The 55775-nt window shown below is 72.7% G+C and carries 52 protein-coding genes and 1 pseudogene (1 of these 53 running past the window's edge); 30 read left to right on the top strand and 23 right to left on the bottom strand.

Annotation, left to right across the window (positions count from 1 at the left end):
• On the bottom strand, positions 1-284 hold the 5' portion of the coding sequence (locus ACIRVF_RS14100) for a LuxR C-terminal-related transcriptional regulator (RefSeq protein ID WP_402816540.1). It extends 595 nt beyond the left edge of the window; only the first 284 of its 879 coding nucleotides appear in the window; it begins with the start codon at positions 282-284; the stop codon falls past the left edge of the window.
• 679 nt (positions 285-963) lie between these two features.
• Here ACIRVF_RS14100 and ACIRVF_RS14095 point away from each other — a divergent pair.
• From ACIRVF_RS14095 to ACIRVF_RS14045, 11 genes are all read left to right on the top strand, one after another.
• Positions 964-2316, top strand: a complete 1353-nt coding sequence (locus ACIRVF_RS14095; RefSeq protein ID WP_402816539.1) for an MFS transporter — start codon at positions 964-966, stop codon at positions 2314-2316.
• 16 nt (positions 2317-2332) lie between these two features.
• Positions 2333-3550, top strand: a complete 1218-nt coding sequence (locus ACIRVF_RS14090; protein ID WP_402816538.1) for an acetyl-CoA carboxylase biotin carboxylase subunit family protein — start codon at positions 2333-2335, stop codon at positions 3548-3550.
• A gap of 74 nt (positions 3551-3624) precedes the next feature.
• Complete coding sequence (locus ACIRVF_RS14085; protein ID WP_402816537.1) at positions 3625-4902, top strand: ATP-grasp domain-containing protein; 1278 nt, start codon at positions 3625-3627, stop codon at positions 4900-4902.
• Between the two features lie 117 nt (positions 4903-5019).
• Entirely contained in the window at positions 5020-5838 is an 819-nt protein-coding gene (locus ACIRVF_RS14080; RefSeq protein WP_402816536.1) for a class I SAM-dependent methyltransferase, read from the top strand.
• Between the two features lie 9 nt (positions 5839-5847).
• Positions 5848-6873 carry an LD-carboxypeptidase gene (locus ACIRVF_RS14075; RefSeq protein WP_402816535.1) on the top strand — a complete coding sequence of 342 codons (1026 nt, stop codon included), beginning with the start codon at positions 5848-5850 and terminating at the stop codon, positions 6871-6873.
• Between the two features lie 131 nt (positions 6874-7004).
• Entirely contained in the window at positions 7005-8372 is a 1368-nt protein-coding gene (locus ACIRVF_RS14070; RefSeq protein ID WP_402816534.1) for a histidine--tRNA ligase, read from the top strand.
• Between the two features lie 78 nt (positions 8373-8450).
• Complete coding sequence (locus tag ACIRVF_RS14065; RefSeq protein ID WP_402816533.1) at positions 8451-8993, top strand: hypothetical protein; 543 nt, start codon at positions 8451-8453, stop codon at positions 8991-8993.
• Between the two features lie 4 nt (positions 8994-8997).
• The gene (locus ACIRVF_RS14060) at positions 8998-9987 is read left to right on the top strand and encodes a hypothetical protein (RefSeq protein ID WP_402816532.1); all 990 of its coding nucleotides are present in this window, start codon (positions 8998-9000) and stop codon (positions 9985-9987) included.
• Positions 9974-11170, top strand: coding sequence for a cytochrome P450 (locus ACIRVF_RS14055; protein WP_402816531.1), 1197 nt, complete (start codon positions 9974-9976; stop codon positions 11168-11170). Before ACIRVF_RS14060 ends, ACIRVF_RS14055 begins: the two co-directional genes overlap by 14 nt.
• Positions 11171-11212: 42 nt before the next feature.
• A complete protein-coding gene (locus ACIRVF_RS14050) occupies positions 11213-12103 on the top strand; it encodes a hypothetical protein (protein WP_402816530.1) in 891 nt (296 codons plus the stop codon).
• A 95-nt stretch (positions 12104-12198) separates the two neighbouring features.
• Positions 12199-13230, top strand: a complete 1032-nt coding sequence (locus tag ACIRVF_RS14045; RefSeq protein ID WP_402816529.1) for an asparagine synthetase A — start codon at positions 12199-12201, stop codon at positions 13228-13230.
• Between the two features lie 95 nt (positions 13231-13325).
• Here the strand turns inward: ACIRVF_RS14045 and ACIRVF_RS14040 are convergent, their stop codons facing one another.
• From ACIRVF_RS14040 to grpE, 5 genes are all read right to left on the bottom strand, one after another.
• Positions 13326-14966, bottom strand: a complete 1641-nt coding sequence (locus ACIRVF_RS14040) for an AMP-binding protein (RefSeq protein ID WP_402816528.1) — start codon at positions 14964-14966, stop codon at positions 13326-13328.
• A gap of 139 nt (positions 14967-15105) precedes the next feature.
• Entirely contained in the window at positions 15106-15345 is a 240-nt protein-coding gene (locus tag ACIRVF_RS14035) for a chaplin (protein ID WP_402816527.1), read from the bottom strand.
• 92 nt (positions 15346-15437) lie between these two features.
• Complete coding sequence (locus ACIRVF_RS14030; RefSeq protein ID WP_402816526.1) at positions 15438-15755, bottom strand: hypothetical protein; 318 nt, start codon at positions 15753-15755, stop codon at positions 15438-15440.
• A complete protein-coding gene (locus ACIRVF_RS14025) occupies positions 15752-18334 on the bottom strand; it encodes an Hsp70 family protein (RefSeq protein WP_402816525.1) in 2583 nt (860 codons plus the stop codon). Before ACIRVF_RS14025 ends, ACIRVF_RS14030 begins: the two co-directional genes overlap by 4 nt.
• A 41-nt stretch (positions 18335-18375) precedes the next feature.
• Positions 18376-19149 (bottom strand): nucleotide exchange factor GrpE, encoded by a 774-nt coding sequence (gene grpE / locus ACIRVF_RS14020; RefSeq protein WP_402816524.1) that lies wholly within the window; start codon positions 19147-19149, stop codon positions 18376-18378.
• Positions 19150-19190: 41 nt separating this feature from the next.
• Between grpE and ACIRVF_RS14015 the strand changes: the two genes are divergently transcribed.
• The gene (locus ACIRVF_RS14015) at positions 19191-20414 is read left to right on the top strand and encodes an RNA-guided endonuclease InsQ/TnpB family protein (RefSeq protein ID WP_402816523.1); all 1224 of its coding nucleotides are present in this window, start codon (positions 19191-19193) and stop codon (positions 20412-20414) included.
• Positions 20415-20446: 32 nt separating this feature from the next.
• On the opposite strand, the gene ACIRVF_RS14010 is transcribed toward ACIRVF_RS14015, so the two are convergent.
• Positions 20447-20872 carry a hypothetical protein gene (locus ACIRVF_RS14010; protein ID WP_402816522.1) on the bottom strand — a complete coding sequence of 142 codons (426 nt, stop codon included), beginning with the start codon at positions 20870-20872 and terminating at the stop codon, positions 20447-20449.
• 80 nt (positions 20873-20952) lie between these two features.
• Complete coding sequence (locus ACIRVF_RS14005; RefSeq protein ID WP_402816521.1) at positions 20953-25296, bottom strand: hypothetical protein; 4344 nt, start codon at positions 25294-25296, stop codon at positions 20953-20955.
• A gap of 209 nt (positions 25297-25505) precedes the next feature.
• Between ACIRVF_RS14005 and ACIRVF_RS14000 the strand changes: the two genes are divergently transcribed.
• Complete coding sequence (locus ACIRVF_RS14000) at positions 25506-27296, top strand: serine/threonine protein kinase (protein ID WP_402816520.1); 1791 nt, start codon at positions 25506-25508, stop codon at positions 27294-27296.
• Positions 27297-27394: 98 nt separating this feature from the next.
• Positions 27395-28135, top strand: coding sequence for a hypothetical protein (locus tag ACIRVF_RS13995; RefSeq protein WP_402816519.1), 741 nt, complete (start codon positions 27395-27397; stop codon positions 28133-28135).
• A gap of 131 nt (positions 28136-28266) precedes the next feature.
• On the opposite strand, the gene ACIRVF_RS13990 is transcribed toward ACIRVF_RS13995, so the two are convergent.
• From ACIRVF_RS13990 to ACIRVF_RS13975, 4 genes are all read right to left on the bottom strand, one after another.
• Complete coding sequence (locus ACIRVF_RS13990) at positions 28267-29301, bottom strand: ABC transporter ATP-binding protein (protein WP_402816518.1); 1035 nt, start codon at positions 29299-29301, stop codon at positions 28267-28269.
• Positions 29298-30860, bottom strand: a complete 1563-nt coding sequence (locus ACIRVF_RS13985) for an ABC transporter permease (protein WP_402816517.1) — start codon at positions 30858-30860, stop codon at positions 29298-29300. Before ACIRVF_RS13985 ends, ACIRVF_RS13990 begins: the two co-directional genes overlap by 4 nt.
• Positions 30861-30928: 68 nt before the next feature.
• Positions 30929-31993, bottom strand: a complete 1065-nt coding sequence (locus ACIRVF_RS13980; RefSeq protein ID WP_402816516.1) for an iron ABC transporter substrate-binding protein — start codon at positions 31991-31993, stop codon at positions 30929-30931.
• 393 nt (positions 31994-32386) lie between these two features.
• Positions 32387-34630: a heavy metal translocating P-type ATPase gene (locus ACIRVF_RS13975; RefSeq protein WP_402816515.1), complete on the bottom strand. Its 2244-nt coding sequence runs from the start codon at positions 34628-34630 to the stop codon at positions 32387-32389.
• 279 nt (positions 34631-34909) lie between these two features.
• Here ACIRVF_RS13975 and ACIRVF_RS13970 point away from each other — a divergent pair, with 279 nt between their 5' ends.
• The gene (locus ACIRVF_RS13970; RefSeq protein ID WP_402816845.1) at positions 34910-35032 is read left to right on the top strand and encodes a hypothetical protein; all 123 of its coding nucleotides are present in this window, start codon (positions 34910-34912) and stop codon (positions 35030-35032) included.
• Positions 35033-35064: 32 nt separating this feature from the next.
• The gene (locus ACIRVF_RS13965; protein ID WP_402816514.1) at positions 35065-36006 is read left to right on the top strand and encodes a hypothetical protein; all 942 of its coding nucleotides are present in this window, start codon (positions 35065-35067) and stop codon (positions 36004-36006) included.
• Between the two features lie 74 nt (positions 36007-36080).
• Here ACIRVF_RS13965 and ACIRVF_RS13960 read toward each other — a convergent pair whose 3' ends face one another.
• Entirely contained in the window at positions 36081-36920 is an 840-nt protein-coding gene (locus ACIRVF_RS13960; protein ID WP_402816513.1) for an SDR family oxidoreductase, read from the bottom strand.
• Between the two features lie 94 nt (positions 36921-37014).
• Here ACIRVF_RS13960 and ACIRVF_RS13955 point away from each other — a divergent pair, with 94 nt between their 5' ends.
• Positions 37015-37395: a winged helix-turn-helix transcriptional regulator gene (locus tag ACIRVF_RS13955; protein WP_402816512.1), complete on the top strand. Its 381-nt coding sequence runs from the start codon at positions 37015-37017 to the stop codon at positions 37393-37395.
• A 9-nt stretch (positions 37396-37404) separates the two neighbouring features.
• On the opposite strand, the gene ACIRVF_RS13950 is transcribed toward ACIRVF_RS13955, so the two are convergent.
• Positions 37405-38211, bottom strand: coding sequence for an alpha/beta fold hydrolase (locus ACIRVF_RS13950; RefSeq protein WP_402816511.1), 807 nt, complete (start codon positions 38209-38211; stop codon positions 37405-37407).
• A gap of 78 nt (positions 38212-38289) precedes the next feature.
• Here ACIRVF_RS13950 and ACIRVF_RS13945 point away from each other — a divergent pair, with 78 nt between their 5' ends.
• On the top strand, positions 38290-38640 hold the full coding sequence (locus ACIRVF_RS13945; protein ID WP_402816510.1) for a hypothetical protein: 351 nt from the start codon (positions 38290-38292) through the stop codon (positions 38638-38640).
• Between the two features lie 364 nt (positions 38641-39004).
• Here the strand turns inward: ACIRVF_RS13945 and ACIRVF_RS13940 are convergent, their stop codons facing one another.
• The 4 genes from ACIRVF_RS13940 to ACIRVF_RS13925 all read right to left on the bottom strand — a co-directional run bounded on the left by ACIRVF_RS13940 (position 39005) and on the right by ACIRVF_RS13925 (position 40508).
• Positions 39005-39478 (bottom strand): hypothetical protein, encoded by a 474-nt coding sequence (locus ACIRVF_RS13940; protein ID WP_402816509.1) that lies wholly within the window; start codon positions 39476-39478, stop codon positions 39005-39007.
• 123 nt (positions 39479-39601) lie between these two features.
• On the bottom strand, positions 39602-39799 hold the full coding sequence (locus ACIRVF_RS13935) for a hypothetical protein (RefSeq protein WP_402816508.1): 198 nt from the start codon (positions 39797-39799) through the stop codon (positions 39602-39604).
• Complete coding sequence (locus tag ACIRVF_RS13930) at positions 39796-40077, bottom strand: hypothetical protein (RefSeq protein WP_402816507.1); 282 nt, start codon at positions 40075-40077, stop codon at positions 39796-39798. Before ACIRVF_RS13930 ends, ACIRVF_RS13935 begins: the two co-directional genes overlap by 4 nt.
• Positions 40074-40508 (bottom strand): ATP-binding protein, encoded by a 435-nt coding sequence (locus tag ACIRVF_RS13925; protein WP_402816506.1) that lies wholly within the window; start codon positions 40506-40508, stop codon positions 40074-40076. Before ACIRVF_RS13925 ends, ACIRVF_RS13930 begins: the two co-directional genes overlap by 4 nt.
• A 237-nt stretch (positions 40509-40745) precedes the next feature.
• On the opposite strand from ACIRVF_RS13925, the gene ACIRVF_RS13920 reads away from it, so the two are divergent.
• The 5 genes and pseudogenes from ACIRVF_RS13920 to ACIRVF_RS13900 form a co-directional block, all read left to right on the top strand.
• Positions 40746-41603: a helix-turn-helix domain-containing protein gene (locus ACIRVF_RS13920; RefSeq protein WP_402816505.1), complete on the top strand. Its 858-nt coding sequence runs from the start codon at positions 40746-40748 to the stop codon at positions 41601-41603.
• 28 nt (positions 41604-41631) lie between these two features.
• On the top strand, positions 41632-41844 hold the full coding sequence (locus ACIRVF_RS13915; RefSeq protein WP_402816504.1) for a DUF397 domain-containing protein: 213 nt from the start codon (positions 41632-41634) through the stop codon (positions 41842-41844).
• 77 nt (positions 41845-41921) lie between these two features.
• The gene (locus tag ACIRVF_RS13910) at positions 41922-43133 is read left to right on the top strand and encodes a hypothetical protein (RefSeq protein WP_402816503.1); all 1212 of its coding nucleotides are present in this window, start codon (positions 41922-41924) and stop codon (positions 43131-43133) included.
• Entirely contained in the window at positions 43117-43887 is a 771-nt protein-coding gene (locus ACIRVF_RS13905) for a hypothetical protein (protein WP_402816502.1), read from the top strand. The genes ACIRVF_RS13910 and ACIRVF_RS13905 overlap by 17 nt, the downstream gene beginning before the upstream one ends.
• A gap of 181 nt (positions 43888-44068) precedes the next feature.
• Positions 44069-44362, top strand: a pseudogene (locus tag ACIRVF_RS13900) (helix-turn-helix transcriptional regulator); the annotation flags it as partial.
• Positions 44363-44405: 43 nt separating this feature from the next.
• On the opposite strand, the gene ACIRVF_RS13895 reads toward ACIRVF_RS13900, so the two are convergent.
• Complete coding sequence (locus ACIRVF_RS13895; protein ID WP_402816501.1) at positions 44406-45608, bottom strand: permease; 1203 nt, start codon at positions 45606-45608, stop codon at positions 44406-44408.
• 404 nt (positions 45609-46012) lie between these two features.
• Between ACIRVF_RS13895 and ACIRVF_RS13890 the strand changes: the two genes are divergently transcribed.
• A complete protein-coding gene (locus ACIRVF_RS13890; RefSeq protein WP_402816500.1) occupies positions 46013-46327 on the top strand; it encodes a heavy-metal-associated domain-containing protein in 315 nt (104 codons plus the stop codon).
• 107 nt (positions 46328-46434) lie between these two features.
• Positions 46435-46716: a metal-sensitive transcriptional regulator gene (locus ACIRVF_RS13885; protein WP_030290512.1), complete on the top strand. Its 282-nt coding sequence runs from the start codon at positions 46435-46437 to the stop codon at positions 46714-46716.
• 91 nt (positions 46717-46807) lie between these two features.
• Here ACIRVF_RS13885 and ACIRVF_RS13880 read toward each other — a convergent pair whose 3' ends face one another.
• Both ACIRVF_RS13880 and ACIRVF_RS13875 read right to left on the bottom strand, forming a co-directional pair.
• Positions 46808-47350, bottom strand: a complete 543-nt coding sequence (locus ACIRVF_RS13880) for an MOSC domain-containing protein (protein WP_402816499.1) — start codon at positions 47348-47350, stop codon at positions 46808-46810.
• Positions 47351-47449: 99 nt separating this feature from the next.
• Positions 47450-47881 carry a DUF4345 domain-containing protein gene (locus tag ACIRVF_RS13875; protein ID WP_402816498.1) on the bottom strand — a complete coding sequence of 144 codons (432 nt, stop codon included), beginning with the start codon at positions 47879-47881 and terminating at the stop codon, positions 47450-47452.
• 131 nt (positions 47882-48012) lie between these two features.
• On the opposite strand from ACIRVF_RS13875, the gene ACIRVF_RS13870 reads away from it, so the two are divergent.
• Positions 48013-48630 carry a TetR/AcrR family transcriptional regulator gene (locus tag ACIRVF_RS13870; protein ID WP_402816497.1) on the top strand — a complete coding sequence of 206 codons (618 nt, stop codon included), beginning with the start codon at positions 48013-48015 and terminating at the stop codon, positions 48628-48630.
• 131 nt (positions 48631-48761) lie between these two features.
• Positions 48762-49988 (top strand): cytochrome P450, encoded by a 1227-nt coding sequence (locus ACIRVF_RS13865; protein WP_402816496.1) that lies wholly within the window; start codon positions 48762-48764, stop codon positions 49986-49988.
• A 45-nt stretch (positions 49989-50033) separates the two neighbouring features.
• Here ACIRVF_RS13865 and ACIRVF_RS13860 read toward each other — a convergent pair whose 3' ends face one another.
• Positions 50034-51233: a Dyp-type peroxidase gene (locus tag ACIRVF_RS13860; RefSeq protein ID WP_402816495.1), complete on the bottom strand. Its 1200-nt coding sequence runs from the start codon at positions 51231-51233 to the stop codon at positions 50034-50036.
• Between the two features lie 31 nt (positions 51234-51264).
• Here ACIRVF_RS13860 and ACIRVF_RS13855 point away from each other — a divergent pair, with 31 nt between their 5' ends.
• Entirely contained in the window at positions 51265-52641 is a 1377-nt protein-coding gene (locus tag ACIRVF_RS13855; protein WP_402816494.1) for a right-handed parallel beta-helix repeat-containing protein, read from the top strand.
• Positions 52642-52769: 128 nt separating this feature from the next.
• Here the strand turns inward: ACIRVF_RS13855 and ACIRVF_RS13850 are convergent, their stop codons facing one another.
• Positions 52770-53243: a MarR family winged helix-turn-helix transcriptional regulator gene (locus tag ACIRVF_RS13850; RefSeq protein ID WP_402816493.1), complete on the bottom strand. Its 474-nt coding sequence runs from the start codon at positions 53241-53243 to the stop codon at positions 52770-52772.
• 203 nt (positions 53244-53446) lie between these two features.
• Between ACIRVF_RS13850 and ACIRVF_RS13845 the strand changes: the two genes are divergently transcribed.
• Entirely contained in the window at positions 53447-54643 is a 1197-nt protein-coding gene (locus ACIRVF_RS13845) for an MFS transporter (RefSeq protein ID WP_402816492.1), read from the top strand.
• A 36-nt stretch (positions 54644-54679) separates the two neighbouring features.
• Complete coding sequence (locus tag ACIRVF_RS13840) at positions 54680-55510, top strand: aldo/keto reductase (protein ID WP_402816491.1); 831 nt, start codon at positions 54680-54682, stop codon at positions 55508-55510.
• Positions 55511-55775 lie beyond the last annotated feature (265 nt).

Genomic DNA, 55775 nt, shown 5'->3' with positions numbered 1-55775 from the left:
TGCATGGCCTGTTCCCGGACGCGGGCGTCCAGTGCCCGTTCCTCGATGTACTCGTTGACCGCCGAGGCGGTCGGCAGCATGTCGATGGTCGCACCCTCGGACGGACCGGCCTGCGGAGGGAACTCCCGCAGGAGGGAGAGGATCTGTTCCTGCCGGTACGACCACTCCCGCATCCAGCTCTCGGCGAGTTCGCGTTCCAGGGACACCAGTCGCGAAAGGGCGTGGCCCGGCCGCACGACCTGGTGGCCCGACGGTTGCAGCGGGGCCGGCAGCAGGAGGCCCATTTCCTTCAGGCGCCCGACGGCCCGTTCGGCTTCGAGCGGTGAACACCCCATCTCCGCGGCGATGTCCTCCGGATCCCAGGAACATCGGTCCTGGGCCGTGTGGTACAGCCGCTGAACCAGGTCTGTGGAATCGATTCCGGTTGTCACGAAGCAGTCCCCCATGAATGTCGTTCCCCCGGCCAGGGCGGACCCTGGCGGTCTTCTGACACTACACGACCTTTACGACGGGGCCGCCGGGTTTGCCGCCCGGGAACTATTCGGAACCATCCCTTCCATTTGGTCTCCGCTTTCCCCTTTTAGTTGAGGTTTTGACTGACTCCCAGCCAATTCATCCGGCACCCCGGCTCGGCCCGCCGGGCGGCCCGGCAGGCGGGGCCCACAGCGGCCTCGTCGGGTGGACAACCCTGCCCGCGGGCGGGTCGGCCGCCCGTTGTCTCAGATGTTGAGACAGCCGGTGCGGCTGTCCTCATCCCGTCAAGGCGAGCGGACGAAGCCGGGAACGCTGGACCGGCGCCCCCGCGCCGGGAAATGATCTGAATAGCGGGTGAGCCGGTCACGGGGGCCAGGAATCCCGCCGGACGGAAAGGGGGAATCGTGGAGAAGCTCATCAACGGATGGTGGTGACGAATTCACGGGAAAGCGTCGGGACGCTCTCTGGAATTGATCGGACGGAGGACCGGTGACAGTGCGTCTGGGAAAGCGGTACTGGCTTCTCTGGTCGTCCTCCAGCCTGGCCGCGCTGGGCGACGGGATGCGACTGGTGGCACTGCCGCTGCTCGCGTACTCCGTCACCGACGACCCGGGGAACATCACCCTGATCATGGTCTTCGCCTCACTGCCCGGACTGCTCGTCGGCCCCCTGGCCGGCGTGCTCGTCGACCGGCTCGACCGCCGACGGGTCATCGCCGCCGCCAACGTGCTGCGGGCCGTCCCGGTCCTGGTGTTCGCCGCGTTCGTCCAGTCCGGCGAGGTCCGGCTCCCGCTGGTCTACGCCCTGGCGCTGCTGCTCCCGGTCTTCGAGGTCATGGTGGACAGCGCGGTGCAACCACTGATGTCGGAGCTGCTGCCGGAAACCCTCCTGGAAAAGGGCAACTCACGGATCTTCATCGCCCGGATGCTCGCCCAGGACGTCCTGGGATCGCCCGTCGCCGGAGCACTGATGGCGGTCTCCGCCAGCCTGCCGTTCCTGGTCAACGGCGCGACGTTCCTCGGCGCGACGGTCCTCGTCCTGCTGCTCGGCGCCCGGCCGGCGGTCCGCGGACCGCTGCCGGCGGCCGTGGCAGCCCCGGGACGGGACGCGCCGGACCGCGGTGCGGCCAGGGTCCGGCGGGACCTCAAGGAGGGCATGGCGGCCATCTGGCAGACGCCCATGCTCCGTACCATCGCCCTGACCTCGGCCGTACTGAACTTCGTCCTGCTCGTCGGCTCCTCGCTGCTGGTGATCTACGCCAAGGAGGACCTGCGGCTCACCGACACCCAGTTCGCGCTGCTGTTCTCGGCGGCCGCCGTGGGCAGCGCCCTGGGCGGATGGGCCGCGCCGCACATCGTCGAGCGGCTCGGCACCAGGCTGACCATGACCGTCGGACTGGTCGCGATCGGCGCCTCCCGGGCGGGCTTCGGCCTCGCCCACGGCTTCTGGAGCGCGATCACCGCGTTCTTCGCCATCGGCACGGCCTGGTTCGTCTTCGGCGTGGCCGTCACCTCCTACATGCAGCGGGCCACCCCCAACTCCCTGGTCGGACGGGTGTACGCGACGAGCCAGGCGCTGAGCTACGGAGCAGCCGTTCTCGCGGCCCTCACCGCCGGCGCACTGGCCCGCGTCACCAGTGTCCGCAGCATCATGCTGATCGGCGGCCTGGCCGCGATCGCCTGCGGCCTCGTGGCCTGGCGCACCACCTCCCCGGGGCCGGACCGGGACGGCCGGAACGCCGCCCAGGAGCAGGGCAACGGGCCCGCGACGGTGGGACCAAACGCGGACCGGGCGGAACGCCCGGAACTCGCGGACGACTTGAACACCCAAGCACTCGACTGAAGCAGGGGACTGGCCGATGTCAGGATCGTTGGACGTACTCATCCTCTCCAAGAGGTCCGTCGGTGGCGTCCGCCACCTCGCGGAACTGCTCCGGAAGTCGGGCCGCCGGCCCGTCCTGGTCTCCGAGAACCCGGAGGACATGAACCGCGGGGCCTGCGACGCCCACGTGGTGGTCGACTGGACCGCCGACGGCCCGGAGCGGGCGGTGGCCGCGATCGACGCGGCCGGCGTGGTGCCGACCGCCGTGGTCAACCTGGTGGATCCGCTGGTGCAGTGGCAGGCGTGGCTCGCCCGGCACTACGGCCTGCCCGGCGGCGAGCCGGCCCGGGAGGTCCTGGTGAGCAAGGCCCGGGTCCGGGAGGAGATGCGCCGCCTGGGCCTCTCCGACCTCTGGTCCGGTCACGGCGCGGCGGGCTCCTACCCCGTCGAGGAGGTCCCGGCGTACCCGGTGATCGTCAAGCCGTGCACCGATTCCGGGGCCTCGCGGCTGGTGCGGCGCGCCGACGACGCGGAGCAGCTCCGGGCGGCCCTGCGGGACATCGGCGCGAGCGCCGGCGCCGGGTTCGAGGTGATCGTGGAGGAGTACGTGGACGGCACCGAGGTCTCGATCGACGGGCCGCTGATCGACGGCCGGTTCCGCGGCCTGCTCCACGTCGAGAAGAGCGGGCGGGACGAGGCCCGCAACCACGACGTCGGCGTCCTCCACTCGCCGGTGCGCGGCGAGCGGCTCACCCGGGGCGTCGAGCTGGTGGAGCGCCGGATCACCGCGCTCTGCACCGCCCTCGGCCTCGACCGGGGCTGGCTGCACGTCGAGGCCCGGATCGCGGCGGACGGGGGCGCGGAGCTGATCGAGATCAACCCGCGGGTCGCCGGCGGCATGCACCCCGCCGCGATCACCCGCACCTGCGGTCTCGACGCCGTCGAGGAGATGCTCCTGATGGCGCTCGGCCAGGAGGACCTGGAGCGGCTCGGCTCGGCGGCCCGCAACGACGAACTCATCGGGATGGTGCACATCGAGCCCGACCGGATGGGCAAGGTCGTCGACGTGACCCCGCTGGAGCGGATGAAGGAGCTCCCGGGGGTGCTCGACGGCTACGTCTGGGACGACTTCGAGGTCTGGTCCCTGGACAACGAGAACTTCTTCGCCGCGTTCATGGTGACCGGAGGCACGGAGGCGGAGGTCGCCGAGGCCGCGGACCGGGTGCACCGCGAGTTCTCCTTCCGGCTCGGGTGAGCCGGCCGCACCTCCCGCCCGCACCCACCACACCGCCCGCAGCCGTGCCCGAACCCTCCCAAGGCAGGAGCGCCATGTCAGCAGTGCCCGGACCGCCGCAGATCGTCATCTGCAAGTGGAACGTCCACCTCACCAGGTCCATGCTGGACCTGACCCCCCGCGTCATCGTCATCCTCGACGAGTTCGACACCGCCTGCATGAACCCCGACTGGGACCTGCTGGCGAAGGCCGAACGGGTCTACCGGATCAAGGACTTCGACTCGATCGAGGAGATCGCCGCGATCGCCGCGGACCTCGCCCTGCGCGGCGCGGAGATCGACCGCATCGTCAGCTTCACCGAGTTCAGCCAGTTCGGCGCCGGCTACCTCGGGGTCCTGCTCGGGCTGTCGGACGACCCGATGCGGCACGTCGCCTTCCGGGACAAGCGGTTGATGAAGGACCGGGTGCGCCGGGCCGGCGTGCCCGCCGCGGCGTGGCACACCCTGGTGGACCCCTCCGACGAGGCGGACGTCACCGCCGTCCGCGAGCGACTGGCCTTCCCGGTGGTGGTCAAGCCGGTGGCCGGGTCGGGCGCCATCGGGACGGTCAGGGTCGACCGCCCCGAGGATCTGGACCGGGTGCTGCGCGGCCTCGAACCCGACCCGCACCTGAAGTCCCACCAGCTCACCGTCGAGGAGTTCGTCTCCGGACGCGAGTACCACGTGGACGCCCTGTGGCGCGACGGCGAGGCCCACTACCTCATCATCAGCGCCTACTACCGGCCGCGGATGGCGGTCCTCGACGACGACCCGGGGGCCGACGACACCCCGCGCGACGGCAGCTACGTCGTCAACGAGGCGGACGCCCCGGACCTCTACCGGCGGATGCGCGAACTGCACCGGAAGGTCAACGGCGCCCTCGGCATCACCGACGGCCCCACCCACCTGGAGGTCTTCGAACGGCCCGACGGCGAGCTGGTCTTCTCCGAGATCGCCTCCCGGATGGCCGGCGCCTGGATCGGAGCCGTGATCAGCGCCTGGCTCGGCTACGAGATCCACGAGGCCATCGCGGCCAGCGCCGTCACCGGCACGATCCCCGTGCCCGCGCCGAGCCGCCCCCATCTCGGCGGACTCCACCTGCGCCCCGAGGGGCCCGGCCGGATCACCGCGATCCCCGAGGAGTCCGAGATGCTCGCCGTCGACGGTGTGCTGCGGGCGCAGCGGCTGCGCGCGGTCGGCGACACCGTCGAGCACGCCCACCCGTCCGAGTGGTGCGCCTTCGTGACCCTGGGGGCCGGGAGCCGCGAGGAGTACGACGCGCTGGCCCGCCGGGTGACCGACCTGCTGCGCGTCGAGGTCGAGCCCCTCGGATGACCCGCGACCGGCGAACGCCGGCCGCTCCCCGAACTGCTCGCGGCCACCGGCCGCGAGGAAGCCAACCGACGTCCACGGCCGACGAACGACGACGGCCCGACCGGAGGAGAGACACGCATGACCACCGTCAGCGACATCGAGAAGATGAACTACAACCAGCTCATCGGCGTGGTCCGCGAGACCAACCGCCCGCCGGGCGGCATCCGCAGCATCGCTCAGATCGCCGCCAACGGTTTCCTCACCAAGGACTCGCACGTCCTGGAGATCGGCACCAGCACCGGCATCACCGCCGTCGAGCTGGCCAAGCTCGTCGGCTGCCGGATCACCGCGATCGACATCAACGAGGAGAGCCTCGTCGAGGCCCGCCGCCGCGCCGAGGAGGCGGGCGTGGCCCACCTCATCACCTTCGAGCGCAAGGACGCCACCGACACCGGCTACCCCTCCGGCGCGTTCGACATGGTGTTCTGCGGGAACGTCACCTCGCTGATCCCGGACCGGGACAAGGCCCTCGCCGAGTACACCCGGGTCCTCAAGACCGGCGGCTTCATCGGCGCGATCCCGATGTACTACATCGACACCCCGTCCGACCAGCTGATCGACGACGTGCGGGCCGCCATCCAGGTGGACATCACGCCGCTCTACCGCGACTTCTGGATCGACTTCTTCGTCGGCGGCGAGCGGCACGCCTACTTCGTCCAGGACTACCGCTTCGACGCCGTCCCCGCCGACGAGGTCGACCGCTTCGTGGACGACATCCTGCGTCGCCCCCACCTCGCCGAACTGCCCGAGGACGCCCGCAAGCTGGTCCAGGAGCGCTACCGCGAGTACATGCAGCTGTTCCGGGTGAACCTGAGCCACATGGGCTTCACCACCCTGCTGCTCCGCAAGGAGCCGGCGGACGTCGAGCCCGAGCTGTTCGTCTCGACCGCGGTCTGAGGCACGGCCGTGATCACCTGGCCGTCCCCGCTGACCGACGGCGCGACCCTCGCCGTCTGGGCCCCGAGCTCCCCCGCCCCGGTCGCCTTCCCCAGGCGCTTCGCCCGGGGGGTGGAGAGCCTCGGCTCCGAGGGCTTCACCGTGCGGCCTCTGCCCTCCTGCGAGGCGGCCCGGGGCGTGTCGACCCTGGAACCCACCGCGCTGGCCGAGGAGTTGCACCGCGCGCTGCTCGACCCGGAGGTCGACGGCGTGATGGCGGCGGTCGGCGGCTGGACCCTGCTCAACGTGCTGCCGCACCTCAACTGGCAGCTGATCGGAGAGGCCGGCAAGCCGCTGATCGGCTACAGCGACCTCACCACCCTGCTCAACTCCGTCTCCCGCCGGTCCCACCTGGTGGCCTTCCACGGGCCGATGCTGGTGTCCGAGTGGGGCGAGGCGGGCGGGGTCTGGGAGTACACCCGGGAGGAGTTCCGCGCCCTGACCGGCGGCGCGGGGCTCCACCCCGGGCGCCCGGTGGCCGAGCCGCCCGAGTGGTCGGACGAGCTGCTCTGGTGGGACAAGGAGGACACCCGGCCGCGCGCTCCCCGCGAGGGCGAGCGGATCCGGACCGTACGGGCCGGGACCGGGGGCGGGGTCGAGGGAACGCTGTGGGGCGGCTCGCTGTCCGTCCTGTCGCTCACCTGCGGCACCCCGTACGCGGACCCGCCGCAGGACGCGCTGGTCTTCCTGGAGGCCGAGGGCCTCGCACCGGACGAGTTCGCGGCCCGGCTGTGTCAGCTGCGGCTGGCCGGGGTGTTCGACCGGGCGGCCGGCGTTCTGGTCGGGCGGATCGGCGGGGCCCGGGCCTGCCTGAGCGGCTTCACCGGGTTCGACGACGTGCTGCGCGACCTGCTGCCCGCGCACCTGCCGATCGCGGCGGGATACCCCTTCGGGCACTCGACGCCCATGCTCACCGTCCCGGTCGGCGGCCGGGCCCGGCTGGACTGCGCGCCGGACGGGCCGCCCCGGCTGACCCTCCTCGCGCCGACCGCCTGACGGACGCCGGCCCGGCCGCCGACGGCTCCACCGTCCGGCGGCCGGGCGGACCCGGCGCCCTCCCGGGTGCCTCGCGGGTTCCCCGGTGCCGAGGGCAACCCGCCTTCACCTACACGAGATTGGATCGCTTCATGAGCACCACGACATCCGGTCGTGACGACGCCTCGGTACGGCAGCTCGACATCTCGATGCCCGGCTTCCCCGAGTCCCTGCCCGCCGACGTGATGTTCGAGCAGGACATCATCCGGACGATCGGGAAGGGCTTCGAGGCCCGGGGCTTCCGGCCGCTGGACTCCGCCTGCATCCAGCGGCAGGAGGTCCTGGTCGCCGGCGGCGCCCAGTACCTCGACGGCGGCATCCCGGAGTTCGCCTTCACCGTCCAGGAGCCGCCGGAGTCCTACACCGGGGCCAACTTCGCCCTGCGCTACGACCTGACCGTCCCGGTCTCGCGCTTCATCGCCGAGCATTCGAGCAAGCTCTCCTTCCCCCTGCACGTCTACCAGATCAACAAGGTCTGGCGGGCGGAGCAGATGCCGACCGCCACCCACTGGCGGGAGTTCTACCAGTGCGACGTGGACGTCATCGGCCAGGGCGAGCTCAGCCTGCTCTACGACGCCGAGATCGCCAACGCCCTGGTGGGGGCCTTCCGCAACATCGGCGTGGACGGCTTCACCGTCCGCATCTCCAACCGCAAGGTGCTCGCGGCCCTGCTGGACAGCCACGGCGTGCGGGTCCACCGGGCCCGGGCCATCGTGCAGATCCTCGACAAGGGCAACCGCCAGCCCGTCGAGGAGACGGTGAGCCAGCTGGTCGCCTCCGGCATCCCCGAGCACGTCGCCGCGGACCTCGGCCGGCTGGTCTCCTCGCCGACCCTCTCGGACGCCCGGGACCTGCTCAAGCTCCGGGGCGCCGACCAGGTCGGAATCGAGGAGCTGGACACCGTGATCAGCGCCGCCCACGACCTCGGCGTGCCGGAGGACCACCTGGTGCTCGACTTCTCGATCACGCGGGGCCACGACTACTACACCGGGACCGTCTTCGAGACCTTCGCCACCGGGCGCGAGCACTGGGGTGCGATCGGCGCGGGCGGCCGCTACCAGGACCTGCTGAAGCACGTGAACGGGAGCAGCTACCCGGGCGTCGGCATGTCGGTCGGTCTCGCGCGGCTGATGGGCCTGCTGCGCGAGGACGGGGTGCGCAAGCAGCAGGGCCTGCGGCACGAGGCCGTCACCGTCGTCCGCCGCGAGGACGGCGACGCCCAGGCCGTGACCGGAACCGTGCGGCGGCTGCGCGAGGCCGGCCTGTCCGTGCAGGCGGTCTTCGACCCGGTCGGCGCGGACAAGGCGCTGAGCATCGCGACGGAGGCGGAGGTGGGCTTCCTCGTCTCCCTCCAGGCCGCCGGTTCCGCGACGGTGCGGGAGATGGCCTCCGGGAACGAGCGCGGCGTGCCGATCGAGGGTGTCCCGGACGCGATCGCCGAGCTGCGCCGGGCCGGCTGACCGGAACGACCCCTGATGGCCGGCCGGGGGGTGCGGCGCCCGCCGCACGCCCCGGCCCGCCGGGCTGGAGACCACGCCATGCAGCACACAGTCCGTTCGCGGGCCGTACTCCTGGGAGCGGCCGCCTATCTCGGCGTCCAGTTCTGGCACACCTTCCGGAACCGGAATTCCTGGCCGTTCTGCGCGTACAACATGTTCACCTACGAACTCCCGGAGCGCTGGCAGCAGTTCAGGGTCGTCCTGCACGACTCCGCGGGCGGCGTCACCGGACCCGTCGACCCGTGGCCGCTGCTCCCGGTGGAGTTCTTCCGGGTCGTCGCGATCATGAACCGGATGTTCTTCGTCAACGAGGACGCGGAACTGCGCACCCGGTTCTGCGCCCGCACCCTCGACCTGCTCAACCGCACGTCCTGGGCGGACTTCGACGAGGTGCGGGCCTCCTTCCGGGCCCCGGCGGGGGCGGAGTTCACCGCCCTCGACGTCTACCTGGTGGAGGTCGACCGGGACTGCGACGCGGTCGACCGCAGCTCGGTGCGCTCGGCGCAGCTGATCCACCGTCACGATCCCACCGGCGCCGCCGCCGGGACCACCGTCCACTGGCCGCACGAGACGAGCAGGTAGCCCCATGAACCTCCCCGGAACAGCCGGCGGACCGCGCGCGGCACGCGCCGTCGGCCGACGGCTGCACGAGATCTACGTCCGCCAGGACCACGCGCTGGACCGGCTGCCGCTGGTCCGCCTCACCACCGGCGCCGCCGTGGTCCGTACGGTGTGGCACCTCCCGCCCGGCCGGTTCCTCGCCGACTACACCCGGCTGGCGGACGAGGCCGGGGAGGAGCCGGTCGAGGGCCGGCCGATGGACCCGCGGGCGTACGAGGCGCTGCGCGCCGTCGCGGCGGTTTCCGCCGGGGCCTGGGCGCTCGGTGCCGGGCACCCGGTCGTCCGGGTCGCGGCGAACGTGTCCTTCGGCCTGTTGCAGCGTCAGGTGGTGCGACTCGACCGGACCCTCTGGAGCTACAACAGCCACCTGAACGTCTTCCTCGGGCTGCTGTCCCTGGTGGACGACGTCGAGCGCGACGGGGACCGGGACGCCGCGGCCGGGTACGCCACCGCCGTGGTGGCCGCCCTGCAGTCCTACTACGCGGCCATGTACCTCCAGTCGGGCCTGGCCAAGGTGGTCACCGTCGGCTGGAAGTGGACCCGCGGCTCGACGCTGCGCGGCGCCTGGGCGGAGCTCGGCACCCCGCTCGGCAAGCGGCTCTCAGCGGTGGAGCCCAGCCCGGCGCGGGCCGCCTCGACCCTGGCGCTGGTCTACGAACTCGCCTTCGCTCCGCTGATGCTGATGGCTTGGCGGCACCGGCGGCTGCTGGGACTGTCCTCCGCCGCCTTCCACGGCGCCGTGAAGGCGACCATGGACATCTCCTTCTGGCACCTGTCCTGGTACTCCGTCCCGCTGTTCGGCGCCCCGGACCGGGCGGTCGCCGCCTGCTCCCGGGTCCTGACGGCCGGCCGCCGCAACCGGTGGGCCGGTGCGGGCCTCGCGGTGGCGGGTGCCGCCGCGGGTGCCGCTCCACTTGTCGTGTCCTGGCTGAAGGGTAGGCGTGCGCGTGTTTGACCCGGAGATCCTGCTGACGCAGGAGACGGCGTTCGACCCGTACCCGGTGTTCGCCCGGATGCGGGCGCTGGACCCGGTGCACTGGAACGAACCGACGAACTCCTGGTACGTCACCACCTACGACGACGTCGCACGGCTGCTGCGGGAGGAGAGCCTCTCCGCCTGCCCGGGCGACTACACCGGGCCGCAGCGCGAGGAGGACCGCCCTGAGGTCGAGGAGGCCATGGCCTTCTTCAACTCCTGGATGGTCTTCAGCGACCCGCCGCACCAGACCCGGCTACGGGAGACGGTCGCCCCCGCCTTCCCGCGCCGCAGCGCCGAGGCCTGGGCGGGCCACGTGCGCCGGACGGCGCGGGAGTTGCTCGAAGCCGTCGGCGAGGGGGAGACCGACCTCTTCGACGCCTTCGCCGCCCCGCTGGCCGTCCGTCTCACCTGCGCGGTGCTCGGGGTGCCGGAGGAGGACGTCCGGCTGGTCCGGGACTGGTCGACCCGGCTGATCGGCTTCCTCAGCACTCCCACGGCGGACGCGGCGCGGGCCAGGACCGCCCTCCGGGCCCGGGACGACCTGCGGGACTACCTCCGGGGCACCGTCATCCCCCGGCTGCGCGCCACCGACGACGACCGGCTGATCCCCCTGCGCGGGATCGCCGAGCTGGACCCCGAGGACGCGCTCGCCCTGTTCACCCAGCTCCTGACCGGGGGGATCGACCCGGTGGCCAGCGCCCTGGCCACGACCGCCGACGTCCTGGTGCGCCGGGACCCGGCGACCCGGGCGCAGGCGCTCGCCCGTCCGGAGCTGCTGGAGGCGGTGGTGGAGGAGGCGCTGCGGTACGACGCGCCGTTCCACTTCGTCCCGCGGACCACCACCGTGCCGCTGGAGGTCGGCGGCCGCCGGGTGCCGGCCGGGCGGCGCCTGGTCCTGGTGATCGCCTCGGCCAACCGGGACGAGGCCGTCTACGAGGACCCGGACGCGTTCCGCCCGGGCCGCGGTGGGCCGCGCCACCTGTCCTTCGGCCTGGGACGGCACTACTGCCTGGGCGCGCTGCTGTCACGGGTCGTCCTCCGGGAGGGCGTGCTGGCCCTCCTGGAACGCCTGGACGGCACCGGGGTGCGTCCCCTGGGCTCCGTACGAACCCCGGCCTTCGGCGTCACCACCTGGCAGCGGCTCATGGTCGCGGTCTGAGTCGCCGTCCGAACCACCGCCACCCGGTCCCGGGAGAGAGCCATGCCAATCGTGACGACCATCGTGGGGCAGGGCCTCGCGGCCCACCGGGCCTGGGCCTCGCTGCGGCGCTGCGAATCCTTCGAACTCTACCGGGAGACGGGCCCCCGCGGCGTCCCGGGCGCCGACACGGCTGCGACCGAGACCTGGCGGGACCTGCTCGCGACCCCGGAGATCGACCTGTTCGTCCTCGCCGTGCCCCCCGCCGACCGGGTCGCCCTCGGGCAGGCCGCCCGGGGCGCCGGAAAAGCCGTCCTGCTGGAGGAGGGGCTGCCGCTCTCCGCGGCCGAGATCGACCAACTCGCCGAGGACGACGGCGAGGGCGCGGCCCCCGTCGGCATGGTGCTGCCCCTGCGCGGCCTGCTGGCCGCCGGGAACGGCTTCCTGGACCGGAGGTGGACGTCCGGCACCTGCGGCGGGCTGGTCCTCTCCGGATCCGCCCCGGCCCCGCGCGGGCCGGCGGACGCGGCGGACGACGGACAGCTGCCCGAGGCCCTGGTGCGGACCGTCAGCCCGTACCTCGACCTCGCCTGCCAGCTGTTCGGCAGGCCGGTCTCCGGAAGCCTCGGCGGGGCCGGAACCGGCTCGGCCGCCGGGAGCGTCGAGTTCGAGTCCGGCGCGCGGCTCTCCCTGGCGGTCACCGTCCGCTCGGCCGTCGAGGCGGCCAGCCTGACGATCACGGACGTCGACCGGTGCGTCACCCTGCGGGGCCGCGAACTGCGGATGGAGGACACCGGCGGGGTGGTGTCCCGCGGCGTCCCGCCGCTGGAGGACCTCCGGCTCTCCTCCTACGCCGACATGGCGCCCGTGGTGACCGGGGACCGCCCCACCGGCCACCACTCCCCCGAGTCCACCCGGGCACTGGCCGACTGCCTGGAGCTTCTCCGGGCCTGACCCGTGACGGGAAACGGGGCCGCCGCTCCGCATTCCCGCAACAAGACCCGAATTCACCGTGCGACAACCCGCGCACCGACAACTGGAGGACGTGAATGTCCGTCAACCCGACCGGGACCGTCGTCGCCCCCCGCTCCTGGGCGACCCCGGAAAAGCACTACCTGACCGTTCTTGAGAATCCCTGGTACCGCAGTCTGGCGGTCCTCCAGGACATCGTCACCCACAGCACCACGGAGTTCTGGACCAAGCGGGGTGCGCGCAACCTGCACCTCCCGGTGACCACCGGATCGATCTCCAGCCCGATGGGCCGGGGAAGCGACAGCTCGCCCGTCCAGGTCGAGCTGGAGGGCGTTCCCACCTACCTCGCCGACTCGATGCAGTTCGTCCTGGAGTTCGGCTGCCGGCTGGCCCCGGAGGGCTCCTACTACCTGATGCCGTCCTTCCGCGGTGAGGCGGCGGACGAGACCCACCTGTGCCAGTTCTTCCACAGCGAGGCGGAGATCGCAGGCGGCCTCGACGACATGATGGAGGTGGTCGAGGCCTACCTGCGGCACCTGGCCGGGGCCCTGCTCACCCACGGCCGCGAGGCCGTGACCGGGATGGCCGGGACGGTGGGGCACCTGGAGGAGCTGGCCGGCAGCGGCCCGCTGCCGCGGATCGCCTTCGAGGAGGCGTACGCGCTCCTGAAGGACCGGCCCGGCACGGTCAAGGAGCTGGAGCCCGGCTGCCGGAGCCTCACCCGCCAGGGCGAGCGTCTCCTGATGGACAAGTTCGGCGGGTACGTCTGGCTGACCCACCCCGACCACCTGAGCGTGCCCTTCTACCAGGCCTTCGACCCGCAGGACCCCACCAAGGCGCTCAGCGCCGACCTGCTGTTCGGCGTCGGCGAGACGGTCGGGGCGGGAGAGCGCCACACCGACGTCGCCGACCTGCGCCGCGCCCTCGAACTGCACGAGGTCTCCGAGGAGGCCTACGAGTGGTACGTCATCATGAACGAGCGCCACCCCATGCGGACCTCCGGCTTCGGGCTCGGCGTCGAGCGGTTCCTGCTCTGGGCGACCCGGCACGACGACATCCGGGACCTCGCCCTGCTGCTGCGCTTCAACGGCGCGGACATCCTGCCCTGATCCGGCGGCCCGTCCCACCGGGCGGGGCGCGGTACTGAGCGCCGGTTCACCGACGGCCCGACCCCGGCGGGGCGGGCCGTCGGTGTCTTCGCAGCTCAGAGGCCGAGGATGCGGACGGCCATCTCCCGCATCTCGACCTTGCGGATCTTGCCGGTGACCGTCATCGGGAACTCGTCGACCACGTGCACGTAGCGCGGCACCTTGACGTGGGCGAGCCGGCCCTCGCAGTAGGCGCGCACGGCTTCGGCGGTGAGCGGCTCGGCGCCCTCGCGCATCCGGACCCAGGCCATCAGCTCCTCGCCGTACTTCGGGTCGGGGACGCCGATCACCTGGACGTCGAGGACGTCCGGGTGGGCGTGGAGGAACTCCTCGATCTCGCGCGGGTAGAGGTTCTCGCCGCCGCGGATCACCATGTCCTTGATCCGCCCGGTGATGGCGAGGTAGCCGTCCGCGTCCATCACGGCGAGGTCCCCGGTGTGCATCCAGCGGGCCGCGTCGACGGCCTCGGCGGTGCGCTCCGGCTCGTCCCAGTAGCCGAGCATGACGGAGTAGCCGCGGGTGCACAGCTCGCCGGGCTCGCCGCGCGGGACGGTGCGGCCGGTGGCCGGGTCGACGACCTTGACCTCCAGGTGCGGGCCGACCCGGCCGACCGTGGAGACCCGCCGCTCGACCGGGTCGTCGGTACGGGTCTGGGTGGAGACCGGCGAGGTCTCGGTCATGCCGTAGCAGATCGACACCTCGGCCATGCCCATCCGCTCGATGACCTCCTTCATCACCTCGGTCGGGCAGGGCGAGCCGGCCATGATGCCGGTGCGCAGGCTGCCGAGGTCGTAGCGGGGGAAGTCGGGGTCGGCGAGTTCGGCGATGAACATGGTCGGCACGCCGTACAGCGAGGTGCAGCGCTCGGCGGCGACGGCGGCCAGGGTGGCACCGGGCTCGAAGGAGGGGGCCGGGATGACCGTGCAGGCGCCGTGCGAGGTGGCGGCGAGGTTGCCCATCACCATGCCGAAGCAGTGGTAGAAGGGCACCGGGACGCAGATCCGGTCCTGTTCGGTGTAGTTGAGCAACTCCCCGACGAAGTAACCGTTGTTGAGGATGTTGTGGTGCGAGAGGGTGGCGCCCTTGGGGAAGCCGGTGGTGCCCGAGGTGTACTGGATGTTGATCGGGTCGTCCGGCGCCAGCTCGCCCTGGCGCTCGGCGAAGAGGGCGAGCAGGGCGGGATCCGCCGTGCGGCCGGCTGCCAGCAGGCCGTCCCAGGCGGGGCTGCCGAGCAGCACCACGCGTTCCAACCCGGCGCAGCGCGGCCGGACTTCCTCGATCATCCCGGCGTAGTCCGAGGTCTTGAAGCTCTCGGCGGCGACCAGCAGCCGGATCCCGGCCTGGTTCAGCACGTACTCCAGCTCGTGCGCCCGGTAGGCCGGGTTGACGGTGACCAGGATCGCGCCGAGCTTGGCGGTGGCGTACTGGGTGAGTGTCCACTCGGCGCAGTTGGGGGCCCAGATGCCGACCCGGTCGCCCTTGGCGATCCCGAGTTCCAGCAGGCCGAGGGCCAGCGCGTCGACGTCGGCCGCGAGTTGGGCGTACGTCCAGCGGCGGGCGGTGGCCCGGTCGACCAGGGCGTCGCGGTCGGGGAAGGCGCGCACCGCGCGGTCCAGGTTCTCCCCGATGGTGTCGCCGAGCAGCGGGACGTCCGAGGGGCCGGAGGCGTAGCTGCGCGGGGTCGGCGTGGTCGGCACGGGCTGGCTCCTGGGTGCGGCGGTGCGGGACAGGCCACCATGGTCGCGGTCCCGAACCCGCGCCGCCACCCCCGAACGGGGGTACCGACACCACGCCGGGGCCGCCCGTCGGATCCGACGGGCGGCCCCTGTGCGCGGGTCAGCCGTTGATGCAGATGTTGCCGAACGCCGGGTTGAGCAGCCCGATCACGTCGATCGAGTTGCCGCAGACGTTGGCTTCGAGGTTGATCGGGATCTGGATCTGGTTGCCCGAGAGCACACCGGGCGAGTTGGCGGCGACACCGTTGGCGGTCGCGCTGCCCGCGGCGGCGGTGCCGGCACCGGCCAGGACGGTCACCGCGGCGAGCGCGGTGGCGACGAGGGTGGTGCGAATACGCATTGCGTGACTCCTTGTGAGGGTGGCAAACGTCCGTGTGACGATCACACTCGCACCGATCGAACGCGACGGCAGGTCAGGAGGGCCCGGATTGGTCAGTCCGGGGGCGTGTCGCCGTCCCGGTCGGCCCCCGACACCCCGGCGGGCCCGGACACGCTGAGTGATTCCAGCAGCTCCCGGGCCGGTTCCAGCCCCGGTTCGGCCTCCACTGCCCGGTGCAACAGACCATGCGCCAGACCCCCGTCACCGGCCGCCAGCGCGTCCAGCGCCCGGTTGTAGTCGATCCGGGCGGCGTAACGCAGCCGGAACAGCACGCTCAGATCCTCCCGGCAGGACGGGCAGCCCAGTGACTGCCGGTCGGCCGGCACCCTGCAGAGCGGGCACAGGACCTCGGGAAGGGGCTCGCCACTCATCGCGGACCCGCCTCCTCCGGACGGACCGGCCCGAGCGACTCGGCGGCCGGCTCGCTGCCCAGCTCCCGCTGCGCCTGCGCGTACAGGGCCAGCAGGTTCGACATGTGGGTGTTGACCGCCTCCATGTTGGGCGCCTCCACCGCGTCGTCCAGCCCGCGCAGCTCCGCCATGATCCGCTGCGCCAGGGCCGGCGAGATCATGTTCTGGCTCACGTAGACGTTGCACATGGTGAGCATCCGGAAGGTGTGCCCGAGGGAGTCGCACAGCTCGTCCGCCTTCTGGGCCGCGCGCATCGCGCCCTCCCAGTCGGCCGCCTCCCGGCGCAGCCGCAGCTCGGCGGCCACCGAGCGCAGCCGGTCGAGGTCGCTCGGGTCCAGGTGCTTCTCGCAGTAGTGGATGAACAGGCTCAGGTACGCCTCCGATCCGCGCACCCAGCGCTGGGCCTTGAGCTGGCGCTGCGCCCGCTCCAGCGCCTCGTCCACCGACTGGCCGCGGGTCTGCCCGGCCGCCAGGTCGTCCAGCGCGTCCATCAGCCGCTGGGCCTCGCGCATCTCGGCCTCGGTGAGCTCACCGCCCCAGCGGTCGGTGAAGGTCTCGATCTGCCGCTGCTGCTCCTCGACCTGCACCTTCAGCTCCGGGTCGAGGGTGACCCGCTCCAGCTTGACGGTCTTCTCGGCGCCGCCCTGGATCCGTACCGACAGGGTGATGGTGCGGTCGCGGTCGAGGCCGAAGGAGACCTCGACCGGGGTACGGCCGCCGAGTCCCTCCGGCAGGCGCAGGGTGAGGTGGCCGATGAGCTCGTTCTGCTGGGCGATCTCGTGCTCGCCCTCGTACACCGCGATCTCCAGGCGCTGGCGGCCGCTGCCGGAGACCACGAACTCCCGGCTGACCGGCGAACTGGTCGGGTAGCTGGTGTTCTTGGGGATGATGACGGCCAGCCGGCCGTCGTTGAGCTCGATGCCGAGGTTCTTCGGGGTGATGTCGAAGGGGTTGGTGACCTGCATCAACTCACCGCAGCCCGCGCAGATTTCACTGCCGGGAGGGTTCACCCTGGAGCAGGAGGCGCAGCGCAGGCCGACGTCCTCGGCGGCGCTGGAGGCCACCTTGGTCTGACCGGGGGCGGCCGAGTTGAGCGCCTCGCCGCACAGTTCGCAGGCGGTGACGCCGGGGGCGGCCGGGGTGCCGCAGCGCGGGCAGTTGTCGCCGCGCACCACGGTGGTGGCCTGGGACTGCTTCGGGACGGCCGTCCCGCCTGCCGCTCCGCCCGTGGCCGAACCGGCCATGTCCTGGCCGCACTTGGGGCAGTCGGACGCCGCGGCGTCCACCGGGATGTGGCAGGTCGGGCAGGAGACCCGGTCACCGCCGAGCAGGGAGGTGGCGCAGTTGGAGCAGTTGGAGGCCGAGAGGTCCCCGGGAGCCCGGCACTCGGGGCACTCCACCTCGCCCACCAGCGCGGACTGCACGGCCGCGCCGAGCGCCACGCACTGCATCGGGTTGACGCCGCGCTTGATCCGGCGGGTGCCGAACACCTCGCCGAGCCGCCGCTCGACCAGCGGGATCGAGGTCGAGCCGCCGACCAGCACCACTTCGTCGATGTCCCCGACGGTCAGGTTGGCTTGCATGATGGCCTTGTGGGTCAGCTCGATGGTCCGCTCGATCTGGGCCTCGATCAGCTCCTCGAAGCGGGCCCGCTCGAACTCCGTCTCCAGGACCAGCTGTCCGGCGCCCAGACCGGGCAGGATGACCTCGGAGGACTGCTGGTTGGAGAGCTCGATCTTGACCGTCTCGGCGGTGGAGGCGATCTTCGGGCGGTCGCGCAGGTCGGGCTGGTAGTCGGAGCCGTACTCCTCCCGGATGTCCTCCAGCAGCGCGGTGGTGATCGCGCGGTCGAAGTCGTCACCGCCCAGCAGGTTGTCGCCCTCGATGCCGAGCACCGAGACCGAGCCGGGCACCAGCAGCAGGATCGAGATGTCGAAGGTGCCGCCGCCCAGGTCGTACACCAGGACGGTGCGGCCCTCGTCGCCGGCCTCGCTGGCCAGCCCGTACGCGAGCGCGGCGGCGGTCGGCTCGTTGATGATCCGCAGCACGTGCAGGCCGGCCATCCGGCCCGCCTCCTGGGTGGCGGCCACCTGCCGCTCGCCGAAGTAGGCGGGGACGGTGATGACCGCCCGGTGGAAGGGCTCGCCGAGGCGCTGCTCGGCGTCCTGCTTGAGCCGGTGCAGGATGATCGCGGAGATCTCGATCGGCGTGTAGGAGCGGCCGTTGAACCAGACGTTGACGTCGCCGTCGGTGCCCGCGGTGACCTTGTAGTCGACCTCCTTGAGGGCCGCCTGCACCTGCGGGTCCTTGAACTTGCGGCCCATGAAGCGCTTGACCGAGCGGATCACGTTGGCGCCGTCGATGGCGATCCGGCTGCGCGCGGTCGAGCCCACCAGCAGCTCGCCCTTGCGGCCGCTGCCGACCACGGAGGGCGTGGCCTCCTGGTTCTGCCGGTTGAATATGATCTCCGGCTCGCCCCGGCGCAGGTGGGCCACCACCGAGTTGGTGGTGCCCAGGTCGATGCCGAGTGTGCGGTACATGTCGTTCCCCTCTTGCCCCTCGTGGTCCTGCTACGTCCTGGCTACTTCTTGCGCTTGGCCCGCTTGGCCGGCCGGCCCGGCGCCTTGGCCTGGCGGCGGACCCGGGGCGGGACCGGCCTGGCCGGGGCCTCGACGGGCTCGGGGGCGGGTTCGGGGTCGGTTGTGGACTCCGCGGCGGGGTCGGTTGCGTCCGTTGCGGGCTCCGTTGCGGGGTCGGCTGCGTCGGCTGCGAGGGCTTCCGGTTCCTCGGGCTTCTCGGGTTCCACAGGATCCTCGGACTGCTCCGGCCCGATCAGCCGGACCCTCGGGTCCTCGACCGGCGGCAGGGCCGACTCCGGTGCGGCCACGACCACTTGGGCCCGGCGCAGCACCTCCTGCTCCCAGAAGAACCCGGTCACCACCGTCTGCACCACCGTCTCGGGCGCCACCCCCGGCCGTACCTCGGTGCCGACGATCTCGGTCAGCGCCGGGTCCGCCGCCAGCCCCTCCAACCGCATCGGCTTCACCCCGGCCTTGGCCAGCCGGCCGAGCAGCCGCCGGCGGGTGGCCTCCAGCCCGGCCCCGCGACCGTGCGCGACCAGCTCGCGGTCCAGCCCGAGCGCGGCGAGCGCGTCGTCCACCTCGACCAGCACGCCCAGCAGTTCGCGCTGCGCGGCCCGGGCCTGCTGCTTCTGCTCGGTCAGTTTGTTCCCCAACAACGATGCCCGGAAGAGCAGTTGGGTGAACTTGGCCTCCAGGTCGACGGACTCGACCCCCGGCGGGACCTCCAGCGGCCGGTGGCCGTCGAGTACGGATGCGGTCGGCGCGTCGGTCATCAAGCCCCCCTTTCACAAATTGACGACATATCATGTGAGACGTGACCACCACCCACGTGAAGCGGGCGTACAAGTTCCGCTTCTATCCGACCGATGCGCAGGCAGCTGAACTGTCGCGCACGTTCGGGTGCGTGAGGAAGGTCTACAACATGGCGCTTGCGGTCCGCACGGAAGCATGGACGCAGCGTCAGGAGCGAGTGAACTACGCCGCCACTTCTGCGATGCTGACGGCGTGGAAGAAGACCGAGTCTTTGGCGTTCCTCAGCGAGGTCTCCTCTGTTCCGCTCCAACAGGCACTTCGGCACTTGCAGGGGGCGTTCTCCAACTTCTGGCAGAAGCGGGCGAAGTACCCCCGGTTCAAGTCGAAGAAGAAGTCCCGCGACAGCGCCGAGTACACCACCTCTGCGTTCCGGTACCGGGACAGTCGCCTCACGCTGGCGAAGATGGCCGAGCCACTGGACATCGTGTGGTCGAGGCCGTTGCCTGACAGTGCGAGCCCGTCCACGGTGACTGTCAGCCGCGATGCGGCCGGACGTTGGTTCGTCTCGATGCTGTGCGACGACCCCGATATCAAGCCGCTCCCCCAAGTGGACGCGGCGGTGGGGATCGATGCCGGTATCACCAGTCTGATGACGCTCTCCACCGGAGAGAAGATCACCAACCCGAGGCACGAACGCCGCGACCGGGAACGCCTGGCCAAGGCTCAGCGGGAACTCGCCCGTAAGGCCAAGGGCTCCGCCAACTGGGAGAAGGCCCGCAGGAACGTCGCCCGCGTCCACGCAAGGATCGCCGACCGGCGCAGAGACTCCCTGCACAAGCTCACCACTCGAATCGTCCGTGAAAACCAAACGGTCGTGATCGAGGACCTGACGGTCCGCAACATGCTCAAGAACAAGCGCCTCGCCCGCGCCGTATCGGACGCGAGCTGGGCCGAGCTGCGGACCATGCTGGAGTACAAGGCACGCTGGTACGGCCGCAACCTGGTGACCATCGACCGGTGGTTTCCCAGCTCCAAGCTGTGCTCGGCCTGCGGAACCATCCGCGACAAGATGCCGCTGAACATTCGGGAGTGGGAGTGTGACTGCGGAGCGGTCCACGACCGGGACGTGAACGCGGCACGCAACATCCTGGCCGCCGGACTGGCGGTTGCAGCCTGTGGAGACGGTGTAAGACCTCAACGGAGCACTCCGGACGGGCGGTCGTCGGTGAAGCAGGAAGTAGTCCCACCGCGGCGCCAACGCGCAGCGGCTCAGCCGCGAGGCTGAGGGGAATCCCTCTCGCTCGCGGGAGGGGGAAGTCAATCGGGCACCTCGATCTGCGGCAGCACGGACAGGTCGGCCGCGTAGCGGGCGGGGACGGGCGGTTCGGGGTCGGCGCCGCCGGGGGCGGGCTCGGCGAAGTCGGCGGCCGCCTCGGCCCGGTGCAGCGCGAGCAGTGCCGGGGCCGGGGGCAGCCCGGGGCGCTCGATCACCAGCAGCGGTTCGGCGAGCGCGGGGGCCAGCAGGTCGGCGGCCTGGTCGACCGGTTCGGGCGGCAGCGGCTGCTGGAGGTCGACCTCCAGGCGCCGGTCCGGGTTGCGCAGCAGCGCGGCCGCGTCCTGGATCTGCTGGCGGCTGAACCGGCCCGCCTTCAGCGCCTTCCCGACCGAGAGGTTGATCTCGCGCACCCCGGCCGTGAGCGGGATGCCCAGGACCTCGTACGGCGACGGTTCGTGCAGTGGCATGGCGGGCGGTCTCTCTCCTCACGGCTCGGGGTTCAGGTGCGCTCTTCGTTCCGACGGCGCCGACGGCCGTGCGGTTGCGTTCAGCTGAGCTTCGCGATGCGCTGCTGCAGGGCGCGCAGCTCCCGATCGCGCGGGTTGTGCGAGACGGCCCTGTCGATCGCCGCCCGAGCCAGTTGGTAGTCGCGGGCGTTGGCCTGGGCGACGGCCCAGGAGCTGTAGACCACGGCGAGTTCCTCGTGCAGCTTGGTGTTGTCCGCCGGGCCGGCGGCCAGGGCGAGCGCCTCCTCCAGCAGACCGACCGCGGCGGCGTAGCGGCGGGCCTCGAAGTGGGTGATCGCCTCGCCGCGCCAGACGCTGACCATCAGCCGGCGGATGTCGGTCGAGTCGTCGTAGGACAGGGCCTTCTTGAGCATGTCGGCCTGGGCGGCGAACGGTTCGTCCCGCATGTGGTCGATGACGTGGTTGGCGAGCATCACCGAGATCCGGCGGTCGGCCTCCCTCCCGGCGTCGCCCTCCCACTCCGGGTCCCAGAGCAGTGCCTGGATCATCTTGCCGGTGGCGCGGGCCCGGTCGTCGGCGAAGGCGGCGGAGCGGGCGAGCTGGCGCAGCACGAAGGCCATGCCGTGCCGGTGCTCCGGGTCGTCGTTGAGGTCGATCAGCTGCTTCCACAGTCCGACGGCCTCGGTCAGCTCCTCGTCGGAGGCGTCGACCCGGCTGAGCTGGCCGGCCCGGTTGCCGAGGGCGGCTTGCAGGAAGTGCTTGGCGGTCGGGTCGCCGGGGGCGAGTTCGAGGCTCTTGGCGAGCAGGTCGAGGGCGCGCGGGTAGTCCTTCTCCTCGTTGTTGATCTTGCGGGCCCACTGGGCGTAGGTCGCGCCGAGGTCGCCGCGCACCTCGGGGTCGTCCGGGGCCAGCGCGTAGGCCCGCTCCAGCAGTTCGGCGGCGCCCGCCTGGTCGTCCACGGTGCTCTTCAGCAGGGCGCGGGCGGCCCGTACGCCGGACTCGGCGGCGATCCGGGTCGTGTCGGCCGGCAGCACGAGGCCGGGCACGGCCCGGGCCCGGGTGAGGCACTCCAGCGCCTCGCGCCAGTCCTGGTTGCGGTGGTGCTCCCGGGCCTGGCTGACCAGCGCGGCGCGCAGCAGCGCCTCCCAGGCCGCGTCGCGCGCGCCCTCGGCCACCGTGTCCAGTGCGGCCACCGCGGCGGCCTGACGGCCCTGGAGGTGCAGGTACTGCTGCGGGCCGAGCGCGCCGAACAGGGCCAGGGCCCGGGTGAGCGCGGACGCGGATGCGGACGCGTCGGGAGCCGGAGGGCGACGCCACGTCCGTACGGCCTGCTCGAAGGCCTCGGCCCAGGCGGCGGTTTCGGGCTCGCCGCGCAGCAGTCCGTCCAGCACGGGGCCGACGACCAGGCGCCGCGGCGGGCACCCGGGCAGGGTGATCCGGACGTCCTCCTGGGCGAAGGCGTCCGCGGCGTGGGTCTCCATGCCGAGGCGCAGCGTCCAGGCGGTCACCTCGTCGCCGCTGCGGCCCGCGGCCCGGTCGAGGGCGCGCAGGTCCTCGCGGAGACGGTCGGAGAGCGCGCTGCGGGCGGCCGCCATCCGCTGCGGTTCGGCCGGGCGGCCGGTGATCCGGGCGGTCTCCGCCCACAGCTCCTCGCGGTGCAGCGCGGCGACCAGGCAGCCGACCGTCCAGGCCCAGACCTGCTCGTCCGGCGCCTCGGCGGCCACCGCGTACCGGTAGCCGGCCAGGCCGAGCGCGTGCAGCAGGCGGGGGTGGGCCGGGTCCTTGAGCAGCAGCTCGCGATAGGCCCGGTACGCCTCGCCGTGGCGGCCCTCGGCGGCGTGCTGGTGGGCCTCGTGCTCAGCCAGCAGCACCAGGGCCCCGGCGGCCTGCGGGTGGCCCGGCGCGAGGGTGAGCGCCTGGCGCAGGTCACCGGCCGCGCGGCCGGGCTGCTCGGCGGCGAGGGCGGCGCCGGCCCGGCGGACCAGCACGGCGGCCCGGGCGGTGGTGGCGTCGGCCGGGATGTCGTCCAGGGCCTCGTCGAGGCGGCCGAGTTCGGCACGCAGCAGGGCGAGGTCGAGCCGCACGGGCGCGCCGGCGGCGCCGGCGCCGAGCGCCTCGGCCCAGGCCGCCAGGACGGGTTCGGCCCGCTCGGGGGCACCGGCCCGGCGGGCGCAGTCCAGGAGGGCGCGCAGGGCGGGGCCGGTGCAGTGTGTGCAGCGCGGTGAGGCGGCCCCGGCGGGGGCGTGGAGGTGCTCGGTGCAGGCCTCGCGGCCGCAGCCGCCGCAGGTCCCGGTGGCGGGGCGGGCGCACGCCGCGCAGTCCCCGACGGGAGCGGCGGTGGCGGGGACGGCGGCGGTGGCGGCAGCCGTGGGCGCGGGCACCGGCCCGGGCTGGGCCGGGATCCGGCCGGCCACCTGGGTGGGGGCGTCACCGGCGGGGTGCGCGGCCGCGGCGGGCCGCACCGGGCCGGTACCGACGGCCCCGGCGCCACCCGTGCCGATGGCGCCCGCACCGGCCGTACCGCCCGCACCGCCCGCACCGACGGGCCCGGCGCCACCCGTGCCGGTGGCGCCCGTACCGGCGCTCAGGAAGTGCCGGTACCAGTCCAGCGCCGCACCCCAGTTGCCCGCCCGCTCGGCGAGCAGGGCGCGCAGCCGGGCGAGGGCCGGGTCGCCCGCCGGATCCGGGTCGAGCGGGCCGAGCAGGGCGATGGTCTGGACCGGACGGCCCGCCAACAGGGCGGCGGCGGCCAGGTGGTAGCGGTCGCGGAGCCCGCCGGCCGCGTCGAGCAGGGTGCTGACCTGGTCGGTGGAGCCCTCGGCGAGGGCGAGCGCGGCGCGCAGCCGGGCCTGCCGCTGGGTGAGCGCGCCCGGCAGGGTGTCGGCCAGGGCGAGGGCGGCGGCCGCCGCTTCGCGGGCCTCGGCGCGGTCGCGGCCGGTGATCAGCAGGTGGGCGGCCTCGCGCAGGGCGGCCTCGCGCTGGGCGAGGCGGTAGCCGGGCGCGGCGGGGTGTTCGGCGGCGGCCCGCTGCCAGAGTGCGCGGGCGGCGGCCGGGTCGGTGGGCAGCAGGGTGCGGGCCAGCCGGTCGCGCGCGAGGGCCTGGCGGTCGTGCAGTTCGGGGTCGTCCAGCGCCTCCCAGCGGGCCAGGGCGCCGGCCGGGTCGTCGGTGCGGGCGAGGGCGAGTCCGTGGTGGTAGGCGGCGATCCGGCTCCAGCGGGAGTCCGGCTGGTCGTCGGCCTCGGCGCGCAGGATCGGTTCGGCCTCGGCGGCCTGCCCGGCGGCGGTCAGGGCGGCGCCGAGCCGGACCCGGGCGGGCCGCCAGTCGGGGGCCTGGCCGAGGCCGGCGCGGTAGTCGGCGGCGGCCTCGGCGTGCCGCTGGGCCCGCTCGTGGACCAGGGCGAGGCCGAACCGGGCCGGGGCGAAGGAGGGTTGGACGGTCAGGGCGGCGGTGAACTGCTCCCGGGCCTGGTCGTCGGCGCCGAGCAGCAGGGCGAGCCGGCCGAGGGCGTAGCGGGGGCGCGGGTCGCTCGGGCTCTCTCCGGCCGCCGCGGCGAGGTCGGCCCAGGCCGCGTCGGTGTCGCCGAGCCGCTGCCGGGCGAGGCCGCGGAAGAGCAGGGTGTCGGTGCGCAGCGCCGGTCCGCGGCCCCACGGGGAGGGCTCGCCGGGGCCGCGCCGCAGGGCCTCGTCGAAGGCGGCGACGGCGGGTTCGTCCCGGTGCAGGGTGAACAGCTGGGCGCCCCAGCGGAACCACAGTTCGCCGCTGCCGGCGGGGGCGGCCGCGGCGAGCAGCGGTTCGGCCTCGGCGGCCCGGTCGGTGGCGCGCAGCAGGGCGGCGCGGGCGAGCACCGGCCAGTCCTGGCCGGGGAGAGCGGCGAGGGCCCGGGCGGTGGCGTGGTCGCGTTGCTGGGGGCCGGCGTCGCGGCACAGCTGCTGCAGCCACTGCCGGGCGCGGGCGGCGGCCTCGGCCTCCTCGCCGGGTTCGGCGCCGGTGGCGGTGGCCTGGAGGAGGGCGAGGACCGGTCCGAGGTCGCCGTCCGGGGCCTGTATCCGTTCCCCGGCGAGGCGGCGCAGGCTCCAGCGGGGCAGCTGGCGGGCCGGGTCGGTGAGCAGCGGGAAGGCCTCGCGGTGCAGGGCGAGGGTGGCCTGCTGGTCGCCGGTGGGGATGGTGGCCTCGGCCTGGCCGAGCAGGGCGAGGCCGCGCTGGGTGCGCAGTTCCTCGGGCCCGGTGGCGAGTTGGCGGGCCAGCCGGGCGTAGCGGCGGCGGGCCTGCGGGGCCTTGCCGGCCGCGAGTTGCTCGGCGGCCGCGCCGAGCGCCTTGGCGACTCCGGCTGCGTCCAGGGTGGTTCGCCTGCGGGCGAGCACCACTGCGGCGGCCACACCGGCCAGTGCCACCACGATGATCAGCAGCACCGCGAGCTGCGCCATGCACCGTCCCCCTGCGCTTCGAGAGCGTCCCACTCCATGATCAACATCCCCCGTACGATCATGAGTTGACGTTGTTTCGTGATGTTGCTCGGGCGCCCATCAGAATAGGCCCTCCCCCGGGCGGACGAACAGAAATGAGCACTATCCTGGGCGGGCGCAGGCTGCTGGACTGCTGCGCGTCCACAGCGGTGAGAAGCGTCGGGGGTCGTGTGTCCGAGTCTCGTTGGGTTCCCGGGCTCCGCTTCGGGCCGGAGTTCGACCCCGAACAGTACGAGCTGCTGGAGTTCCACCACCGGGGCGGCGAGGCCGAGGTGTGGCGGGCCGTGCGCACGGGGCACAACGGGATCAAGGAGCTCGTCGCCGCGAAGATCATGCTGGAGCGGGACCCGTCCGAGGTCCGGCGCTGGCTCGGCCGCTGGGACGACGTCTCGCACAACGCCCACCGGCTCGGCGTCACCGACCTGGTGGTGCCCAGCTTCCTGCTCGGCCCCTCCCCGCACCGGCCCGGCACGGTGCCCTCCGGCGGGCTGCTCGGCTACCAGATCTCGCCCTGGGTCGAGGGCGTGCCGCTGCACACCTGGGCCCGCACCCAGCGCGGCGGTCCGGCCGCGGTGGCCGAAGTGCTGGCCCGGCTCTGCCGGATCGTCGACGAGCTGCACCGCAAGCGCTGGGTGCACCGCGACATCTCCCCCGCGAACGTCCTGGTCGACGACCAGGGCCTGGTCAAGCTGATCGACCTGACCTTCCTCGCCCCGCTCGACCACACCCTCACCGTCGCGGTGTTCACCCCCGGTCACGTCCCGCCCGAGGCCGAGCAGGTCGGCGGCTTCCCGACCACCGCCAAGGACCTGTTCGCGGTCGGCACCCTCGCCCGCACCCTGCTGCTGCCCGACCACGGCCGGCTCGACCACCGGCTCGCCGCCGAGCAGGCCCGCGCCGAACTGCTGGCCGCCGGGTACGGCGAGGAACTCGCCCGCTGGGCCTGCGAACCGCTCGCCCGCGAGCCCGATCGCCGCCCCGCCCCGCTCGGGCCCTGGGCCGCCCGGGGCCGCGAACTCCTGCGCGCCCACCGGCCGGTGGCGCGGACCGCGGGCCTGGCCGTGCTGCCCGACCGGTCCGGCCGGCCGCTGGTGGTCACCGGCGGCGCGGACGGCACCGCGCTCGCCGGGCCGGGACGCACCGGCCACCGGCTGCCCGCCGGCCAGGGTCCGGGTGCCGTGAGGGAGTTGGCGGCGGGCTGGGCCGGACGCCAGGGCGAACTGGTGGTCTGCGCCGAGGACCGCTCCGGCACCCTCTGGGTCGGCACCGCGGCCGGCTGGTGGGAGGCGGCCCGCGGGGTCAGCGGCCTCGCCGGGGCCGTCGGCGCGGCCGGGGAACTCACCGCGTGGACCGCCGCGGCCGGCGCCCTGCGCTCCTACCGCTGGGCCCCCGGCCTCACCCTCACCGGCCAGGAACACCCCGGCTGCCCCGCCGACCGGGTCCTCGCCGCCGAGGAGGAACGGCCCGGCGCCTGGCTGCTCCTGGTCGAGCACCGCGAACGGGTGCTCAGCTGGCGGCCCGGCTCCGGCGAACCTCCCGTCCCCCTCGGCCCGCCCGGCACCCTGCGCGCCGGGGCCCTCGCCCGCACCTCCGCCGGGCCGCAGGCCGCCATGCTGCGCGCGGACGGCTCCGTCCAGCTCCACACCCTCGGCGCCCCCGGCACCGGCACGGAGATCGGCGACGGCGAACCCGCACTCGGCATCGCCATGGTCGGCCACCGCGGCGGCCCCACCGTCGCCCTGGCCGGCGCGGGCGGCGTCCGGCTGCGGCTCCCGGCCGGCGGCGCCTCCCGGCGCCCGCGCTGGTGGCGGCCCACCCTGCGGCCCGCGACGCGGGTCGCGCTCACCATGGGGGACGACTGGCGGCTGTGCCTGGCCGCGGTGGTGGAGGGCGAGTTGCAGGTGTGGCAGGAGGACGCGGCCTACCGCTGGCAGGCGGTGGAACTGCCGGAGGAGGCATAGGGGCGGGCCGGGCCGTTGCCCGGAACCGGCTTCACACCTCGGGGTCGGCCGGATAGTGTGCCGACGCTGACGCGCTCTCACGTGGAAAAAAGAAGAACATGCACATCCTGGAAGACCCCTCGGGTCTGTCCCTGCGCGCCCTCGCCCTGCTCGACCGCACCGGATGCCGCCAGGAACCGGAGGAGCCCAGGCTTCCCACCGAACTGCTGAGGGTCCGCGACCGCAGGGGTCGGCTGATCCCCGCGCCGATGGAGCTGGTGATCCGGCGCGAGGGCTTCGCGCAGCGGTACGGCGGATTGCGCTACACCGTGCGGGAGAGCCTCGCGACCGCGAAGGACGGGCGCTCGGAGCACAGCCTCACCTGGAAGCACGAACTGGGGTCGTACGTGTGGCCCGACCCCGTCCGGGGGTGGTTCTTCGACTGGAACGGGCCGAGCGCTGCCCACCCGATCCGCTACCTGGCCCACACCGACGGGCGCGTGGGAGCCGAGAACACCGTCGGCGACGGCGTCTTCCAGGAGATGGCGGCGTCCATGCTCCACCGGATCGAGTCCCACGCCATCCTGGACGAGGTCTCGGCCTGGGATCCGTGGCCGATCGGCCACGGCCTCGCCATCGCCCGGCACCTGGACAACCTCCGCGAGGTCGCCGAGGCGTCGGGCCCCGTGCGGCGCTGGCGGATGTCCGATGCCGTCGCAGTCATGGAGTTCGCCTACGTGAGCCCGACCTACCCGCGCGGACGTCAGGCGTTGATCTGGTCCCGGGGCGAGGAGGGGCACCGGCAGGTCAGCGCAGCAGCCGAGCTCGCCGCCAGAGCTGCTGACCAGCAGATGGCCTGACGGCCGGCCGCGATCTGCCGTCATCGACGGCAGATCGCGGGAAGACCCCACTCGCGTGAGCACCGGGCGGCCTCCGGGGCCGCGAGGGCGGGCGCCACAGGGTGGAGGCAGGTACGGCGCCCAGGGCCCGGTCAGGGCTGCGGCAGCAGGTGGACCGGGCCGAGGGCGCTGACGTGGGCCACGGTGCCGGCCGGCCAGGGGCGGTCGGCGGAGGCGATGAGGACGTCGGGCAGTCCGGGGGCTTCGGGGCGGAGTTCGACGCGGTGGTCATGGCCTCGGAAGTCGCTGCCGATGACCTTGGCCGGGGCGGAGCCGTCCACCGGGTGGGCGGTGAGGCGGAGTTGGCCGGGGCGGAGCAGGGCGAGTGCGCTGCCGTCGGCGGTGCCGGGGGTGGCGAGTGGGAGTGGGCCGAAGGGGGTGAGGGCCTCGGCTTCCGCGACCTTCGCGGGGATCAGGTTGGCCTCCCCCAGGACGGTGGCGACCGCGGCGTCCGCCGGGTGGTGGTAGAGCTCGTGCGGGGTGCCGGCTTGGGCGATCCGGCCGTCGCGCAGGACGGCGATGGTGTCGGCGAAGGAGAGGGCCTCGTCCTGGTCGTGGGTGACGAGGACCGCCGTCGTCCCGGACTGCCGCAGCGTGGCGGCGACTTCGCGGCGCAGGTCGGCGCGCAGGGCGGCGTCGAGGGCGGCGAAGGGTTCGTCGAGCAGCAGGAGCCGGGGCCGGGGTGCCAGCGCCCGGGCGAGGGCGACGCGCTGCTGCTGGCCGCCGGAGAGCTGGTGCGGGCGGCGGTCGCCGAGGCCGGGCAGGCCGACCAGGTCGAGCAGTTCGCCGACCCGGGCGCGGCGCTGGGAGCGCGGCAGGCCGAAGCCGATGTTGGCGGCGACGCTCAGGTGCGGGAAGAGCGCGCCGTCCTGGGGCACGAGGCCGATGCCCCGGTGTTCGGCGGCGAGCCGGCTGCGGCCGTCATCCAGGACGCGGCCGTGCAGCTCGACCTGCCCGGCGGAGGCCGGGTGGAAGCCGGCCAGTACCCGCAGCAGGGTGGACTTCCCGCAGCCGGACGGCCCGAGGACGCAGGCGAGGGCGCCGTCGGGCACGGTCAGGTCGATGCCGTGCAGGACCGGGCTGCGCCCGTGGGCGGCGTGGAGGTCGACGACGGACAGTCCGGTCACTGGTTCTCCCCAGGACGGCCGAGGTTTCGGCGGGTCAGCAGCAGGACGGAGGGCACGGACAGCGCGACCATCAGCGCCGCGTAGGGCGCGGCCGCCCCGTACGCGAGGCCGCTGGTGTAGACCCAGAACTGGGTGGCCAGGGTCTGGGTGCCGGTGGGGCGCAGCAGCAGGGTGGCGGTGAGTTCGGTGGAGGCGGTGAGGCCGACCATGGCGACGGCCGCGCCGAGGCCGGGCAGCACCAGCGGGAGGGTGATCCGGCCGAGGACGGCGAGCGGCCGGGTGCCGAGCGAGCGGGCGGCCTCCTCCACGCCGGGCGGCACCTGGGCGAGGGCGGCGCGGACGGCGGTGAGCGCCAGCGGGAAGAACAGCAGGACGTACCCGAGGACGAGCATCGGCGGCTGCTGGTACAGGGGTTGGGCCCAGCGGACGGCGAAGAAGACCACCGAGAGGGCCACCGCGATGCCGGGCAGCGCCCGGGTGAGGTAGGCGATCCGCTCGACGGCCCGGGCCGGCCGGGTGCCGCGCCGCCAGCCGTACAGGGCGACCGGGACCGCGGCGAGGGTGGCGGCGACGGCCGCGCCGAGCGCGTACCCGAGGGTGGCCAGGGTGGCGCCGAGGACGGAGGCGGAGGGCAGGGTGGTGGAGCTGCCCTTGATCAGCCAGTACGTGAGCGCGTAGAGCGGCACCCCGAGCGAGACGCCGACCAGCCCGGTGACCGCGAGCAGTGCCGGAGCGGTCCAGCCGCCGAGCCGTACGGGCGGGGCGGGCCGGGCGAGGGCGCCGTGCCGGGTGACGCGCGCCCGGCGGCCGGCCCAGGCCTCCAGGGCGACCAGCAGCAGGGCGAGCGCGACCAGCACCAGGGTGAGCAGGGAGGCGGAGGCCGCGTCGAAGCCCAGTTTGTACTGGGTGAACACGGCGGTGGCGAAGGTGGTGTAGCGCAGCATCGCGAAGGCGCCGTACTCGCCGAGCAGGTAGAGCGAGACGAGCAGCACGCCGCCGGCGAGTGCGGGCCGGGTGAGCGGGAGGGTGACCCGCCACAGGGTGGCGAGCCGGCCGCGGCCGAGGGAACGGGAGACCTCCTCGGCGGCGGCGTCGCCGTGCCGCAGGGCGGCCGCGACCGGGAGGAACACGAGGGGGTAGAGCGAGCAGGTCATCACCAGCACCGCGCCCCAGTAGCCATGGACGGAGCGGAACAGCGAGACCCAGGAGTAGCCGCGGACGAACTCCGGTACGGCGAGCGGCAGGGCGAGCGCGACGGTCCAGGCGCGGCGGCCGGGCAGGGTGGTGCGTTCGACCAGGTAGGCGGCGCCGAAGCCGAGGACGGCGGTGGCGAGGGTGACGGCGGCGGCCAGGCTCAGGGTGTGCCAGAGCAGGGTGGCGATCAGCGGGCGGCCGAGCAGCCGCCGTGTCTGGTCCCAACCGGCCTGCGCGGCCTGGGCGATGACGAAGCCGAGCGGCGAGGCGACCACCGCGACGACGGCGACGGCGACGGGGGCGAGCAGGCCGGTGGCCCGCCACCGCCACCGCGGCCTCGGCCCGACGGCCGGGGTCGTCGCCACCGAAGTCGTCCCCATGGAAGTCGTCCCCACGGAAGTCGTCCCCATGGAAGTCGTCTGCTCGTGGGTCGTCACTGGAGCAGGCCGGCGTCCTGGAGCAGGCCCAGGGCCTGCTTGCCGTCGCCCAGCTGCGCCGGGTCGGCGACGGTGCCGATGGTGTCCAGGGCGGGCAGTTCGGGCTTGCCCTGCACGCCGCTGACCAGCGGGTACTCGTAGCTCGCCGAGCCGGCGATGACGGTCTGGGCGGGGGCGGAGGCGAGGTAGCCGAGGAAGGCCTGGGCGGCGGCCTGGTGCTTGCCGTGCTTGAGGACGGCGGCGCCGGAGACGTCGACCAGCGAGCCCGGGTCGCCCTTGGGGAAGTAGTGCAGCGTCGCGTGGGTCTCGGCGGCGCCCTTTTCGTCGCGCATCCGGTAGAAGTAGTAGTGGTCGATGACGCCGCCCTCGATCTCGCCGCTGTTGACGGCGGCGGAGAGGGTCTCGTTGCTGTCGTAGACCTTGGCGTTGTCCTTGAGGCCCGTGAGCCACTGCTTGGTGGCGTCCTCGCCCTTGGCCTTGAGCACCTGGGTGACGACCGGGGCGAAGTCGGTCTCGCTGGGGGCGATGCCCAGGCGCCCCTTCCACTCGGGCTTGGCGAGGTCGAGCACGGAGGCGGGCGGCGCGGTGTCGGCGGCCTTACCGGTGCCGGTCAGGAAGGCGGAGGTGCGGGCGGAGACGCCGACCCAGTCCCCGCGGTCCGAACTGTCGTTGGCCGGTACGGACTTGAGGGTGTCGGGGGCGACCTTGGCGAGCAGGCCCTTGTCGCCGAGGACGGTGAGCGCGGGCGGGTTCTCGGCGTAGAAGACGTCGGCCGGGGAGGCGTCGCCCTCCTGGAGGATCTGGTTGGCCAGTTCGGCCTCGTCCCCGGAGCGCAGCTCGACCTTGATGCCGGTGCGCTTGGTGAAGTCCTCGGTCAGGGCCTTGACGGTCTGTTCGTGCTGGCCGCTGTAGACGGTGATGGTCTGGCCGGTGCGCGCCGTACCGGAGGCCGCGGGGTCCGCGCTGTCCGTGCTGCCGCCCGAGCTGCCGCAGGCGGTGAGGGCGAGCGCGCAGGCGGCGAGGAGGGACAGGGCGGCGAGGGGCCGGGCGGTTCCGGGCATGGTGGGGGTCCTCCGAGGGTGGCGGGGGTCGGCCGTACGGGGCCTGCCGGATGAGCAGGGCACCGGCCCGACGGCACGAGAACCTAAGGCAGGGAAGCCTTGCCTAACAAGTTTCGGAGCGTCATATCTCGGTCCGGTCGCGGAAGGGTAGGACTTCGGTGAGTGCTACCCCAAGTACAGGCAAAACGATGCCCGATTACGGGCACAAGGGGCGGAACGGCATGTTCCGGTCTCAATGCCGCCACTACTGTGCGTGACACTCACAGGTTCAGCCGGGCGCACCGAGGCCCCGGAACCGGGCGGGCGGTTCCGGGGCCTGGGGCCGTTGGCGGCGAGCGCCGAGCGCCGAGCGGCGAGCGGCGAGCGGTGGCGGTGGCGCTGGCGGTGCGCCGCTCAGCGGAAGCGGCGCAGCCGCAGGCTGTTGCCGACCACGAAGACCGAGGAGAAGGCCATGGCCGCCCCCGCGATCATCGGGTTGAGCATCCCGGCCGCCGCCAGCGGCAGGGCGGCGACGTTGTAGCCGAACGCCCAGAACAGGTTGCTCTTGATGGTGCCGAGGGTCTTGCGGGAGAGCCGGATGGCGTCCGCCGCGGCCAGCAGGTCACCGCGGACCAGCGTCAGGTCGCCCGCCTCGATCGCGGCGTCCGTCCCGGTGCCCATCGCCAGGCCCAGGTCGGCCTGGGCGAGCGCGGCCGCGTCATTGACGCCGTCGCCGACCATCGCCACGACCTTGCCCTCGGCCTGCAGCCGCTTGACGGTGTCGACCTTGTCCTGCGGCATGACCTCGGCGATCACGTGCTCCGGTGCGATGCCGACCTCGGCGGCGACCGCCTCGGCGACCAGCCTGTTGTCACCGGTGAGCAGCACCGGGGTCAGGCCCAGCGCCCGCAGCTCGGCGATGGCCTCGGCGCTGGTCGGCTTGACCGCGTCGGCGACCTCCAGCACGGCCCGCGCCTCGCCGTCCCAGCCGACCGCGATCGCGGTGCGCCCGGCCGACTCGGCCCTGCGCTTGGCCTCGGCCAGGGACTCCGGAAGGTACTGGGACCACTCGTTGAGCAGCGCCTCCCGGCCGGCCACCACCGCGTGGCCGTCCACCACGCCCTGGACGCCCAGGCCGGGGACGTTCTCGAAGCCCTCGACGGCGGGCAGTTCGCCGGCCTTGGCGGCGGCGGTGGCGATCGCCCGGGCGATCGGGTGCTCGGAGGCGTGCTCCAGGGCGCCGGCCAGGCGCAGCACCTCGGCCTCGGTGACGCCCTCGACGGCGTGGACGGCCAGCAGGGTCATCTGACCGGTGGTGACGGTGCCGGTCTTGTCCAGCACGATGGTGTCGACCTTGCGGGTGGACTCCAGTACCTCGGGGCCCTTGATCAGCACACCCAGCTGGGCGCCGCGGCCGGTGCCGACCAGCAGGGCGGTCGGGGTGGCCAGGCCGAGGGCGCACGGGCAGGCGATGATCAGCACGGCGACGGCTGCCGTGAAGGCGGCGGTCCAGCCCTCGCCGGTGCCCAGCCAGTAGCCGAGGGTGGCGACGGCGAGGGTGATGACGATCGGCACGAAGACGGCGGAGATCCGGTCGGCCAGGCGCTGGGCGGCGGCCTTGCCGTTCTGCGCGTCCTCGACCAGCTTGGCCATCCGGGACAGCTGGGTGTCCGCGCCGACCCGGGTCGCTTGGACGACCAGCCGGCCGCCCGCGTTGACGGTGGCGCCGGTGACGCTGTCGCCGACCCCGACCTCGACCGGCACCGACTCGCCGGTCAGCATCGAGGCGTCGACGGCCGAGGCGCCCTCGACCACGGTGCCGTCGGTGGCGATCTTCTCGCCCGGCCGCACCACGAAGCGGTCGCCCACGGCGAGTTCGGCGATCGGAATCCGCACCTCGGCTCCGCCGCGCAGCACCGTCACGTCCTTGGCGCCCAGTTCCAGCAGCGCCTTGAGAGCGGCTCCGGCGGTGCGCTTGGAGCGGGCCTCGAAGTAGCGCCCGGCCAGGATGAAGGCGGTGACGCCGGCCGCCGCCTCCAGGTAGATGTTGGAGGCGCCGTCGCTGCGGCCGATGGTGAACTCGAAACCGTGCCGCATGCCGGGCATCCCGGCGTCGCCGAAGAACAGCGCCCACAGGGACCACAGGAACGCGGCGCCCGCACCGAGCGAGACCAGGGTGTCCATCGTCGCGGCGCCGTGCCGGGCGTTGGTGAACGCTGCCCGGTGGAACGGCCAGGCGGCGTAGGTGACGACCGGGGCGGCGAGGGTCAGCGAGAGCCACTGCCAGTTGTCGAACTGGAGGGCCGGCACCATCGCCATCGCGATCACCGGGACGGCCAGGACCAGCGCGGTGAACAGCCGCCGGCGCAGCGGGGCCAGCTCGTCGGCGGGCTCGGCCGGGTCGGCGGCACCGCTCTCGGCCGCCGGGGGCCTGGGCAGGGCGGCGGTGTAGCCGGTGGCCTCGACGGTGGCGACCAGGTCGGCGACCTCCACCTCGCCCTCGAAGGTGACCTTCGCCTTCTCGGTGGCGTAGTTGACGCTGGCCGAGACGCCGTCCATCCGGTTGAGCTTCTTCTCGATGCGGGCCGCGCACGAGGCGCACGTCATTCCGCCGATCGAGAGTTCCACCTCCGTGGAGGCGGGTGCCTGCGTGGTCATCGTTGCTCCTCGTGACTGTCGGTACTTCGAGGTTCGTGCGAGGTACGTCCGCGGCCGGGCCGTCATACCCATAGGGGGTATTGGGCGATGCCGGGTTCATTTATACCCCTGGGGGGTACAGCCCGCAAGCCCCTCGCTGATACCCCCACGGGGTATTTTCCGCAGCGGCCGCCCGCTTGACGTCATACCCCCACGGGGTATTCACTCCCACCGACACGTACTGCATCGACACGCTGACCCAGGGTCTCGGCCGCCACCAAGGCCCTCCAGTCCGTCGCCCTGCATCTGCTCGACACCCACCTCGCCCACTGCGTCCAGGACGCCATCGCCAGCGGCGGCGCCGAGGCCGACGCCGAGGTCGCCGAGGCCTCGCAGGCCATCGCCCGCCTGATGCAAACCTGAGCCCTTCACTTCCCACGCCCGAGGAGACCGCAATGAACACCCCGCTGCGCATCACCGCCTTCACCGCCGGCCTCGCCGCCGCCTTCGGCCTCGCCCTCGGCGTCGGCCACGCGACCGGCAGCGACCCGGCGCCCAAGCCGGCGTCCCACGCCGGGCGCGACGGCGCCGCCCCCGCGGACGGCCACGGCGACCACACCGGCGAACACGCAGGACACGACACCGGAGGCGGACCGGCCGCCGAGCACCTGCCCGGCGGGCTGCAGATCTCCGAACGCGGCTACACCCTGAGCGTCGACAGCCCCTTCGTCACCGCCGGCTCCCCCACCGACCTGAAGTTCCGCATCCTCGGCGCGGACGGCAAGCCCGTCACCGCCTACCAGCAGCAGCACGAGAAGGAACTCCACCTGATCGTCGCCCCGCGCGACCTCTCCACCTTCCAGCACCTCCACCCGACCCTGGCCGCCGACGGCACCTGGAGCGCCCCCACCGCCGTCCCCGCCGCCGGGGAGTACCGGGTCTTCGCCGACTTCACCCCGGCCGGCGCCGCCGAGGGCCTGACCCTCGGCGCCGACCTCCACGCCGCGGGCGACCTGCGCCCCGCCCCCCTGCCCGAGACCGGACGGACCGTCACCGTCGACGGCTACACCGTCACCCTCGGCGGCGACCTCACCCCCGGCCGCAGCAACCACCTCACCCTGAGCGTCGGCAAGGACGGCGCCCCCGTCACCGACCTCCAGCCCTACCTGGGCGCCTACGGCCACCTGGTCGCCCTGCGCGCCGGCGACCTGGCCTACCTCCACGTCCACCCGGACACCACCACCCCGGGGCCGGAGATCGGCTTCACCACCACCGCCCCCAGCGGCGGGAGCTACCGGCTCTTCCTGGACTTCGAGCACCAGGACACCGTCCACACCGCCGCGTTCACCGTGACGGCCGACGGCACCGCCGCTCCGGCGACCGGGGACCAGCACTGATCACCCCCGTACGGAAGGTGCCGGGCGATCCCCTGCGGACCGCCCGGCACCCTTGCCACGACCCACCCGTCCGGTCAGCGGAACGCGGCGACGTTGCGCACGGCCCAGTCGGCGAACGGACGGGGAGCCCGGCCGAGCACCCGCCGCACGTCCGGGCTGACCCGCAGTTCGGCCGGACCGGGGGCGCCGAGGATGTCCAGGGTGTCGTCGGCGAGTTCGGCCGGCATGCTCCGGCTCATGGCGGCCCTGGCCTCCTCGCGGGTGAGCTCGTGGAAGGCCACCGGCGAGCCCAGCGCGGCGGCGAGGGCCTCCGCCTGCTGCCGCGGAGTGATCACCTCCGGGCCGGTCAGCTCGTACGCGGCACCCGCGTGCCGGTCGTCCAGCAGGCAGGCCGCCGCGACCTCGGCGATGTCCGCCGGGTCGATGACCGGCACGCCGACGTCGCCGAAGGGCGCGGCCACGAGCCGCTGGGCACGGACGGACTCGGCCCACCACAGGGCGTTGGAGGCGAAGCCGCCCGGCCGCAGGATCGCCCACTCCAGGCCGGAGTCCCGCAGCACGTCCTCCAGCCCGCGCATCGCGATCCGGGTCGCGCCGAAGGGCCTGGTCACCACTCCCTGGGTGGAGAGCAGCACGACCCGGCGGACCCCGGCGGCCGCGGCCTCGCCGATGAGGTCGGCGGGGCGGGCGGCCTGGCTGTGCAGGTCCCCGGACAGCAGCAGGAACAGCGCCTCCGCCCCGCGCAGGACGGGCGCGAGATCGCCCGGCCGGGCCAGATCGGCCACCACGTGGCGCACGCCGTCCGGCACCGCCGCCCGGTGCCGCGACACCGCCGTCACCTGCCGTCCCGCCTCGGCCAGCGCCTGCGTCAACGGCCGGCCGATGTTTCCGGTGGCTCCGGTCACCACGATCATGATCAGCTCCTTGTATCGGATGCGTTTCGTGGTGCCGACGCTAGGTCTTCGGGCTAACTTTTCGTAAGGACATACCTTTACGTAAGCTCATGTCATGACAGAAGGCTTGCAGCGCACACAGGTTGAGCCGGGGCGCCGGTATGACGTGTTTCACACCGACTGCCCCGCCCGTGACGTGGTCGATCACGTGACCAGCAGGTGGGGCATCTGGGTGCTGATCTCCCTGCGCCGTGGCGACCTCCGGTTCTACGAGCTCCGCGAGAGCGTCCACGGCGTCAGCGAGAAGATGCTCTCCCAGACGCTGCGCACACTCGTCCGGGACGGCCTGGTCCGGCGCGAGGTCGAGCCGACGACGCCACCCCAGGTCACCTACGGCCTCACCGACTTCGGCCGGGACGCCGCCGAACCGCTGACGGACCTGTTCGACCGGATCACCCGGTGGCTCCCGCCACGCACGGCGGCAGCCTCCGGGTGAGGCCGACGGTCACGGACGGAGAACCCGCACCGCCGTGTCCCGGATGCTGTCGGCGAGGGCCCCGGGAGCGGTGATGTGGGCGGCGTGCCCCTGCCCGGCGAGCGTGACGACCCGCGCATCCGGCAGGACCGCCGCCAGGTCGGCCAGGCGTTCGCGCAGATGGGCAGGGCTGAGCTCGCCCTCGACCAGCGTCGTCGGCGTCCCGAGCGTCGCGAAGCGGTCGATCCCGACGCCGAGCGCGTCGATCGCCTCGTCCTCCGCGATCTGCGCCGCCGCGTACAGGGACAGCGCCGCCCGCATCTGCGGGTCGGCGAACACGGCGTCGACCACACCCCCGGGCACGCGGACGATGTCCCGCATGTGGATCCGCATCGCCTCCATCGGATCGCCTCCGTCGAGCGCGGCACGGGCCCGGACGCCTGCCGCCCCCGCGATCAACTCCCGAGTGGGCAGCGGAGGTTCGTAGAGCCACAGCCCGGCGAACGCCGACGGGCGCAGCAGGGCGGCCTCCAGCGCGGCGACGGCGCCGGAGGAGTGCCCCACGAGCAGCACGGGGGAACCCAGGACTTCCGCGACGGCGGCGACATCGGCGGCCTCGACGGCCATCGAGTGCGGCAGGGCGATGTCGGCCGGGGAGGCGTAGATCCGTCGGCGGATCCGGACGACCCGGAAGCCGTCAGCAAGGTGGCGGACGACGCCGCCCCAGGTCGTCGCACCGCCGCCCCCGGGATGCACCACCAACAGGGTCGGTCCGGATCCGTCGACGAGCGCGGTGATGGGGTGGCCGCCGTCGGACGGCACGAGGATCTCGGTCATGCACGCCAGCTTGGCGGAGGCCGCTCACACCGCACCGGCAGGCCGCTCACACCCCACCGGTAGCCGTAGGCTCCGGGCATGCGCCACACCCTGACCGACCTTGCCCGCTGCCTCTGGGGCGACGAGTACGGACCGACACCCGCGTGCGACGCGCCGTGGCAGCACGAGGAGTCCTACTTCACCGAGTTGCTGACCTTCGCCGGCCCGGACGAGATCCTGGCCATGCTGCGGGCCCTCTGCCCCCACGTGGTCGACGGCTACCTCCCGGTGTGGGTCCGCAACCTCGCCCACCGGCTGCTCCTCCTCCAGCGCCCCGACGACCCGGCCCTGCTGCGCGAGGCCGCCAACAGCCTCTACTCCCACGGCCCCGACTGGGACGACATCGCGGAGGAGCTGACCGGACGCGCCGACGTCCTCGAAGCCGGATGAGACCGGACGCAGGTCAGTCCGTGGCCTTGGGGTGGCCGGTGCCCGCGTAGGTGATCCAGACCGTTCGGTTGGCGTCATCGATCAGGTACCAGATGCGTCCGCCGCCCGTGACCTCGTACTGCCATCGCTCCAAGGCCTGTCCCTTGAACGTAGCGGCACCGAGCTCGCCCCTGAGCCGGTGCTGACGGTCGGCGTTGCTGGCCGCGCACGGCGCCGCGCGGATCCTCTCGAAGGCGCGGCGCAGGTTGCCTGCTGCCTGGCGTGCCAGTTGCTCCCAGCCCTCGGCCGCATCGGAGCTGGCGAATCGAAGGTCATACTCGTCACCGGTCGGGGGCGGCGCGGCCCGGTCCCCCCCTCTTCGGGCTCACTCGGCCGCCTCGGGCATGGGCACTGGCCCGAAGTCTCCGTCGGACTCGCGGGTGAGGACGGCGTACAGCGCTGGGTCCGCATAGATCTCGGCGCTGTGCTTCCACTGCGTGAGCAGCAACGCGATCGGAGCAAGGTTGTCCAGTGCCACTGCACCCCGAGCGGTGTCGACCAGTTCGGTGAGCAGGGTGTCGACATCCCCCTCCGGCAGGAACGTGACCCATGGCAGGGCTTCAGGCAGTGCCTGTCGCAGAGCGTCGATGTTCTCGGTACGCACCAGCCCCGCGAGCAGGCGAGAGGTGAAGTCCACCACGGTGGCGTCGCGCTCCATCTGCTCAATGCGCATCAAGGCAAGGTCTCCCGCGTCGCGTCTCCTGAGTCGGAGCGCGCGGACGGCATCGAGCCGGCGCGTCGTCGCCGCCGGGTGGTGGAGAAGTTCGCTGAAAGGCACGTCCTCGTAGGCCACAGTCATAACATCCACAGTAGTTCGGATGTCGCCCGAGAGCAGCGCGAATCCAGTGAAATCCCAGCAGCAGCCGCGGTGGCCACGGCCGGTGCGCCGGGCGATCCGCGTCGGATCGCCCGGCGCTTTGGCTCATCCGGCCGGGTGGCGGGCGGCTTGCCGGAGCACGGCGCGGAGGAGGGCCTCGGCGTTGCCCGGGGTGGCCGCCCAGAACTGCATCTCGGTGTGGGCGGATCGGCGGCGGGGACTCAGGGCGCGGACCGGGCGGGAGAACTGGGCACTGAGGCACCACCACATCTCGATGCGGGCCCAGGTGAGACGCCCGCTCACTCGGGGTCCGTCACGCGCAGGTGGATCGGGTGGGCGGACTCGACGCCGATGTAGGCGATCGCGCGCACCGCGCCGAACTCGACCAGCTGGTGGGCGATCCGGGCGGCGGAGGCGTCGCTGAAGAGGTCGGCGAGGTAGGCGGCCTGGTCGTCGTCCAGCGGGAGCCGGGCGAGGCTGGCGCGGATGGCGCCGAGGGCGTCGGTGAGCCTGGTGAAGGTGGCGGGCTCGGTGATGCCCTTGATCTCGACCGAGACGGGGAAGGGGAGTTCGGCACTCACTGCGCGTCGCCCCCTTCGAGCAGCGCCCACATCACCTTGCCGATGCCACCGGGACGCGGACAGCAGCCCCAGCTCGCGGCGAGCTGGGAGACGAGCCAGAGGCCACGGCCCGTCTCGGCCTCTTCGGTGGCGGGGTGCGCCGCGGGCTGGTTGGCGTCGGCGTCGTGCACCTCGATGCGGAGCGAGTCGGGGCGCAGCGAGAACCGGATGAAGACGAGCCGCCCCGGCGGGGTCCTGGCGTGGAGGACGGAGTTGGCGACGAACTCGCCGAGCACCAACTCGCCGTCGTCGAGGAAGCGTTCGCCTTCGGCCTGTTTGGCGAGGAAGGTTCGGAGCAGCCGCCGGGCGAAGCCGGCGGACTTGTGGTGCCTGGGCAACCACCACGAGAAGTCGAGCGGAGGGGCGGGCGGCTTCTCCAACATTCCGGGCATGGCAGGGCCTCCGGGGGTGCGGTGGGAGAGATGGCGATCCCGAGGGCGGCGAGAGGCATGGGAATGCCCGAGCGAAGATCCGCCAGGATCACGCTGCGTGTTGAAAGGAACCACACTGCGTAGTGTGACCTGGCGCTCGTGCATCTCGCAACATGAAGTCTGCAATTTGCATCTAGACGCCTCCAAGCCCGACGATCCGTCACAATGCATGCTGGACAGGCGCAGAGAGGATCGAGCATGAGCGACGGACCAAGGCCGACAGTGCGCGGCCGCCGACTGGGCTCGGAGCTTCGACGGCTCCGAGAGTTCGCGGACAAGTCCACGGAGGAGGCCGCGGCGGCCCTCAAGTGCTCCCGAGCGAAGATCAGCCGGATAGAGACCGGCTCTGTGGGCATCCGGCGCTTGGATCTCGGGATTCTGATCGATTTCTACGGCATCACCGATCCGTCGGAGAGGGAAGCTCTCGAAACGCTCGCCCGGGAGAGCAAGAAGCGCGGCTGGTGGCACGACTACGGCGACACGATCCCAGCCCAGTATGCGGACTTCCTCTACCTGGAAGGCGATGCCAGGTATATCCAAACCTGGCAACCTCTCGTCCTGCCTGGCCTGTTGCAGACGGAGGACTACGCCCGCGCCTTGCTCGCGGCGAATCCTGCCGCCGTCCGCCCCGAACGCATCGAGCAACTGGTCAAGGTGCGGATGGAGCGCAAGGACGTCCTGGCCAAGTCAGACCCCGCACGCTTCTGGGCAATCATCTGGGAACCTGCTCTTCGGTGCCCGGTCGGCGGGCTCGACGTACAGCGCGAGCAGCTGAACTACCTCGTCGAGGCCGCGCAGCGCCCAAACGTCACATTGCAGGTTGTGCCGCTCAGCGTCGGCGCTCTCGCCGGAGCGTGCGGCGCGTTCGTGATGTTCGGATTCACAGATTCGCCGACTCCGGGGACGGTGTTCCTTGAGACCCTGACCAGCAGCCACTACCTGGAGCAGGAAGCGGAGCTCGACGGCTACGGACTCGTCTTCGACTACCTGCGATCATCGGCCCTGAATCCGGCCCAGTCGATCGATATGATCACCGCCATCGCATCGGAACCGTGAGTTCGAGATCAGACAAGAGGGTGAGCAGATGACGACGCCGGAGATCTCCGCTCGTGAGTGGCACAAGAGCAGCTACAGCGCACAGGCAAACGACTGCATAGAGACCAGGCTCGTCGTCAGCAACGGGCATCTGGCCGTCCGCGACTCGAAGGACCCCCAGGGACCCGCTCTGGCCTTCCCCGCCGACGCCTGGACGGCCTTCGTCGCCGCCATCAAGACCGGCGAACTCCCCATCATCTGACCCTCTTGCGCGAGAAGTCGACCGACCCGACTTCTCGCGCAACTACTCCCCGGGCAGCGAACGGCAGGTAGCGCTCGATGTACACAACTGACCTCACCGAAGCCCGCATCCACGATGCGGGCAACGTCCTGGTGGCGCCTCCGATCCCGCCGCTCAGGGACTTCTTCGGGTCCGTGATCACGCCGGAGGACCTTGCCTCCTCCTCGCCCGACCTTGCGCAGAAGACCGTCTACCTGTGCGGCGACATATCCCGGATCAACGCCCGCCAACTACACGCAGCCGACCGCGTGTTCGTCATCCGCGATCTGTCCCACAACCACACCGACGCCCCCTGGCCCCTCGTCGACCTCGGGCGAGTCCCCATCCGCGTCGCCGGCGCCGGCGTCTACTACCGCCGCTTCTTCGACCCCGACGCCGATCACTTCCACCGGATCCGGGCCGAGCACGAGTTCCAGTCCCTCACTGAGTCCACCAAGCCCGGGTCGGCCCACCGCAGCGGCATCTACCTCACCCCCGTCACTCGCACCGGTGACGACGAGCTGCACTTCCGCCTGCTCCGCTGCTCCACCAACCTCTCGGGCCCGACCGAGAACTTCGGCCCGACCGACACCCGGATCGTCGACGCCCTGAACCGCGAGGCCGCCACCGTCTTCCGGGACCACGCCCCTCTCAACCACGTCCTCGCCCAGACCTACCACAACACCCATGCCACGCCCGAGCGCAAGCAGTCCAAGGCCAAGATCTCCTCCCACGCCGACAAGACCAAGGACATGCCCGCCAACGGCATCATGGCCTTCTGCACCTTCTACGACCGCCTCGACGGTCTCCAGCCCCTGGCCGAAGACCCCTTCGACCACGGCGCGAAGAACTCCAGCGCGCTCACCAGGCTCCACTTCCGGCTCAAGGACTCAGCCGCGGAACTCCACGGGGACGCACTCCCCTCGCAGTTCGCCCTGACCCTCTATCCCGGCTCCGTGTTCTTCGTGCCGCTGTCCACCAACCGCCTCTATACCCACGAGATCCGGCCCTCGGCGCTGGACGCCGAGCTGCTCCCGACCCGCCTCGGATACGTCGTGCGCTGCTCGAACACCGAAGCCGTCCACAAGGACGGCCGGACGTTCCTCAAGTCGGCCGGGGACCTCGTCGAGCTGGAGCCCCCCACCCAGGCCGGGATGGACGCGCTGCGCGGGCTGTACGCCGAGGAGAACCGCAGCTCGTCCTTCATCGACTACGGCAACCGGTTCCTCTTCAGCATGAACACGGGAGACTACCTTGCCCCCCGCGCCTAGCTTCCCGGCCGGGATCCGCTCCTACGCCCTGCCCTCCGAGGAGAACCTCTTCGCGGAACTGTCCGCCTCGGCCCGCTTGGAAGACCTGGGAAAGGGCCGCCGAGGCGCCACCCTCACCAGGGTCGACGCCACGGGCGGCGTACCCCTGGTCCGCACCACCACCCGGTACTCCACCCCGACCCAACGCTTCCGGGCGGTGCACGAACGGCTGGCGGACCGGATCCAGCAGCACGCGGCGCTCCCCCTCGCCTTCGACAACGCCCTCATCGAGAGTTACACCAACGCCTACACGACCATGGGCAGCCATTCCGACCAGGCGCTCGATCTGGCCGACGGCTCGTTCATCGCCGTCTTCTCCTGCTACCAGCACCCCGGAGCGACCCCGCCCAGGAAGCTGATCGTCGAGTCGAAGGAGTCCGGCGGCGAGAGGTTCGAGATTCCCCTCACCCACCACGGCTTCGTCACCTTCTCCATCGACTCGAACCGACGGCTCCGGCACAGGATCGTCCTGGACAAGCCCGTCCCGACGACCGACAACACCTGGCTGGGCCTGACCTTCCGCACCTCGAAGACCCTGATCCGCTTCCGCGACGGACACCCGTACCTCCCGCAGGGCGCCCGCCTCACCTCGGCCGACGACGACCAGCGGCGCGAGTTCTACCGACTGCGGCGCCGCGAGAACCAGGAAACGGACTTCACCTACCCCCCGTTGACGTACACCGTCAGCGAGAGCGACCTGCTGCCGCCCGCCTGACCCCACGCGAGCAACGGTGCGTGAGAAGTCGGCCGGGTCGACTTCTCACGCACCGAGTTCATATCGACCGGGTCTCCGCCTCGCCTCCGTGTGGCGCCCGCGTCACACCAGGGCCGCGCCGCCGTCTATCGCGAGCGTGGTGCCGGTGACGTAGCCGTTGGCCAGGACGAACAGATAGGCCGTGGAGTCTCTGGGCACCCGCGCCGGGCTGTCCCGCGCGGCGTTCGCCCGCCGCTTCGCCTCGGTGGTCGGCGAGCCGCCGCTGGCGTACCTGACCAACTGGCGGATGGCCACCGCGGCGCGCCTGCTGCTCCGATCGCCGGCCCCGCTGAGCACGATCGCGCAACACACCGGCTACACGTCGGAGTTCGCCTTCACCAAGGCTTTCAAACGACACTTCGGTTCACCGCCGGGGTCCTACCGCAAGCGACTCAGGGCGGCAGCCGACGAACCGGGCGGATCCAACGGGCGGTGAGGGCCGGGGCCGTCACCGTGTTCTCCAGGGGTTCCAACGGCCCTCAGTCGTGGCCGTGGTGGTCATGGCGGTCGTGGTGGCCCTGGTGCTCATGGTGGCCCGCGTGTTCGCCCGTGTCCGGGGCGCCGCCCATCATGCGCAGCATCGCGGCGCCGCCGGTGCGGAAGAAGCGGATGACGAGGACCGCCGCCAGCAGCAGGAAGGCGATGTTGAGCCAGGTGGTGTAGTTCCACTCGACGCCCGCCATCGGGATCTGCGCGTCCCGCTGGTCGGGCACCAGCCCCAGCCCGCCGAAGACGAACTCGACCACGTACCCGGCGGCCACCATCGCCGCGTAGAACGTGCCCAGCAGGAAGAGCGCCATCCGGGCCCCGTAGTACTTCCGGTAGATGTTGAGGATCGGCAGGATCAGCAGGTCCGCGAAGATGAACGAGACCACCCCGCCGAAGCTGATCCCGCCCTTCCACAGCACCGCCGCCAGCGGCACGTTGCCGATCGAGCAGACGAAGGACGCGATCGCGACCAGTGGCCCGACCAGCGGGCCCGAGAGCTTCGCGGCCAGCGGGTGGTCGGTGAAGAAGAAGGCCTGCCAGAACGAGTCCGGGACCCACGCCGCGATGGCGCCCGCGATCAGCAGGCCGATCACCAGGTCCTTGAGGATCGCCGCCCACTCCATCACGAAGACGTGCGACACCGAGGTGACGCCCCGGCGGGAGAGCAGGCGGCGCACGAAGGAGCCGGACCCCGTCACCGACATGTCCATCGCGGCGTGCCCCTCCATCGACCCGGCCCGCCCGAACTCGGCCTGCTCGCGCGCCTCCTGGAGCTGCCGATCCCGCAGCAGCAGGCGGAAGAGCAGCGCCAACAGCAGGATCATCACGGGTCCGCCGACGAACTCCGCCGCCGTGAACTGCCACCCCAGCAACAGGGCCAGGATGACGCCGAGTTCGACCACCAGGTTCGTGGAGGCGATCTCGAAGGCCATCGCCGCCGTGAAGTTCGCGCCCTTGCGGAACAGCGAGCGCGCCAGCGCGACGGCCGCGTACGAGCAGGAGGACGAGGCCGCGCCGAGCGCGGAGGCGACGGCCAGGGTGCGCGGCCGGTCGTCACCGAGCAGCCGCACCACCGTGGACTTGCGCACCACCGCCTGCACGACGGCCGAGAGCAGGAAGCCGAGGATCAGCGCCCAGGTGATCGCCCAGGTCATCGATCCGGCGATGGACAGTGCGTGCAGGATCGCGTGCATGTGGTGGTCCGCCTTCCTCGGTTCCCGGAGCCGGAGCGTCCGACCATATACCTATACGGGGTATTCAGGAGGCGTGACGCGCTGACACCGCGTTCAGGAACCGTGACGGGAGCGGCTGCGGGACTCCTCCAGCGCCGTGGCGGCCGGCCCGAGCAGGGCGGTCGGAACGCGGGCGTTCACGGTCGGGGCTCCTTCCGGAAGGCACTGGCGCTGATCGCACTGGGGCCGCCGGCGCCCCACCTGCTCAGCTGCGGGCCGACCCCGGGCTGAACACCGCGGCACCGGGCCCGGGTTCGCCGCCACCCTTCCGGTTACCCTGGGGGGGTATGGTATTTTCTGAAGCGAAGCAGCCGCCCGGGACCGTTCCGGAAGGCGCCGCACGCACCGACGACAGGGAGCACACCATGAGCGAGACCACCGTCACCGTCGAGTCGTCCTCCACCGAGGGCTCCTGCTGCGGCTCGTGCGGGACCGCCGCCGCCGAGGCCCCCGCCACCGCCGCCGAGCGAGCCGTCTTCCAGGTGAAGGGCATGACCTGCGGCCACTGCGTCAGTTCGGTGACCGCCGAGCTGAAGAAGGTCGCCGGCGTCACCGAGGTCGCGGTCGACCTCGCCACCGGCCGGGTCACCGTCGACAGCGCCGCGCCGCTGGCCGACACCGACGTCGCCGCCGCCGTCGACGAGGCCGGCTACGACCTGATCGGCCGAATCGGCGCCTGACCGCCCGTCGGCCCGGACGGCACCCCCGGACGTCCGGGCCGGCTCCCCTCCCACCGCGCCCCGGTAGAGTGAGGGAACTCCTCACCGCACAGGAACCGGAGACGGCCATGGCCAGCTACAGCCCCCACAAGGACGACTTCCTCAAGCGGCTCCGCCGCATCGAGGGCCAGATCCGCGGCCTGCAGCGCATGGTCGAGCAGGACACCTACTGCATCGACGTCCTCACCCAGGTCTCCGCCGCCAGCCGCGCCCTCCAGTCCTTCGCGCTGCAACTCCTGGACGAGCACATCGAATGCTGCGTCCGCGACGCCATCGCCGAGGGCGGCCAGGAGGCCAACGCCAAGATCCGCGAGGCCAACCAGGCCATCGCCCGGCTGGTCCGCTCCTGAACCACGGCGGCGGCGCACGCACGAAGAGGCCATCCGGTCACGGCCGGACGGCCTCTTCCATGTACGGGGTGGGGGTATCAGCCCACAGGTGTCAGACCCGGTCGAGCGGCCGGTGCGGCCCCTCCGGCAGTTCCACGGTGATCGCGTCACCGGGCCGCACCGGGCCGCCCGCGCGCACCACGCCCATGACCCCGGCCCGCCGCACCAGCGTGCCGTCCGGGGCTCGCGAGACGACCTGCTTCAGCAGCCCCGCCCGGTAGTTCTCGATCTGCACGCACGGGTTGCGCAGGCCGGTGACCTCCACCTCCGCCTCGGGCCCGATCCGCAGCACCGCGCCGACCGGCAGCCCGAGCAGGTCCACGCCCTCGGTGGTGATGTTCTCGCCGAGCGCCCCCGGCGCCACGTCGAAGCCGGACTCGGCGAGTTCGGTGAACAGTTCGCTGTGGATGAGGTGCACCTGGCGCAGGTTGGGCACGGTCGGGTCCTGGGCGACGCGCGAGCGGTGCTTGACCGTCACCCCGGCGTGCACGTCGCCCTCGACCCCGAGCCCGGCGAGCAGCGTGATGCCGCTCCGGTTCGGCTTGCTGAACGAGTACTCGGCGTTGCTGCTGACTGCCACCACGGTGCCGCTCACGCGCTTCGGACCCTTCTCGTGGACGTAGGTTCGACCCGTACCGGAGCCTAGTCGGTCTTCCGGGCCGGACTCACGCCGCGCCCCTCAGGCCCGCGCCCCTCAGGCCCGGGCCGCCCGCTCGCCCGTCCGCCCCGCCTGCCCAGCTGAACGCCCGTGCGCCCACTCGTCCGCGGCGGCGAGCCAGAAGTACACCGGCGGCAGCCCGAGTTCGATCCCCATCAGCACCAGCTGGAACCAGTGCGGCCGCCCGTCCACTGCGATCGCCAGCACCCGGCCGAGCCCGCCCAGCAGGAACACCGCCGTCAGCCACCGCACCCCCCACGCGGGCACCGGCCGCTGCCGGACGGCCCAGATCCAGGCCGCGCCGTACCCGGCGAAGATCGCGCCCATGAAGCGGCCGAAGCTGTCGACCGTCGGCCCGGCGTCCGTGATCCCGGGAAGTGCGGCGTTCCCGCCGAGCAGGTGGAGGAGGCCGATCGCCACGCAGGCGACCCCCATGGTCCACCCGAGTACCCGCAGTGCCTTCGCCATGACCGACCACTCCGCTCGTCGTCCGATCGACCGTCAGGTGCCGGGGGACCGGCTCCTTGGTTGACACACGTCTACCAAGCCCCACCAAGCTAGCGCCCACTGGTAGACACGTGTCAAGTAACCTGTCCGGCATGTCAGTCCACGAACGCCGCCGACGCCTCTCCCCCGGCGAACGCCGCGCCCAGCTGCTCGCCGTCGGCGCCAGGGCCTTCGCCGCCCGGCCGTACGAGGAGGTGCTGATGGAGGAGGTCGCCGAGCAGGCCGGGGTCTCCCGCGCGCTGCTCTACCGGCACTTCGCGAGCAAGCACGAGCTGTTCGCGGCGGTCCACCGGCAGGCCTCGGACGACCTCCTGGCCAGGACCAGGTTGGACCCGGCGGACAGCCTCGTCGAGCAGTTGGTCGAGGGCATGGACGCCCACCTCGACTACTTCATCGCCAACCGGCACACCGTGCTGGCCGCCAACCGGGTCCTGGCCGGGGACCCGGTGATCCAGACCATCATCACCGAGGAGCTGGACGCCCTGCGCGGCCGACTGCTCACCGTGCTCCCGCTCGCCGACGAGGAGACCCGGCTCGCCGTGTCCCAAGTGCTGCGCAGCTGGCTGGTGTTCGTCCGGGTACTGGTCGTGGACTGGCTGACCGAGCCCGGCTGCAGCCGAACCGAGCTGCGCGACGCCTGCATCGGCGCCGTGCTGGGCGCGCTGCGGCCGCTGCTGCCGGTCGACCCGGCGCCCGAGTGGGGGCACTGAGACCGCGCGGAGCGTTCGGGGGCGTACCATCGGGCCGAAACGGGAAAAGCACCTGAAAGAGTCCAATTCCCTCAGAAAATATGACAGTTGGATGCCCGTGTCCCGCAGAGCCGCCGACCCCGAAGGGTTCCATGTCCTCCGCCGCACCCGACACCGACGCCGGAACCGTCGCCCCGCCGCCCCCGCGCCGGCTCCCGCCGCTCCACCGGCTCTCCGTCACCCCCGCCCAGCCGCCGCACCCGGCCACCCTCCCGGACGGCACCCCGGCCTGGCTCGTCACCCGCTACCACGACGTCCGTCAGGTCCTCGGCGACCCCCGCCTCACCCGGACCGACCTGCACGAGGTCGGCACCGCGGGCAGCACCGCCGACGTCGCCGCCAACCCGGCCTCGCTGTTCAACCAGGACGGCCCCGCCCACCGCCGGCTGCGCGGCACCGTCCAGAAGGCCTTCACCCCACGGGCGATCGCCGGCTGGCAGCCCTGGGTCGCGGCCGCCGTCCAGCAGGCCGTGGACGCGCTGGTCGCCGCCGGGCCCCCCGCCGACCTGGTCACCGCCTTCACCCGCCCGGTGCCCTTTACCGTCACCACCCGGCTGATGGGGCTCGACGGCGACGGCCCCGACCACCTGGACGAGCGACGGCTGCGGCGCTGGACCCTCGCCCTGCTCGCCCAGGGCGGCGAACCGGCCGCGGACCACACCGAGGCGCTGGCCGAATTCACCGCCTTCACCGAGGAGTTGATCGAGCGCCGACGGCGTTCGCCCGGGCCCGACCTGGTCAGCCGGCTGGTCCGGGCCGCCGACCAGGACGGCGGCATCCCCCCGGACGCCCTCGCCTTCCTCGTCCTCGGACTCACCGCCAGCGGCAACGAGAGCGTCACCGGCGCCCTCGGCAACGCCCTGGCCTATCTGCTCGGCGAACGCCCCGAGCACTGGCCCCGCCTGGCCGACCCCGGCGTCACCGAGCACACCGCCGAACGCCTGCTGCACTTCATCCCGCTCGGCGACGACGAGGCCACCGTCCGCCGTGCCACCGCCGCGGTCGAGGTCGGCGGCGTCACCATCCCGGCCGGCGCCGTCGTCGCCGCGAGCCTCGGCAGCGCCAACCGGGACCCCGCCGTCCACCCCGAAGGACTCGACGCCGACCTCGCCCGCCCGCTCGACGCCCCGACCCTCGCCTTCAGCGCCGGACCGCACTACTGCATCGGCGCCTGGCGGGTCCGCCTCGAACTGCGCGAGGCGCTCCAGCGCCTGGCCACCGCCCTGCCCGGGCTGCGCCTGACCGTCCCGATCGACGGCCTCGACTGGCAGCTGGGCACCACCACCCGCAGCCCGGCCGCGCTCCCGGTCAGCTGGTGAGCCCCCACGCCCCGGAGCAGCCGCGCCCCCGTCCCCTCCACCGCGTCACGCCCACAGCCCCTCACCCAGCACGCCGCCCTCCCGCGCCCCCGGCAGCACGTACGCCACCGCCGAGGCCGTGTGCACCAGGAACGGGTTGAGCGCGTCCTTGGCCGCCAGCCGGTTCTGCACCCTGGTGAACTGCTCCGGGTCCCGCACGAAGGCGCAGAACAGCAGGCCCCGGTCGTCCGGGCCGTCGTCGTAGCTGTACCCCCGCCGCAGCATCCGGGCCCCGGAGTCGAGCCGGGGGCTGGAGAGGCGGACGTGGGCGCTGTTGGGGATGACGTACGAGCCGTCCGGGTTCTTGGCGTAGATGTCCGGGTCGTCGTGCTCGGCCGTGCCGGTCAGCGGGGCACCGTCGGTGAGCCGGCGCCCCATGGCCAGGTCGCGGCGGTCCTCGGGCAGGGCGGCGAAGGCCGCGGTGTCCATCCGGATCCGGCGGTAGACCAGCACGGTGCCGTGCTCGTACGGGCCGGGCGGACCCCAGACCCACTGCTGCGCCTCCGTGGCGTCCGGGTTGGCGGTGCCGTCCTTGTAGCCGAAGAGGTTGCGCGGTGTGGTGCCCGCCGGGGTGCGGGGCAGGAAGCCGGGCTGGGTCCACCGCACCGTCCCGCCCGCCGATCGGGCGGCCGCGGCGAGGAGTTCGGCGACCACGGTCAGCGGCCAGCGGTCGGCGGCGCACAGCTGTACCACCAAGTCCCCGCCGCCGCGCGCCGGATCGAGCCGGTCCCCCGGGAAGGCCGGGAGCTCCGCCAGGGCCGGCGGAACGTTCAGTCCGAGCCGGGCCGCGAGACCCGGCCCCACCCCGACCAGGCTGCTCAACCGCGCCGGCTCACCGCCCTGGAGGCGCGGATCGGCGGAGGTCCCGCCCGCCGCCTCGGCCAGCAACCGGGTCAACTCCCCCAGCAGGGAACGCAGTGCGGCCCGCCCGTCCGAGGTGGCGGCGGGCGCCAGGTCGAGGGCCAGCAGCAGCGTGGCCGGCTGCTGAGGAGCCGTCACCCCGGCCTGCCGCTCACCGTGGAAGGCCACCGCGGGCACGGCTGGAGGCGGCGGCGACACCGCGGGCCGTCCACGCCCCAGCGCCACGACCCCCGCGCCGACCCCGGCGGCCAGCACCGCACCGCCGCCCGCGATCAGTGCCCTGCGGCCCACGCCGTTCCTGACGGCCTCCGGCTGTTCCTGCGCCTTTCCGGTTTCGGCATGCATGACCGACATTGGAGACGATAGAACACCCCGTATGCAACTTTTGACCGTTCGTCAACTCGAATGCGAAGCACCGACCCGCCGCCGCAGGAGCGCGGCCCGCGCCCTTTCCGCCCTGTTGACCGCCGCCGCCCTCGCCCTCACCCCCGTCCTGACCGGCTGCTCCTCCGCCACCGCCCCCTCCTCCGACGCCCACCACCCGGACGGCACGGTCGTCCGCGTCCCGCAGGACTTCCCGTCCGTCCAGAAGGCCGTGGACGTGGCCCGCGAGGGCGACACCGTGCTGGTCTCCCCCGGGACGTACCGGGAGAGCGTGCGGATCACCAAGCCCCGGATCGTGCTGCGCGGCACCGACCGCAACACGGTGGTCCTGGACGGCGGCGTCCGGCTGGTCAACGGCGTCACCGTGACCGGCCCCGGGTCGGTGGTGGAGAACCTCACCGTGCACGGCTACCTCGCCAACGGCGTGCTGTTCACCGGCGTCACCGACGAGAAGCTGCAGCAGCGCGGCGCCGGCGGCTCCGCCTACAACCCGCTGGACACCACCCGCTTCCCCGCCCTCCAGGGCTTCCGGGCGACCAGGGTCACCACCTACGACAACGGGCTGTACGGCATCTACGCCTTCGACGCCCGGGCCGGGATCGTCGAGGCCTCCTACGCCTCCGGCGGCGCCGACTCCGGCATCTACGTCGGCCAGTGCAAGCCCTGCGACACCCTGGTCCGCGGCAACACCGTCGAACGCAACGCGGTCGGCATCGAGATCACCAACGCCTCGGACAACCTCTACTTCCTGGGCAACCGGGTGGTCGGCAACCGGGTCGGCGTCACGGTCAACTCCAACGACCTGGAGGCCCTCGCCCCCCAGCACGGCGCCGTGATCGCCGGGAACAGCGTCACCGACAACAACGCCTCCGACACCCCCGAACAGGCCGACGGCGGCTTCGGCATCGGGATCGGGATCGGCGGCGGCACCGCCAATCGGGTCGAACGCAACCTGGTCAGGGGCAACCGCTCGGCCGGCGTCATCATCACCGACCCGCCCGGCCACCCGGCCGGTGCCAACCGGATCCAGGGCAACCGCACCGAGGGAAACGGCGCCGACCTGGTCCTCGCCTCGGCCGACCCCGGCAACTGCTTCGGCGGCAACCAGCCCGCCGTCCAGAGCCCCGACGATCTGGAGACCCTGGCCGCCTGCGATGCGCAGAGCCGCAGCCCGCTCGGCACCGGCCGCGCCGCGCCGGTCCAGGCCCCGCCCGGGATCCCCTTCAACCAGGTGCCGGCCCCGCCCGCCCAGCCGTCCCTGCCCGACCCCAACGCCCCTGCCCGTCCGGCCACGGACCTGCCCGGCCCGGTCGACCCGGACGCCTACCCGCTCCCCGCGACCGCCGACGCCGTACCCGCCGTGCGCTGAGCCGCCGACCGCGGCGTGCTCAGAACGGGCGTGCCCCCGAACGGGCGGGCCACCGCACACCGGGGCGCCGCGGACCCGCCCGGCTGCCGCCGCCCCTCCGGGCAGCACCGCTTCCCGGCCGGGGCCGTTCAGCCCCGGCGGAGCGGCGCGGGCGGGTTCACCGCCTCCACGGCCGTGACCAGCGGGGCCAGTTCGGGGTTGCGGGCGGCCTCGTCGAGGGCCTCGCGCAGCGCGGCGTCGTTGGTCGGCCGGGCCTCCTCCAGGAGCCGCAGGCCGTCCTCGCTGACGTCGGTGTAGATGCCGCGGCGGTCGGTCGGGCACAGGTAGCGGGAGAGCAGGCCGCGGTCCTCCAGTCGGGACACCAGCCGGGTGGTGGCGCTCTGGCTGAGCACGACCGCGTCGGCCACCTGCTTCATCTGGAGATGGCCGCCCTCGCCGTCGTGCTGGCGGCTGAGCACGTCGAGCAGCGAGTACTCGCGCACGCTCAGTTCGTGCTTGGACTGCAGGGCTCGCTCGATGTGCGCCTCGATCCTCCCGTAGAGGACGTAGAGGGCGGCCCATCCATTGGCGAGGGCGGTCAGCGCGGGATCCGTGGCGGTCATCGGCCCGGGTCTCCTTCCGGTGCGAGCAGGACTCCAGGATAAGCCTTGCCATGAAATATCTCCCAGGGCAGATATAACGCTTATGCAAGCACGTGTTCGCGGGTCCACCGCGCCAGGCGAATGCCCGCACTTGCACTTATGGCGCGTATGCAACTATTGTCGAGGCACGTAAGGCGCACTAGCAATCGCACGGAGGTCGCGCCATGCCCCTCGCACTTCTCGCCCTGGCCATCGGGGCCTTCGGGATCGGGACCACCGAGTTCGTGATCATGGGTCTGCTGCCCCGGATCGCGGGCGACTACGGCGTGTCCGTTCCCACCGCCGGACTGCTGGTCACCGGCTACGCGCTCGGCGTGGTGATCGGCGCCCCGCTGATGACCGTCCTGGGCACCCGGATCAGCCGCAAGACCATGCTCATGCTGCTGATGGCCCTGTTCACGCTCGGCAACCTGCTCTCCGCCGTCGCCCCGAGCTTCCCCCTGATGCTCGCCGGGCGGATCGTGACCTCGCTGGCCCACGGCGCGTTCTTCGGCATCGGCTCGGTCGTCGCCGCCGAGCTCGTCGCCCCGCAGAAGAAGGCCGGCGCCATCGCCACCATGTTCACCGGACTGACCGTCGCCAACGTCGTCGGCGTCCCACTGGGCACCTACATCGGCCAGGCCGTCGGCTGGCGCACCACCTTCACCGCCGTCGCCGCCCTCGGCCTGGTCGGCCTGCTCGGCATCGCCAGGCTCGTCCCCGCGCTGCCCCGCCCCGAGGGCGCCCACCTGCGCCGCGAGCTGACCGCCTTCCGCAACCCCCAGGTCCTGCTCGCCATGGCGATGACCGTCCTGGGCTTCGGCGGGGTCTTCGCCGCGATCACCTACATCGCCCCGATGATGACCCACGTCGCCGGCTACTCCGACGGCGCCGTCACCTGGCTGCTCGTGCTGTTCGGCGTCGGCATGTTCCTCGGCAACCTGCTCGGCGGCAGGTTCGCCGACCGGCACCTGATGCCGATGCTCTACGCCACCCTCGGCGGCCTCGCCCTCGTCCTGGCCCTGTTCACCCTCACCGCCCACAACCGGATCACCGCCGCCGCCACCATCCTGCTCGTCGGCGCCCTCGGCTTCGCCACCGTCCCTCCGCTGCAGAAGCGCGTCCTCGACCACGCCCACGGCGCCCCCACCCTCGCCTCGGCCGTCAACATCGGCGCCTTCAACCTCGGCAACGCCCTCGCGGCCTGGCTCGGCGGCATCGTGATCAGCGCCGGTCTCGGCTACACCGCCCCCAACTGGGTCGGCGCCCTCCTCGCCGTGGCCGCGCTCGTCCTCGCCCTCTGGTCCGCTGCCCTGGAGCGCAGCGACCGCACCACCGCCACCGTCCTCGACGAGGCCCCGCGGATCCCCGCCCACCGCTGAACCCTCCTCGCCACCCCCGTCGATCGAAGGAAAACCATGAGCACCCCGAACGTCCCCACCGTGAAGCTGAACAACGGCGTCGAGATCCCCCAGCTCGGCTTCGGCGTCTTCCAGGTCCCCGACGACGAGACCACCGCCGCGGTCGGCTCCGCCCTCGAAGCCGGCTACCGCAGCATCGACACCGCCGCCGCCTACGGCAACGAGCGCGGCGTCGGCCGCGCGCTGGCCGCCTCCGGCCTGCCCCGCCAGGAGCTGTTCGTCACCACCAAGCTGTGGAACGCCGACCAGGGCTACGACGCCACCCTGCGCGCCTTCGACGCCAGCCTCGCCGAGCTCGGCCTCGACCACGTCGACCTCTACCTGATCCACTGGCCCGCCCCGGACCGCGACCGCTACCTCGACACCTGGCGCGCCCTGGAGCGCCTGGCCGCCGAGGGCCGCATCCGCGCCGCCGGCGTCTCCAACTTCCAGCCCGCCCACCTGGAGCGCCTGCTGGACAACAGCGAGCTCGTCCCGGCCGTCAACCAGGTCGAGCTGCACCCCGGCCTCCAGCAGAAGGAGCTGCGCGCCTTCCACGCCCGGCACGGCATCGCCACCGAGGCGTGGAGCCCGCTCGCCCAGGGCGCCGTCCTCGACGACCCGGCCGTCACCGCCGTCGCCGAGCGCACCGGCACCTCCCCCGCCCAGGTCGTGCTGCGCTGGCACCTCCAGCTCGGCAACATCGTGATCCCCAAGTCCGTCACCCCGGCCCGGATCCGCCAGAACCTCGACGTCTTCGACTTCGAGCTCACCGAGCAGGACATGGCGGCCATCGCCGCCACCGACCGCGGCCTGCGCACCGGCCCGCACCCGGACCAGTTCAACTGACCCACCCCGACGGCCTGCCGACGGCGGCACCGAGGCCCACGCCGACGCCGAGGAGCTCTTCAGGCCTCCCCGTGACGGCCTCGACGCCCCGCACCGGACGCCGACGGCCCGACAGCCCGACAGCCCGACAGCCCGACAGCCCGTAGAACGGCCGTGGGCGGGGGGGGGGGGGGGGCCCCCCCCGCCCCCCCCCCCCCCCCCCCCCCCCCCAACCCCCCCACCCCCCCCCCCCAAACCCCCCCCGCCGCCCCAAAGGGTGGAAAAC

This window comes from Kitasatospora sp. NPDC101157 (assembly GCF_044768255.1).
Taxonomy (GTDB): Bacteria; Actinomycetota; Actinomycetes; order Streptomycetales; family Streptomycetaceae; genus Kitasatospora.
Note: the sequence above shows the minus strand (reverse complement) of the source record. Positions and strands in the feature narration are given on the sequence as shown.

What these genes read in the sequence shown, in the direction of transcription:
- ACIRVF_RS14090 (WP_402816538.1), top strand. Translation starts at nt 2,333, where the DNA reads ATGTCAGGATCGTTGGACGTACTCATCCTCTCCAAGAGGTCCGTCGGT.
- ACIRVF_RS14085 (WP_402816537.1), top strand. Translation starts at nt 3,625, where the DNA reads ATGTCAGCAGTGCCCGGACCGCCGCAGATCGTCATCTGCAAGTGGAAC.
- ACIRVF_RS14080 (WP_402816536.1), top strand. Translation starts at nt 5,020, where the DNA reads ATGACCACCGTCAGCGACATCGAGAAGATGAACTACAACCAGCTCATC.
- ACIRVF_RS14070 (WP_402816534.1), top strand. Translation starts at nt 7,005, where the DNA reads ATGAGCACCACGACATCCGGTCGTGACGACGCCTCGGTACGGCAGCTC.
- ACIRVF_RS14065 (WP_402816533.1), top strand. Translation starts at nt 8,451, where the DNA reads ATGCAGCACACAGTCCGTTCGCGGGCCGTACTCCTGGGAGCGGCCGCC.
- ACIRVF_RS14060 (WP_402816532.1), top strand. Translation starts at nt 8,998, where the DNA reads ATGAACCTCCCCGGAACAGCCGGCGGACCGCGCGCGGCACGCGCCGTC.
- ACIRVF_RS14050 (WP_402816530.1), top strand. Translation starts at nt 11,213, where the DNA reads ATGCCAATCGTGACGACCATCGTGGGGCAGGGCCTCGCGGCCCACCGG.
- ACIRVF_RS14045 (WP_402816529.1), top strand. Translation starts at nt 12,199, where the DNA reads ATGTCCGTCAACCCGACCGGGACCGTCGTCGCCCCCCGCTCCTGGGCG.
- ACIRVF_RS14035 (WP_402816527.1), bottom strand. Translation starts at nt 15,345, where the DNA reads ATGCGTATTCGCACCACCCTCGTCGCCACCGCGCTCGCCGCGGTGACC.
- ACIRVF_RS14030 (WP_402816526.1), bottom strand. Translation starts at nt 15,755, where the DNA reads ATGAGTGGCGAGCCCCTTCCCGAGGTCCTGTGCCCGCTCTGCAGGGTG.
- ACIRVF_RS14025 (WP_402816525.1), bottom strand. Translation starts at nt 18,334, where the DNA reads ATGTACCGCACACTCGGCATCGACCTGGGCACCACCAACTCGGTGGTG.
- grpE (WP_402816524.1), bottom strand. Translation starts at nt 19,149, where the DNA reads ATGACCGACGCGCCGACCGCATCCGTACTCGACGGCCACCGGCCGCTG.
- ACIRVF_RS14010 (WP_402816522.1), bottom strand. Translation starts at nt 20,872, where the DNA reads ATGCCACTGCACGAACCGTCGCCGTACGAGGTCCTGGGCATCCCGCTC.
- ACIRVF_RS14005 (WP_402816521.1), bottom strand. Translation starts at nt 25,296, where the DNA reads ATGGCGCAGCTCGCGGTGCTGCTGATCATCGTGGTGGCACTGGCCGGT.
- ACIRVF_RS13995 (WP_402816519.1), top strand. Translation starts at nt 27,395, where the DNA reads ATGCACATCCTGGAAGACCCCTCGGGTCTGTCCCTGCGCGCCCTCGCC.
- ACIRVF_RS13980 (WP_402816516.1), bottom strand. Translation starts at nt 31,993, where the DNA reads ATGCCCGGAACCGCCCGGCCCCTCGCCGCCCTGTCCCTCCTCGCCGCC.
- ACIRVF_RS13975 (WP_402816515.1), bottom strand. Translation starts at nt 34,630, where the DNA reads ATGACCACGCAGGCACCCGCCTCCACGGAGGTGGAACTCTCGATCGGC.
- ACIRVF_RS13965 (WP_402816514.1), top strand. Translation starts at nt 35,065, where the DNA reads ATGAACACCCCGCTGCGCATCACCGCCTTCACCGCCGGCCTCGCCGCC.
- ACIRVF_RS13960 (WP_402816513.1), bottom strand. Translation starts at nt 36,920, where the DNA reads ATGATCGTGGTGACCGGAGCCACCGGAAACATCGGCCGGCCGTTGACG.
- ACIRVF_RS13955 (WP_402816512.1), top strand. Translation starts at nt 37,015, where the DNA reads ATGACAGAAGGCTTGCAGCGCACACAGGTTGAGCCGGGGCGCCGGTAT.
- ACIRVF_RS13950 (WP_402816511.1), bottom strand. Translation starts at nt 38,211, where the DNA reads ATGACCGAGATCCTCGTGCCGTCCGACGGCGGCCACCCCATCACCGCG.
- ACIRVF_RS13945 (WP_402816510.1), top strand. Translation starts at nt 38,290, where the DNA reads ATGCGCCACACCCTGACCGACCTTGCCCGCTGCCTCTGGGGCGACGAG.
- ACIRVF_RS13940 (WP_402816509.1), bottom strand. Translation starts at nt 39,478, where the DNA reads ATGACTGTGGCCTACGAGGACGTGCCTTTCAGCGAACTTCTCCACCAC.
- ACIRVF_RS13925 (WP_402816506.1), bottom strand. Translation starts at nt 40,508, where the DNA reads ATGCCCGGAATGTTGGAGAAGCCGCCCGCCCCTCCGCTCGACTTCTCG.
- ACIRVF_RS13920 (WP_402816505.1), top strand. Translation starts at nt 40,746, where the DNA reads ATGAGCGACGGACCAAGGCCGACAGTGCGCGGCCGCCGACTGGGCTCG.
- ACIRVF_RS13915 (WP_402816504.1), top strand. Translation starts at nt 41,632, where the DNA reads ATGACGACGCCGGAGATCTCCGCTCGTGAGTGGCACAAGAGCAGCTAC.
- ACIRVF_RS13910 (WP_402816503.1), top strand. Translation starts at nt 41,922, where the DNA reads ATGTACACAACTGACCTCACCGAAGCCCGCATCCACGATGCGGGCAAC.
- ACIRVF_RS13895 (WP_402816501.1), bottom strand. Translation starts at nt 45,608, where the DNA reads ATGCACGCGATCCTGCACGCACTGTCCATCGCCGGATCGATGACCTGG.
- ACIRVF_RS13890 (WP_402816500.1), top strand. Translation starts at nt 46,013, where the DNA reads ATGAGCGAGACCACCGTCACCGTCGAGTCGTCCTCCACCGAGGGCTCC.
- ACIRVF_RS13885 (WP_030290512.1), top strand. Translation starts at nt 46,435, where the DNA reads ATGGCCAGCTACAGCCCCCACAAGGACGACTTCCTCAAGCGGCTCCGC.
- ACIRVF_RS13875 (WP_402816498.1), bottom strand. Translation starts at nt 47,881, where the DNA reads ATGGCGAAGGCACTGCGGGTACTCGGGTGGACCATGGGGGTCGCCTGC.
- ACIRVF_RS13870 (WP_402816497.1), top strand. Translation starts at nt 48,013, where the DNA reads ATGTCAGTCCACGAACGCCGCCGACGCCTCTCCCCCGGCGAACGCCGC.
- ACIRVF_RS13865 (WP_402816496.1), top strand. Translation starts at nt 48,762, where the DNA reads ATGTCCTCCGCCGCACCCGACACCGACGCCGGAACCGTCGCCCCGCCG.
- ACIRVF_RS13860 (WP_402816495.1), bottom strand. Translation starts at nt 51,233, where the DNA reads ATGCATGCCGAAACCGGAAAGGCGCAGGAACAGCCGGAGGCCGTCAGG.
- ACIRVF_RS13855 (WP_402816494.1), top strand. Translation starts at nt 51,265, where the DNA reads ATGCAACTTTTGACCGTTCGTCAACTCGAATGCGAAGCACCGACCCGC.
- ACIRVF_RS13850 (WP_402816493.1), bottom strand. Translation starts at nt 53,243, where the DNA reads ATGACCGCCACGGATCCCGCGCTGACCGCCCTCGCCAATGGATGGGCC.
- ACIRVF_RS13845 (WP_402816492.1), top strand. Translation starts at nt 53,447, where the DNA reads ATGCCCCTCGCACTTCTCGCCCTGGCCATCGGGGCCTTCGGGATCGGG.
- ACIRVF_RS13840 (WP_402816491.1), top strand. Translation starts at nt 54,680, where the DNA reads ATGAGCACCCCGAACGTCCCCACCGTGAAGCTGAACAACGGCGTCGAG.